General features: G+C 54.4%; 58 protein-coding genes (1 of these 58 only partly in view). 25 read left to right on the top strand and 33 right to left on the bottom strand.

Annotated features, from left to right (window positions below):
- Positions 1-10: 10 nt before the first annotated feature.
- From chbC to osmE, 3 genes are all read right to left on the bottom strand, one after another.
- Positions 11-1,369 (bottom strand): PTS N,N'-diacetylchitobiose transporter subunit IIC, encoded by a 1,359-nt coding sequence (chbC, locus tag ACERJC_RS05490; protein ID WP_152404920.1) that lies wholly within the window; start codon positions 1,367-1,369, stop codon positions 11-13.
- Between the two features lie 81 nt (positions 1,370-1,450).
- Positions 1,451-1,771 carry a PTS N,N'-diacetylchitobiose transporter subunit IIB gene (chbB, locus tag ACERJC_RS05485; RefSeq protein ID WP_152404921.1) on the bottom strand — a complete coding sequence of 107 codons (321 nt, stop codon included), beginning with the start codon at positions 1,769-1,771 and terminating at the stop codon, positions 1,451-1,453.
- Positions 1,772-2,073: 302 nt separating this feature from the next.
- Complete coding sequence (osmE, locus tag ACERJC_RS05480) at positions 2,074-2,412, bottom strand: osmotically-inducible lipoprotein OsmE (protein WP_178823806.1); 339 nt, start codon at positions 2,410-2,412, stop codon at positions 2,074-2,076.
- Between the two features lie 217 nt (positions 2,413-2,629).
- On the opposite strand from osmE, the gene nadE reads away from it, so the two are divergent.
- On the top strand, positions 2,630-3,454 hold the full coding sequence (gene nadE, locus ACERJC_RS05475; RefSeq protein WP_286633147.1) for an NAD(+) synthase: 825 nt from the start codon (positions 2,630-2,632) through the stop codon (positions 3,452-3,454).
- 69 nt (positions 3,455-3,523) lie between these two features.
- Here nadE and ves read toward each other — a convergent pair whose 3' ends face one another.
- The 7 genes from ves to astC form a co-directional block, all read right to left on the bottom strand.
- A complete protein-coding gene (gene ves, locus ACERJC_RS05470; protein WP_373671680.1) occupies positions 3,524-4,099 on the bottom strand; it encodes an environmental stress-induced protein Ves in 576 nt (191 codons plus the stop codon).
- A gap of 167 nt (positions 4,100-4,266) precedes the next feature.
- Positions 4,267-4,749, bottom strand: coding sequence for an ATP-independent periplasmic protein-refolding chaperone Spy (gene spy / locus ACERJC_RS05465; RefSeq protein ID WP_046479696.1), 483 nt, complete (start codon positions 4,747-4,749; stop codon positions 4,267-4,269).
- 344 nt (positions 4,750-5,093) lie between these two features.
- Complete coding sequence (gene astE / locus ACERJC_RS05460) at positions 5,094-6,062, bottom strand: succinylglutamate desuccinylase (protein ID WP_373671213.1); 969 nt, start codon at positions 6,060-6,062, stop codon at positions 5,094-5,096.
- A complete protein-coding gene (gene astB, locus ACERJC_RS05455) occupies positions 6,055-7,398 on the bottom strand; it encodes an N-succinylarginine dihydrolase (protein WP_373671212.1) in 1,344 nt (447 codons plus the stop codon). Before astB ends, astE begins: the two co-directional genes overlap by 8 nt.
- On the bottom strand, positions 7,395-8,873 hold the full coding sequence (gene astD, locus ACERJC_RS05450; RefSeq protein WP_373671211.1) for a succinylglutamate-semialdehyde dehydrogenase: 1,479 nt from the start codon (positions 8,871-8,873) through the stop codon (positions 7,395-7,397). The genes astB and astD overlap by 4 nt, the downstream gene beginning before the upstream one ends.
- Positions 8,870-9,904, bottom strand: coding sequence for an arginine N-succinyltransferase (gene astA / locus ACERJC_RS05445; RefSeq protein ID WP_286633142.1), 1,035 nt, complete (start codon positions 9,902-9,904; stop codon positions 8,870-8,872). Before astA ends, astD begins: the two co-directional genes overlap by 4 nt.
- Positions 9,901-11,121, bottom strand: coding sequence for a succinylornithine/acetylornithine transaminase (gene astC / locus ACERJC_RS05440; RefSeq protein WP_286633141.1), 1,221 nt, complete (start codon positions 11,119-11,121; stop codon positions 9,901-9,903). The genes astA and astC overlap by 4 nt, the downstream gene beginning before the upstream one ends.
- Positions 11,122-11,566: 445 nt before the next feature.
- Here astC and xthA point away from each other — a divergent pair, with 445 nt between their 5' ends.
- The 6 genes from xthA to ACERJC_RS05410 all read left to right on the top strand — a co-directional run bounded on the left by xthA (position 11,567) and on the right by ACERJC_RS05410 (position 17,758).
- Complete coding sequence (gene xthA / locus ACERJC_RS05435) at positions 11,567-12,373, top strand: exodeoxyribonuclease III (RefSeq protein WP_152406339.1); 807 nt, start codon at positions 11,567-11,569, stop codon at positions 12,371-12,373.
- A gap of 24 nt (positions 12,374-12,397) precedes the next feature.
- Complete coding sequence (locus ACERJC_RS05430) at positions 12,398-13,057, top strand: TVP38/TMEM64 family protein (protein WP_152404930.1); 660 nt, start codon at positions 12,398-12,400, stop codon at positions 13,055-13,057.
- 2 nt (positions 13,058-13,059) lie between these two features.
- Positions 13,060-14,223, top strand: coding sequence for an ABC transporter substrate-binding protein (locus ACERJC_RS05425; protein WP_373671210.1), 1,164 nt, complete (start codon positions 13,060-13,062; stop codon positions 14,221-14,223).
- Positions 14,196-15,731, top strand: a complete 1,536-nt coding sequence (locus ACERJC_RS05420) for an ABC transporter permease family protein (RefSeq protein ID WP_373671209.1) — start codon at positions 14,196-14,198, stop codon at positions 15,729-15,731. The genes ACERJC_RS05425 and ACERJC_RS05420 overlap by 28 nt, the downstream gene beginning before the upstream one ends.
- Positions 15,731-16,363, top strand: a complete 633-nt coding sequence (locus ACERJC_RS05415; RefSeq protein ID WP_373671208.1) for an ATP-binding cassette domain-containing protein — start codon at positions 15,731-15,733, stop codon at positions 16,361-16,363. Before ACERJC_RS05420 ends, ACERJC_RS05415 begins: the two co-directional genes overlap by 1 nt.
- Positions 16,364-16,450: 87 nt before the next feature.
- On the top strand, positions 16,451-17,758 hold the full coding sequence (locus ACERJC_RS05410; protein ID WP_371894693.1) for a rhodanese-like domain-containing protein: 1,308 nt from the start codon (positions 16,451-16,453) through the stop codon (positions 17,756-17,758).
- 2 nt (positions 17,759-17,760) lie between these two features.
- Here the strand turns inward: ACERJC_RS05410 and ACERJC_RS05405 are convergent, their stop codons facing one another.
- Both ACERJC_RS05405 and ACERJC_RS05400 read right to left on the bottom strand, forming a co-directional pair.
- Positions 17,761-18,387, bottom strand: a complete 627-nt coding sequence (locus ACERJC_RS05405) for a CDP-alcohol phosphatidyltransferase family protein (RefSeq protein ID WP_371894692.1) — start codon at positions 18,385-18,387, stop codon at positions 17,761-17,763.
- On the bottom strand, positions 18,380-18,949 hold the full coding sequence (locus ACERJC_RS05400) for a carboxymuconolactone decarboxylase family protein (protein ID WP_371894691.1): 570 nt from the start codon (positions 18,947-18,949) through the stop codon (positions 18,380-18,382). Before ACERJC_RS05400 ends, ACERJC_RS05405 begins: the two co-directional genes overlap by 8 nt.
- A gap of 75 nt (positions 18,950-19,024) precedes the next feature.
- Here ACERJC_RS05400 and ACERJC_RS05395 point away from each other — a divergent pair, with 75 nt between their 5' ends.
- Complete coding sequence (locus ACERJC_RS05395) at positions 19,025-19,489, top strand: pyrimidine (deoxy)nucleoside triphosphate diphosphatase (RefSeq protein ID WP_371894690.1); 465 nt, start codon at positions 19,025-19,027, stop codon at positions 19,487-19,489.
- Here ACERJC_RS05395 and ACERJC_RS05390 read toward each other — a convergent pair.
- Entirely contained in the window at positions 19,401-19,661 is a 261-nt protein-coding gene (locus tag ACERJC_RS05390; RefSeq protein WP_187696667.1) for a YnjH family protein, read from the bottom strand. The two genes, ACERJC_RS05395 and ACERJC_RS05390, sit on opposite strands and share 89 nt — an antisense overlap.
- Before the next feature lie 253 nt (positions 19,662-19,914).
- Between ACERJC_RS05390 and gdhA the strand changes: the two genes are divergently transcribed.
- Entirely contained in the window at positions 19,915-21,258 is a 1,344-nt protein-coding gene (gene gdhA / locus ACERJC_RS05385) for an NADP-specific glutamate dehydrogenase (protein ID WP_286633132.1), read from the top strand.
- Between the two features lie 20 nt (positions 21,259-21,278).
- On the opposite strand, the gene topB is transcribed toward gdhA, so the two are convergent.
- From topB to ACERJC_RS05370, 3 genes are all read right to left on the bottom strand, one after another.
- On the bottom strand, positions 21,279-23,225 hold the full coding sequence (gene topB / locus ACERJC_RS05380) for a DNA topoisomerase III (RefSeq protein ID WP_152404940.1): 1,947 nt from the start codon (positions 23,223-23,225) through the stop codon (positions 21,279-21,281).
- 4 nt (positions 23,226-23,229) lie between these two features.
- Positions 23,230-24,273: a selenide, water dikinase SelD gene (gene selD, locus ACERJC_RS05375; protein ID WP_371894688.1), complete on the bottom strand. Its 1,044-nt coding sequence runs from the start codon at positions 24,271-24,273 to the stop codon at positions 23,230-23,232.
- Between the two features lie 116 nt (positions 24,274-24,389).
- Complete coding sequence (locus tag ACERJC_RS05370; protein ID WP_371894687.1) at positions 24,390-24,941, bottom strand: NAD(P)H nitroreductase; 552 nt, start codon at positions 24,939-24,941, stop codon at positions 24,390-24,392.
- Positions 24,942-25,106: 165 nt separating this feature from the next.
- On the opposite strand from ACERJC_RS05370, the gene sppA reads away from it, so the two are divergent.
- From sppA to pncA, 3 genes are read left to right on the top strand one after another with little or no spacing between them, the layout of a single operon-like run.
- Positions 25,107-26,963 carry a signal peptide peptidase SppA gene (sppA, locus tag ACERJC_RS05365; protein WP_286633129.1) on the top strand — a complete coding sequence of 619 codons (1,857 nt, stop codon included), beginning with the start codon at positions 25,107-25,109 and terminating at the stop codon, positions 26,961-26,963.
- 57 nt (positions 26,964-27,020) lie between these two features.
- On the top strand, positions 27,021-28,037 hold the full coding sequence (ansA, locus tag ACERJC_RS05360) for an asparaginase (protein WP_373671679.1): 1,017 nt from the start codon (positions 27,021-27,023) through the stop codon (positions 28,035-28,037).
- 10 nt (positions 28,038-28,047) lie between these two features.
- Positions 28,048-28,689: a bifunctional nicotinamidase/pyrazinamidase gene (gene pncA, locus ACERJC_RS05355; RefSeq protein WP_373671207.1), complete on the top strand. Its 642-nt coding sequence runs from the start codon at positions 28,048-28,050 to the stop codon at positions 28,687-28,689.
- A gap of 39 nt (positions 28,690-28,728) precedes the next feature.
- Here pncA and ACERJC_RS05350 read toward each other — a convergent pair whose 3' ends face one another.
- The 8 genes from ACERJC_RS05350 to ACERJC_RS05315 all read right to left on the bottom strand — a co-directional run bounded on the left by ACERJC_RS05350 (position 28,729) and on the right by ACERJC_RS05315 (position 37,570).
- The gene (locus tag ACERJC_RS05350) at positions 28,729-30,087 is read right to left on the bottom strand and encodes an MFS transporter (protein WP_373671206.1); all 1,359 of its coding nucleotides are present in this window, start codon (positions 30,085-30,087) and stop codon (positions 28,729-28,731) included.
- Between the two features lie 190 nt (positions 30,088-30,277).
- Positions 30,278-31,036 carry a DeoR/GlpR family DNA-binding transcription regulator gene (locus tag ACERJC_RS05345; RefSeq protein WP_286633127.1) on the bottom strand — a complete coding sequence of 253 codons (759 nt, stop codon included), beginning with the start codon at positions 31,034-31,036 and terminating at the stop codon, positions 30,278-30,280.
- Positions 31,037-31,172: 136 nt separating this feature from the next.
- Complete coding sequence (gene ydjG / locus ACERJC_RS05340) at positions 31,173-32,156, bottom strand: NADH-dependent methylglyoxal reductase (RefSeq protein WP_373671205.1); 984 nt, start codon at positions 32,154-32,156, stop codon at positions 31,173-31,175.
- A gap of 9 nt (positions 32,157-32,165) precedes the next feature.
- Entirely contained in the window at positions 32,166-33,113 is a 948-nt protein-coding gene (locus tag ACERJC_RS05335; RefSeq protein WP_152404954.1) for a sugar kinase, read from the bottom strand.
- Between the two features lie 4 nt (positions 33,114-33,117).
- Positions 33,118-33,954 carry a ketose-bisphosphate aldolase gene (locus ACERJC_RS05330; RefSeq protein ID WP_373671204.1) on the bottom strand — a complete coding sequence of 279 codons (837 nt, stop codon included), beginning with the start codon at positions 33,952-33,954 and terminating at the stop codon, positions 33,118-33,120.
- Positions 33,955-34,033: 79 nt separating this feature from the next.
- Positions 34,034-35,077 carry an NAD(P)-dependent alcohol dehydrogenase gene (locus tag ACERJC_RS05325; protein WP_152404956.1) on the bottom strand — a complete coding sequence of 348 codons (1,044 nt, stop codon included), beginning with the start codon at positions 35,075-35,077 and terminating at the stop codon, positions 34,034-34,036.
- Positions 35,078-35,087: 10 nt separating this feature from the next.
- Positions 35,088-36,467, bottom strand: coding sequence for an MFS transporter (locus ACERJC_RS05320; protein ID WP_373671203.1), 1,380 nt, complete (start codon positions 36,465-36,467; stop codon positions 35,088-35,090).
- Positions 36,468-36,493: 26 nt separating this feature from the next.
- Positions 36,494-37,570 (bottom strand): zinc-binding dehydrogenase, encoded by a 1,077-nt coding sequence (locus ACERJC_RS05315; RefSeq protein WP_373671202.1) that lies wholly within the window; start codon positions 37,568-37,570, stop codon positions 36,494-36,496.
- Between the two features lie 295 nt (positions 37,571-37,865).
- Here ACERJC_RS05315 and chiD point away from each other — a divergent pair, with 295 nt between their 5' ends.
- Positions 37,866-39,119, top strand: a complete 1,254-nt coding sequence (chiD, locus tag ACERJC_RS05310) for a chitinase ChiD (RefSeq protein ID WP_373671201.1) — start codon at positions 37,866-37,868, stop codon at positions 39,117-39,119.
- 164 nt (positions 39,120-39,283) lie between these two features.
- A complete protein-coding gene (gene yajD / locus ACERJC_RS05305) occupies positions 39,284-39,628 on the top strand; it encodes an HNH nuclease YajD (protein ID WP_042319478.1) in 345 nt (114 codons plus the stop codon).
- 53 nt (positions 39,629-39,681) lie between these two features.
- On the opposite strand, the gene ACERJC_RS05300 is transcribed toward yajD, so the two are convergent.
- Both ACERJC_RS05300 and msrB read right to left on the bottom strand, forming a co-directional pair.
- Entirely contained in the window at positions 39,682-39,957 is a 276-nt protein-coding gene (locus ACERJC_RS05300; protein WP_046479650.1) for a YeaC family protein, read from the bottom strand.
- A gap of 41 nt (positions 39,958-39,998) precedes the next feature.
- Positions 39,999-40,412: a peptide-methionine (R)-S-oxide reductase MsrB gene (gene msrB / locus ACERJC_RS05295; protein ID WP_152404960.1), complete on the bottom strand. Its 414-nt coding sequence runs from the start codon at positions 40,410-40,412 to the stop codon at positions 39,999-40,001.
- Between the two features lie 342 nt (positions 40,413-40,754).
- Between msrB and gapA the strand changes: the two genes are divergently transcribed.
- Both gapA and ACERJC_RS05285 read left to right on the top strand, forming a co-directional pair.
- Complete coding sequence (gapA, locus tag ACERJC_RS05290) at positions 40,755-41,750, top strand: glyceraldehyde-3-phosphate dehydrogenase (RefSeq protein ID WP_042319484.1); 996 nt, start codon at positions 40,755-40,757, stop codon at positions 41,748-41,750.
- Between the two features lie 74 nt (positions 41,751-41,824).
- A complete protein-coding gene (locus ACERJC_RS05285) occupies positions 41,825-42,709 on the top strand; it encodes a D-hexose-6-phosphate mutarotase (protein WP_373671200.1) in 885 nt (294 codons plus the stop codon).
- Between the two features lie 121 nt (positions 42,710-42,830).
- On the opposite strand, the gene ACERJC_RS05280 is transcribed toward ACERJC_RS05285, so the two are convergent.
- Together ACERJC_RS05280 and ACERJC_RS05275 are read right to left on the bottom strand one after the other, a co-directional pair.
- Positions 42,831-43,685, bottom strand: coding sequence for an aldo/keto reductase (locus ACERJC_RS05280; protein WP_373671199.1), 855 nt, complete (start codon positions 43,683-43,685; stop codon positions 42,831-42,833).
- 90 nt (positions 43,686-43,775) lie between these two features.
- Positions 43,776-44,522 carry a MipA/OmpV family protein gene (locus tag ACERJC_RS05275; protein WP_046479642.1) on the bottom strand — a complete coding sequence of 249 codons (747 nt, stop codon included), beginning with the start codon at positions 44,520-44,522 and terminating at the stop codon, positions 43,776-43,778.
- 444 nt (positions 44,523-44,966) lie between these two features.
- Between ACERJC_RS05275 and yeaG the strand changes: the two genes are divergently transcribed.
- The 4 genes from yeaG (at position 44,967) to ACERJC_RS05255 (ending at position 50,487) form a co-directional block, all read left to right on the top strand.
- Positions 44,967-46,901: a protein kinase YeaG gene (gene yeaG, locus ACERJC_RS05270; protein WP_043000926.1), complete on the top strand. Its 1,935-nt coding sequence runs from the start codon at positions 44,967-44,969 to the stop codon at positions 46,899-46,901.
- A 129-nt stretch (positions 46,902-47,030) separates the two neighbouring features.
- Positions 47,031-48,314, top strand: a complete 1,284-nt coding sequence (locus ACERJC_RS05265) for a YeaH/YhbH family protein (RefSeq protein ID WP_152404963.1) — start codon at positions 47,031-47,033, stop codon at positions 48,312-48,314.
- 137 nt (positions 48,315-48,451) lie between these two features.
- Positions 48,452-49,942 (top strand): diguanylate cyclase DgcJ, encoded by a 1,491-nt coding sequence (dgcJ, locus tag ACERJC_RS05260; RefSeq protein ID WP_373671198.1) that lies wholly within the window; start codon positions 48,452-48,454, stop codon positions 49,940-49,942.
- 41 nt (positions 49,943-49,983) lie between these two features.
- A complete protein-coding gene (locus ACERJC_RS05255; RefSeq protein WP_373671197.1) occupies positions 49,984-50,487 on the top strand; it encodes a YbaK/prolyl-tRNA synthetase associated domain-containing protein in 504 nt (167 codons plus the stop codon).
- Positions 50,488-50,491: 4 nt separating this feature from the next.
- Here the strand turns inward: ACERJC_RS05255 and yoaI are convergent, their stop codons facing one another.
- Positions 50,492-50,596: a small membrane protein YoaI gene (gene yoaI / locus ACERJC_RS05250; protein WP_094465381.1), complete on the bottom strand. Its 105-nt coding sequence runs from the start codon at positions 50,594-50,596 to the stop codon at positions 50,492-50,494.
- 207 nt (positions 50,597-50,803) lie between these two features.
- On the opposite strand from yoaI, the gene ACERJC_RS05245 reads away from it, so the two are divergent.
- The gene (locus ACERJC_RS05245) at positions 50,804-51,250 is read left to right on the top strand and encodes a DUF441 domain-containing protein (protein ID WP_373671196.1); all 447 of its coding nucleotides are present in this window, start codon (positions 50,804-50,806) and stop codon (positions 51,248-51,250) included.
- On the opposite strand, the gene ACERJC_RS05240 is transcribed toward ACERJC_RS05245, so the two are convergent.
- Complete coding sequence (locus ACERJC_RS05240) at positions 51,207-52,025, bottom strand: AraC family transcriptional regulator (protein WP_373671195.1); 819 nt, start codon at positions 52,023-52,025, stop codon at positions 51,207-51,209. The two genes, ACERJC_RS05245 and ACERJC_RS05240, sit on opposite strands and share 44 nt — an antisense overlap.
- Positions 52,026-52,124: 99 nt before the next feature.
- Here ACERJC_RS05240 and ACERJC_RS05235 point away from each other — a divergent pair, with 99 nt between their 5' ends.
- Positions 52,125-53,306, top strand: a complete 1,182-nt coding sequence (locus tag ACERJC_RS05235) for a CynX/NimT family MFS transporter (RefSeq protein ID WP_373671194.1) — start codon at positions 52,125-52,127, stop codon at positions 53,304-53,306.
- 35 nt (positions 53,307-53,341) lie between these two features.
- Here the strand turns inward: ACERJC_RS05235 and ACERJC_RS05230 are convergent, their stop codons facing one another.
- Positions 53,342-54,049 (bottom strand): CTP synthase C-terminal region-related (seleno)protein, encoded by a 708-nt coding sequence (locus tag ACERJC_RS05230; RefSeq protein WP_373671193.1) that lies wholly within the window; start codon positions 54,047-54,049, stop codon positions 53,342-53,344.
- A gap of 154 nt (positions 54,050-54,203) precedes the next feature.
- Here ACERJC_RS05230 and ACERJC_RS05225 point away from each other — a divergent pair, with 154 nt between their 5' ends.
- Entirely contained in the window at positions 54,204-54,713 is a 510-nt protein-coding gene (locus ACERJC_RS05225) for a 2-thiouracil desulfurase family protein (RefSeq protein ID WP_373671192.1), read from the top strand.
- Entirely contained in the window at positions 54,697-55,044 is a 348-nt protein-coding gene (locus ACERJC_RS05220) for a DUF488 domain-containing protein (RefSeq protein WP_373671191.1), read from the top strand. Before ACERJC_RS05225 ends, ACERJC_RS05220 begins: the two co-directional genes overlap by 17 nt.
- Here the strand turns inward: ACERJC_RS05220 and ACERJC_RS05215 are convergent.
- A complete protein-coding gene (locus tag ACERJC_RS05215; protein WP_373671190.1) occupies positions 55,030-55,341 on the bottom strand; it encodes a hypothetical protein in 312 nt (103 codons plus the stop codon). The two genes, ACERJC_RS05220 and ACERJC_RS05215, sit on opposite strands and share 15 nt — an antisense overlap.
- A gap of 188 nt (positions 55,342-55,529) precedes the next feature.
- On the opposite strand from ACERJC_RS05215, the gene ACERJC_RS05210 reads away from it, so the two are divergent.
- Complete coding sequence (locus ACERJC_RS05210; RefSeq protein ID WP_152404972.1) at positions 55,530-55,628, top strand: YoaK family small membrane protein; 99 nt, start codon at positions 55,530-55,532, stop codon at positions 55,626-55,628.
- 140 nt (positions 55,629-55,768) lie between these two features.
- Here the strand turns inward: ACERJC_RS05210 and ACERJC_RS05205 are convergent, their stop codons facing one another.
- On the bottom strand, positions 55,769-55,851 hold the end of the coding sequence (locus tag ACERJC_RS05205; protein ID WP_046479627.1) for a GlsB/YeaQ/YmgE family stress response membrane protein. The gene runs 166 nt beyond the window's last position; 83 of the gene's 249 nt are visible here — the last part of the coding sequence; the start codon falls outside the window, past its right edge; the stop codon is at positions 55,769-55,771.

The raw sequence follows: 55,851 nt of genomic DNA, 5'->3' as shown, positions 1-55,851 counted from the left end.
CGGGTTAAACTTAAAATTTCAGTGCATTAGCGATATCTTCTTCGCTCTCTTCCTTGTCGATAGCGTTCTGCGCTTTGTTCGCAACCACGACGAACGGCAGGTAAATCAGCGTCGCTATCCCTAAGTTGAACAAGGCGACCAGCAGAGCAGCAACGCTGCCGTTGGTGTTAAAGAAGGCCCCCAGCCCGGTTGGCATGGTCCACGGCGCGATGTTAGTAATCGGCGGGATGATACCCAGGTAGTAAGCTATCAGCGTAATCGCGGCCAGAATCGGTTGGACCAGAATGAACGGGATGAACATCACCGGGTTCATGATGATCGGCAGACCAAACAGAATCGGTTCGTTAATCTGGAAGAGACCAGAAGGTAACGCCAGCTTCGCCACCTGGCGATAATCCGCACGGCGAGAGGCGATGAAAATCGCGATGATCAGACCCAGCGTTGCGCCGCTGCCGCCGAGGAAAATATAGGAGTCCAGCATCGGCTTGGCCCAGACGTGGAACGTCTTACCGGCAGCCAGCGCGGCATCCACTGAACCATACTGCTGATAAATAGAGATGTTTTCCAGCGCCCACGGCGTCATGATGCCGCTGTCGAGCGCCGTCAGCGCCAGGGAACCGTGGATACCGAAGAACCACAGCAGCGGAACAAAGAGCACGTACGCCCAGCCAACCACACTGCCCAGCGATGCCAGCGGTGTAGAGATGGTGTCCATAATGATCTGGTGGAAGTTGGTTCCCCAGGTCGTCAGCGCCCAGGCAATGATCCCCATCACCGAGAGGATAATAAAGCCCGGAATCAATGCAGAGAATGAACGGGAGACGGATGCCGGTACGCTATCAGGTAATTTGATGACCCAGTTGCGATGAACAATAAAGGTAAACATTTCCGCGACGACCAGACCGATAATAATACCGGAAATGATATTCGCGCCGCCCAGCCAGTTCGCCCCTACCGCATAGGCTTCGCCCACGCTATAAGGCGTTACGGTCATAAAGGCCGCAACCGATAACAGACCGGCCGCCAGGGCGTCGACTTTGCGTTCTTCCGCCAGCGCCATGCCGATAAAGAATGGCGCCATCAGTGACATAATGCCCAGCGTACCGTTATAAACGTTTCCGCCGATGCCTTTCAGACTATTGAGGTTTTCAATGGTTGAAGCATCCAGCCGAACGCCGAGGGAATAAAAAAACGACCCCTCCCCAAAGCTCAGGAAAACGTTATTAATTAATACAAACATGGCCCCCGCGAGGGTTAATGGCATTAAGCGAATAAAGCCGTTTTTGATTGCATTAACGTGAGGCTGCTTTCCTATTTTGACAGCAAAAGGAAGGAGTACCTTTTCAAGTGAAGCAATGACGTTACTCATAGAAAAATACCCTTAAAGACCGCAATTGATTATTGCGGTATATGTAAATGAAATAACTCTTTGACGGGAAAATTTAAAATATTAATTTGCAGCGGCTTTTTTAATTGCTGCAACAGCAGCCTTAAGCACGCCTAAACCATCGACTTTGCCATACAGCAGCGAGTCAATCACTTCTACAGGTTTGTTCGGTAACAAACGCTGAATTTCGGGCAACATATAAGCAATTTGCGGACCTAATAATACCACGTCGGCGTTGGGTCCTTTTTCACCGGCAAGCGTTTCCGGGAATGCATCAATAATAACCGGGACTTCATACTTTTCCGCCTGCGCGCGCATCTTTGACACTAACAAAGAGGTAGACATACCCGCAGAGCAAAACAGATAAATGTGTTTCTTTTCCATTTAGACCTTCCTCATGTGCGATTATCTGTCAACCAGACACGCCGCAAGTCTCAACCTGCATCCATGCTCTGGACAACCTGCGTAACCGAAAAACTTATTTCTGTGTCTGAAATGAGTATACGGCATCGCACCCGCTGATGGTATTTCCTTGACCAACTAAATTGTCTCTCATTGACCTGGCGTTATGACCCCCCTCACACTTCGGGTAAATAATTCGCATCAATAAATAAGATCATCTTCGTTACAAAAAAACCGGCGCAGTGGCCGGTTTGTTGAGTTGTTCAGGCAGTAGACAGTTATGACTACTTCGCTGCCTGCGGGTCGGTGTCGTACTCAGCGCAGCTCTGGTAGCCTGAGTTGACAACATGACCGGTATCATCCAGCGCCACGAAATAGGTTTCCGCTTTACCATCACGTTGACCCAGGATGTAGGTCTGACAAGTACCGCGAGCATGGATCATGCTCACTTCAGACGACGGTTTCCCGGCAATCTGTGCAACCTGCGCGCGACTCATGCCTTTTTTCACATCTTTGACCACAGGCTGGACAAATTGGTCTTTGGTACGATCGTACGCCGTACACCCTGCAAGCATGGTTAATACCGCTGCTGCACTGAAAACTCCTGCAATAGTCCTGTTCATTTTTCGTCCTCTTTTTAATCAGCATGTTATATAAGCCTGGAATAGAATCTGTTATTTTTCAAGCTAACGCTTAGCACGCGAATATTTCGCCAGATTCCGTTCAGGCGGCAGGATGTCGTTTTAAGCGCCACTCAGCCTGTGTTCTCTTGTCGTTTACACAGCAAAGGGTTAGCTTAAACACGGTCTGATTTTATTCTTTTATAGTGGGAGGGGGTAAATGACTCTGCAACAAGAGATCATCAAAGCGCTTGGCGCAAAACCGCACATTAATCCAGAAGAGGAAATTCGCCGCAGCGTGGATTTCCTGAAAGCGTATCTGCAACGCTATCCCTTCCTGAAAAGCCTGGTGCTGGGCATCAGCGGAGGGCAAGACTCGACGCTGGCAGGTAAACTGTGCCAGACCGCCATCAGCGAACTTCGTGCTGAGACCGGTAACGACGCGCTGCAATTTATCGCCGTTCGTCTGCCCTATGGCATTCAGGTTGATGAGCAGGATTGTCAGGACGCCATTGACTTTATCCAGCCGGACCGCGTGTTGACCGTGAATATCAAAGGTGCGGTGCTGGCGAGCGAACAGGCCCTGCGGGAAGCGGGTATTGAACTGAGCGATTTTGTCCGTGGCAATGAAAAAGCCCGTGAGCGCATGAAGGCGCAGTACAGTATCGCGGGCATGACCAGCGGCGTGGTGGTTGGCACCGATCATGCAGCAGAGGCCATCACCGGTTTCTTCACCAAGTACGGCGATGGTGGTACGGATATTAACCCGCTATTTCGCCTCAACAAGCGCCAGGGGAAACAGCTGCTGGCGGCATTAGGTTGTCCGGAGCATCTTTATAAGAAAGCGCCCACCGCCGATCTCGAAGACGATCGCCCTTCTCTGCCGGATGAAGCCGCGCTGGGCGTAACTTATGAAAACATCGATGACTATCTGGAAGGAAAAGCGGTGGATGCCGCCATCGCGAAAATCATTGAAGGCTGGTATTTGAAGACGGAGCATAAGCGTCGTCCGCCGATTACCGTGTTTGATGACTTCTGGAAGTAATAAGGCTGAACCAGCCAGAGGGCGCGTCCCTCTGGCCTGCACAAGGACGTCAGCCACGCGTCGTCATGATCATTGAACGGCGTCCGGGGAGTGCCCCTGCAGCCAGGTTATCTCGCTAAACAACAGTTTTCCCTCCGCTTTCAGCAGCCGGAGCGTATGTTTTCCGTCATGCCAGCAGGCGCCCTGATCGGCAGTCAATAACTTATCGCCCAGTTGCCAGGCACCGCTAATGACAAACACCACGCCGCCGCGCGAGCCAAACGTCGTGAAGGTGCGATCGGCCACCCGAACTTTCGCCTGGCAGGCGTCACGCCGGGTCATGATATTAAAATCCATCGACATCTGCCCTTCCGTGAGTTTCGCTTTCACCACGCGCTCGCCGGCAAAGGTAAACGGCTGATGTTGTTTGAGTGTGTGGCGGAACGCCCCTTGGCTTTCCAGCGTCACTTCACTGCCTTCCAGTAGAGTGATCACCCGCTCAATACCGGGAAAGAGCGAAAACTCACCATTACCGGCGATAGAAGCAATGCTGGCTCGCCAGTGAAAGTCGCGGGTCGCCGGAGGAAAACAGCAAATTTCACGCGTTTCACCGGCACCGTTGCGCCAGAGATTGACCGGCATCTTGCGGATATCAAAGTATTCCATCATCGCTCCTGATAAACATCATGCAGCATAATAAGGCACAACGTCGTTATCGGCAGCCACGATGATTTTCCTTAGGGTCTGAAAAAGAAAAAACCGCCGATCCTGCCCATCGCCTCAGTGGAGGGGATAGACAAGACCGGCGGTCTTCGAATAGGTCTGCTCAGTGATTACTCAGCAGGTACAGGCATTTTACCGTCACGCGCCGGACGTTCTGTCAGACGCTTCTCAAAATTGGCATTAAACTGCTTTTTCTGCTCCGGGGTCAGAATGTTGTAGATCTTATTCTGCGTTTCCATGTGCGCCAGCATGTTGGCTTTACGCTGTTCTTCCATTTTCGCAATCTGTGCTTCTGCCTTCGCTTTATCGAAGGTGTCGCTGGCGATGATGTCGTGCATTGCGCGGCGTTCTTCAACTGGTGGACGCTTCATCTGGTCACGCTTGTCCTTCATGATGTCGCGGATCTGCTGCTTCTGAGCATCGGTCAGATTCAGGTCTTTAAACATCATGTCATGATGTGGACCAAATTTGCCTTTATGCTGCATCATCGGTTTGGCGTCTGCCGGGGCGGCGGTAGTATCCGCTGCATGAGCCAGGTTCGCAGCGCCCAGCGCCAGCCCAGAGGCAACAAACAGTGCAGTTAATTTACGCATAATCTTTATCCTTCCTTTCAGTTATTTTACGGCTTTCTTGTCACCTCCGAAGAAGTACAGTGCCGTGTTGACGAGATTAACTTTAACGACTTAATCGTCAATTAGTCAGAGCATCGGTAAAACAATGAAAGTGTAAAAAACATTTTTTCGCCAATTGTGGAGAAAAAAAGAAATTAAGGTGAAAAGTTGAAAGGAAAAATGACAACAGCATGATTTTTCAGGGAATATGAAGAACCATACCTGATTGCTGATGATAAATAAAGCTGTTCACCAGGAATAATCCGGATTAATTCTCCGACGCACAAAAAAATAAAGCCCACAGGCCCTCGCCTGCGGGAAATACGTTAGTTCATTTTCTCCAGCATCAGACCTGCACGTAATCCCAGCGCCACGCCGGGATTGGGGAATAGAACGTACTCTACGTCATGTGCGACGACAAAACGCTCGGCGCCATCTTCCGCCAGTAGCGTCCCTGCGGTAAACGGCGTGAAGTTGAGCGTCTGGCTGTCCATGTGCAGCACAAACGCGTCACTGCGCCGGGTTATCTGTGACGCAACCTGATAGCGGACCGGCGGGGTGCCGTCGGCCTGGTCAATTTGTCCCGTCAGTAAACAGGTCAGCGCGGCAGACGTCGGGGCAAACTGGCGAAGATCGTTGTGACCGAACGGCAACGCTTTGCCCAACTCCAGCGTGCAGGCGAGCGCGCCGAAGTATTCAGCGCTGAAATGGGTAAAGGTGCCCCCCGGCGTTTGATGGAACACCAGCGCTTCAAGTCCTGCGGCACCCAGCCAGCCAAGAAACGCCTCATCCCAGGGGATGGGGCGTTGGGGCAACACGCCAAAGCGCAAATGGTGAGAGCCACGAATGGCGGTGTGCAGATCCAGATGCCAGCGAATCGACTCCGCGCCCGTCGTAAAGAAATCTTCCAGACACTGCTCAAGTTGACGTGCGCGCTGTGTCTCAACGCTTTCGGCAAACAGTTGCCAGCGCCCGCCAAACATCCGGTTCATATCGCTGTGGCAGTAGCGCTGGCCGTCTGCCAGCGCCTGCGGATTGCCGAGGATCACCAGCAGTCGCCAGTGTAGCGTAATTTCCCCCGCCGACAGCGCCAGCAGCAGGGCATTAAGTATCTCGACTGGCGCGGTTTCGTTGCCGTGAATACCGGCGGAGATCACCAGTGCGCGATCGGTCGCGGTGAACGGCGTAAGTTCGAGGATACCGGCGTCAACCCAGCGCCAGCGAAAGCCCGCCCTTTGCCCCTCCCGGACATCCGGCATCGTACCCGCCAGCGTGGCGGCGAGGAAATCATCCATGTCCGCCTCCCGATTGCTGGAACGGATAGACAGAACCCAACTGCAGCAGTTGTGTCAGCGTATCCAGCGCTTCGCGCCCTTCACGCAACAGTTGCGGATCGGCGAGATCCGCGGCGGTCAGGCGGTCGCGATAGTAGCGATCCACCCAGTCGTTGAGCGCATTAAACAGCACGTCATTCATCATCACGGCCGGATTGACCGCCTGGCGTTCTTCTGCGGTTAGCACCACCCGCAACCGCAGACAGGCTGGCCCACCGCCGTTTGACATACTTTCGCGCAGGTCAAATACCCGCATGTCGCGGATCGGATTATCCGCTTCCAGCAGGTTCGTCAGATAGCGCCATACGCCCGCGTGTTCGCGACACTCCTGTGGCAGAACCAGCATCATCGAACCGTCATCCCGGCTCAACAGCTGGCTGTTAAACAGATACGTCGCGACCGCATCCGGCACCGACACGTCAGCCGTTGGCACCACAATGGGGATAAAACCTGGCACCCGGGCGCGCAGTTGATTCATGACGTCGTGCTGTTTCGCGAAGGACTGCTCATGGCAGAACAACACCTCCCGATTCGAGACCGCAATTACATCGTTGTGAAACACGCCGAGGTCGATGACCTCCGGGTGCTGCTGGGCAAAAATACACTGCTGGGGATTCACCTGATTCAGGCGGGCCACCGCTTCGCTGGCCTCACGAGTCTGACGCGCCGGATAGCGAGAAGGCCGCGTATTGCCGCCCTCTTCGCGCCCGTAGACAAAAAGCTGCGTCCCCGGCTCGCCATATTCTCCGCCGAGGCGATTATGGTTAGCCGCCCCTTCATCGCCGAGCATCGCCACCTGCGGCAGCGCGGAATGCACCGCGAAATAGCGTTCATCACGGAAGATCGCCCGCAGCAGCGTTTCTGTGGTGGGCGCTTCGAGAGAACGGTGGAACTTGTTATTGAGGTTGGCGACCGTCAGATGCACTTTGCCATCCAGCGTATCCGCCGACGGAGCAACCGTCGCCGCGTTTGCCACCCACATCGGCGATGCGGAGCTGACGCTGGAGAGCCAGTGTGGCGCCTGACGCGCCACTTTCTCAATCACCTGCTCATCGCTGCCGCTAAACCCCAACTGGCGCAATGCAGGAATAAACGGCCGTTCATGCGGCGGGATCACCGCCTGCGGGTATCCTGCATCCGCCAGCGCCTTCATTTTAAGCAGCCCCTGCTTCGCCGCCAGACGCGGGTTCGAAACCTGAAAACGATGACGGGTGGACGCCTCGTTGCCGAATGACAGCCCGGCATAATGGTGCGTCAGCCCCACCAGTCCATCGAAGTTGACCTCGCGTGCTTTCATACGGACTCCTCACGCGAGAAGTCGAGGCCCGGACTCAACGTTGCAGGTAGCGTCAACGCCGGAGATTCCAGACTCGCCATCGGCCAGGCGCAATAATCGGCGGCATACCAGGCGCTGGCGCGATGGTTTCCGGAAGCCCCTACCCCACCGAACGGCGCGGTGCTGGCGGCACCGGTTAACGGTTTATTCCAGTTAACGATCCCCGCACGCGCTTCCAGCAGTAGCTGGTCGAACTGCGCGCGGTCAGGCGAGACCAGCCCACAGGACAGCCCAAAGCGAGTGTTGTTGGCCATCGCGATCGCCTCGTCGAAGCGTTCATAGCGCCAGACGCCGAGCAGCGGACCAAAGACCTCCTCATCGGGAAGATTCGCCACGCCCGTCAGTTCAATAATACCCGGCAATAACAGCGAGGTGCCTGCCTGCAGCAGGCGCGGCGCCAGCAGCGTCCGCCCGCCGAGCGACTCAAGTTGTTGCCAGGCCCCAAACACATGACGCGCCGCCTGTTCGGAGATAAGCCCGCCAATAAACGGTTGCGGCTCATCGTCCCAGCGGCCTGGCTGGATGCGCTGGCTGACGTCCACCAGTCGCGCGAGAAACGCATCGCCCTGCGCACCTTTCTTCACCAACAGCCGACGTGCGCAGGTACAGCGCTGACCTGCGGTGACAAACGCGGACTGAATAGTCAGGTGCACCGCCGCATCGATATCCTCCGGATCCTCGATAATCAACGGATTGTTACCGCCCATTTCGAGAGCAAGGATTTTTTCCGGCTGTCCTGCAAGCTGGCGATGTAGCTGATAACCCGTGTTCGCGCTGCCGGTAAACAGCAGCCCGTCGAGGGCGTCCAGCGCGCTCAGCGCCTGTCCCGTTTCCCGCCCACCCTGCAACAGATTCAGCACCCCATGCGGTAAACCGGCCTGTTCCCAGAGTCGGATCACCGCGTCTGCGGTCCACGGCGTCAGTTCGCTGGGCTTAAAGAGTAAGGTGTTGCCCGCCAGCAGCGCGGGCACAATGTGCCCGTTCGGCAGGTGTCCCGGAAAGTTATACGGACCAAACACCGCCAGCACGCCATGCGGACGGTGGCGAAGCGTTGCCGCGCCGTCGGGCAACGCACTCTGCTGCTCGCCAGTACGGGCGTGGTACGCATTAACGGAAATGGCGATTTTGTTAATCATCGCCGTCACTTCCGTCACCGCTTCCCAGCGCGGCTTGCCGGTTTCGCGGGCAATAATGGCGGTCAGTTCGGTTTTATTGCTCTCCAGCAATCCGGCAAATTTTTCGACAATCGCCTGGCGTTCGCTGAAGGGGCGTCGGGCCCAGGCCGGGAAAGCCGCGCGCGCGGCACGCGCCGCCAGCTTCACCTGCGCGGCATCGGCATCGTGACCTTCCCAGAGCACGTCACCCTGTACCGGATCTTTCTTCACCCGATGTTCACCCTGACCGGTCACCCAGTCGCCGTTAATCCATAAAGTCATAGCGTTTTCTCCTCAGCGCAGAGACGGACAAAACGAACCCGATCTCCTGCATGACATTTCAGGGCATCCAGTTGCGCGGCGGTCAGCACCAGACGTTGTGTATTCGGATCGGCGCGTACCAGCATGACGCGGAAGTGACGATAGTTCTCATTCGCCACCAGACAAGCCGGGAAATCACCGGTCGCGGGCTGTCCTTCGCCAACCTCTATCAGCCGACTTTTGCGGATCGCCCGCACCCGGTCAATGTCACACTCCAGCGTTGGACCGCCGTCGAAAATGTCGATGTAATGGCGATAGCGGAATCCTTCTTTCTCCAGTACGGCGCGCGCCGGGGCGGTTTGCGGATGAACTTCGCCAATCACCGCCTGCGCCTCGTCGGAGAGAAAGTGGGTATAAATCGGATGCTTCGGCATCAGTTCAGCAATAAACGCTTTCTGTCCGGTACCGCAGAGAAAATCGGCCCGGGAAAACTCCATCGAGAAAAAGCGTTTCCCCAGGCTTTGCCAGAACGGGGAATAGCCGTGCTCGTCGATCACGCCGCGCATTTCCGCGACCACCTTTTCATTAAAATGGTCGCGAAACGCCGCCATAAACATGAAGCGCGATTTAGACAACAGGTAGCCGTTGCCCTCTTTGCGCCAGTCGGGGTCGAGGAATAACGTGCACAGCTCGCTACTGCCCGTATGATCGTTACTGAGAAACAGCGTCGGCAGCGCGTTATAGACGTTCAGCTCTTTTGAGGCATGCACCTGTGTCCCTACGCGATAGTTGTACCAGGGATCGTTAAGCCCCACGGCGACTTCGATCGCGCAAATCCCCGCTACGGTGCCGCTGTCCAGATCCTCCAGCACAAAGACATAACCCTGTTCACTTTTCGGCAATTCACCCCGCCAGGTTTTCAGGGAACGGTCGATACGCGCCGCCAGCGTGGCTTCATTGGCTGGCAGCGAGGTCAGTCCACCGCCGGTTTTACTGGCCAGCTGCATCAGCGCGCTGATATCAGCGTGCTCGACAGGACGGATCACCATCATGATGAACCTCCGGCGGTAATCTGTTCGCAGGCAAGCGCAAAACGGTCAAGACCGGTAGCCACCTCTTCTTGCGTGACGTTCAGCGCCGGAGCGAAGCGCACCACATTGCCCCCGGCAATCAGCACCATCACGCCCGCTTTCGCGGCTTCCTGAGAAATCTGTTTGGCTTTGCCGGCAAACTTATCGTTCAGTACACAGCCAATCAGCAGGCCCAGCCCGCGAATTTCACTGAACAGCCCGGTGTGCAGATTGATGGCGTTCAGACGCTCCACGAACCAGTCATGGCGCTGTTTCACACCGTTCAGCATCGCGGGCGTATTGACGATATCGAGCAATTTTCCGGCGACGGCGGTTGCCAGTGGGTTACCGCCATAGGTGGTGCCGTGTGTTCCGACAGTCATCACGCTGGCGCATTTTTCACTGGCCAGCAGTGCCCCGATCGGGAAGCCGCCGCCCAGCGCCTTGGCGGTGGTCAGGAGATCTGGCGTAACGCCGTAGTGCATGTAGGCGTACAGCTCACCGGTACGGCCCACGCCGGTCTGCACTTCATCAAAAATCAGCAGCGCATTATGTCGATCGCACAGCTCGCGCAGCCCTTGCAGGAAGGCCTGAGTTGCAGGCAGCACGCCGCCTTCACCCTGCATGGGTTCGACGATGACCGCGCAGGTGGTATCGTCGATCAGCGTGCTGGCAGAGTTAATATCGTTGTAGACGGCGTGACGGATCTCCGGCGGCAGCGGCGCGAAATCCTGCGAATAGGCAGGTTGTCCCCCGGCGCTGACGGTGAACAGCGTACGACCGTGAAAGGCATTCTTAAATGCCACGATGCCGCTTTTATTGCTGCCGTAGTGGTCGTGCGCATATTTGCGCGCCAGCTTCAGCGCCGCCTCGTTGGCCTCAGCACCGGAGTTGCAGAAGAAGATACGATCGGCAAAGGTGGCGTCGATTAACTTTTTCGCCAGTCGCAGCGCCGGCTCGTTGGTATAGCCATTGCCGGTGTGCCAGAATTTACTCGCCTGGTTATTCAGTGCGTCACGCAATTCTGGATGCGCGTGCCCCAGCGCATTCACCGCAATGCCCCCCGCGAAGTCGATATACTCTTTACCCTGCTGATCCCACAAGCGTGAACCTTCGCCACGAACCGGAATAAAAGGCGCCGGTGCATAAACGGGCATCATCCATTCATCAAAATTTTCACGCGTAATTGACTGAGACATAGCGACCTCATCGGTAAATAAAAAGTTATTCATATGTTAATAAATAGTAGTGTTTGCGCTGTAAATGTAGATTGCAGTCTTCATGCCAGCCAGCGAAAAAAATGCATAAATGGCTGCCCTGGACGGAAAATCAATGCGTTACAACCCAGCGTTATTCACTATGCGTGCATAAAAAGTGAATATGTTTGCGTGAAAGAGGAGTAAATAGAGGAAAAACCGCAATATTATGCACAGACCAAATATAATTCTGGAAATGTGATCCTATGCGAAATTTACAGGAAATTGCTGCGCCATTCTGACGCAATCTGCCCTAAAACAGGGCAAAGGTTGCCCCATTGTTAACACCATTCGCACTCATTGCCGGAATCTCACCATTATGAGCAGTCAGTTTGCGGAAATTCTGCTACCATCCATGCACTATTCATCCAGCAAAGTGGCAGCGACTATGAAATTTGTCTCTTTTAATATCAACGGCCTGCGCGCCAGACCTCATCAACTGGAAGCCATCGTCGAAAAACACCAACCCGATGTTATTGGCCTGCAGGAGACAAAAGTTCACGACGACATGTTCCCGCTCGAGGATGTCGCAAAACTCGGCTACAACGTTTTCTATCACGGTCAGAAAGGTCACTATGGCGTGGCGCTGCTGACCAAAGAGACGCCCATCGCCGTGCGACGGGGTTTTCCCGATGATGGCGAAGAGGCTCAGCGCCGCATCATCATGGCGGAGATCCCCTCTCCACTGGGCAACCTGACGGTGATCAACGGCTACTTCCCGCAGGGCGAAAGCCGTGACCATCCGATTAAGTTTCCGGCCAAAGCGCAGTTTTATCAGAACTTACAAAACTATCTCGACAACGAACTCAAGCGTGACAACCCGGTACTGATCATGGGGGATATGAATATCAGCCCGTCCGATCGGGACATCGGCATTGGCGAAGAGAACCGCAAGCGCTGGCTGCGCACCGGCAAGTGTTCGTTCCTGCCGGAAGAGCGCGAATGGATGGACCGCTTGCTGGGCTGGGGTCTGGTTGACACCTTCCGCCATGCGCACCCGGAATCTGCCGACAAATTCTCGTGGTTTGATTACCGTTCGAAGGGATTCGATGATAACCGCGGTCTGCGTATCGATCTGTTGCTGGCAAGCAATCCGCTGGCGGAGCGCTGTGTGGAAACCGGTATTGACTATGACATTCGCAGTATGGAAAAACCGTCTGACCATGCGCCGGTGTGGGCAACGTTTAAAGTTTGATGTTCAGTCGTGAAAGCCAGAAAGATGGGGTTAACAGGCGCACTGATCCTCTGTCTCGCCGGGGTGCTCTGGGCGTTGCCCCCCGGCCTGCTCACGCTGGAGACGCTTAAGCACCATCATTCACTGCTGGCGGACTGGCAGCGCCAGTCCCCTTTTCTTTGCGCCAGTCTCTATTTTCTGCTCTATACCGCTATCGCGGCGCTGTCGATTCCCGGCGCGGCGCTGCTGACGCTGCTCGGCGGCGCGCTGTTTGGCCTCTGGCAAGGTACGTTGCTGGTCTCTTTTGCTTCGACGCTTGGCGCGACGCTCGCCATGCTCACCAGTCGTTATCTGCTGCGTGACTGGGTGTCGCGGCGTTTTGCCCGGCACATGGCAACGGTGAATAATGGGATGGCGCGAGACGGCGCCTTTTATCTCTTTGCGCTCCGCCTGATGCCGTTGTTTCCGTTTGTTGTCGTCAACCTGCTGGCAGGCCTCACCGCCGTCAGTGTGCGCCGTTACTGGTGGGTCAGCCAGTTGGGGATGCTACCTGCCACCGTGGTTTATCTGAACGCCGGACGCCAGTTAAGCCAGTTAACATCGATACGCGACATTATCTCTCCCGCGATGCTGGCCGCGTTTGCCCTGTTGGGGTTATTACCGCTGGCCTCCCGTTGGCTGGCAACACGTTTTTTTCAGGAGTAACGATGCGTTGGGGATTACTACTTGCGGGCCTGTTGCTGACCGCTCAGAGCCACGCCGAGCAGAACTGGCAGCAGATCAAAGATGAAGCCAAAGGCCAGACCGTCTGGTTCAACGCCTGGGGCGGTGACACCGCCATTAACCAGTACCTTGACTGGGTCAGCGGCGAGATGAAAACGCACTATGCGGTCAATCTTAAAATCGTGCGCCTCGCCGATGCGGCTGATGCCGTGAAGCGTATCCAGACGGAAGCCGCCGCCGGGCGGAAAACCGGCGGTTCTGTCGACCTGCTGTGGGTCAACGGTGAAAACTTCCGCACGTTGAAAGAGGCGGGATTGTTGCAGACCCAGTGGGCGGAAACGTTGCCCAACTGGCGTTATGTCGATACGCAAAAACCGGTACGTGAAGATTTCTCTATTCCCACTGACGGGGCTGAATCTCCGTGGGGTGGCGCGCAGTTGACGTTTATCGCGGACAGCAACGTGACGCCGCAACCGCCGCAGAGTCCGCAGGCGCTGTTGGCATTTGCCCAGGCGCATCCCGGCACCGTCAGTTACCCTCGACCACCGGACTTTACCGGCACGGCGTTCCTGGAGCAGTTACTGATCTCGCTGACAGACTCTCCGCATGCGCTCACCGTCGCACCGGATGCCGCCACCTTCGCCCGGGTGACCGCGCCGCTGTGGCGCTACCTTGACGCGCTGCATCCCGCGCTGTGGCGCGAAGGCAAGGATTTCCCGCCATCTCAGGCGCGGATGGACGCGTTACTCAACAGCGGGACGCTGCGCCTGTCGTTAACCTTTAACCCCGCGCACGCTCAGCAAAAAGTCGCCAGCGGTGAATTGCCGAAAAGCAGCTACAGCTTTGGCTTTAGCGAAGGAATGATTGGCAACGTTCACTTTGTCACCATTCCGGCTAATGCCCGTGCCAGCGCCGGAGCGAAGCTGGTCGCCAACTTCCTGCTCTCGCCTGACGCCCAGTTGCGGAAGGCCGACCCGACTGTCTGGGGCGATCCGTCGGTCCTGGATGCGAAGAAACTGCCCGCCGCGCAGCAGGCGGCGCTGGAAGCACGCATTCCGGATGGCCTGCCCGCCGTCCTGCCCGAGCCTCATGCGGCCTGGGTTAACGCGTTGGAGCAAGAATGGCTGCGCCGCTACGGCTCGCGCTAATGCTTCTTGCCTGGCTGGGCATGGCGACAATATACGCGCCAGTACTGCCGGCCAGCGTGCTGCTGATCGCCCCCGCGCTGTCGTTGGCGAACTGGCAGGCGCTTTTTGCCGATCCCCAACTGCCGCAGGCGTTGCTGGCAACCGTGGTTTCAGTGTTCATCGCCGCCGCTGGCGCGCTGTTTATTGCGCTAACGGTTGTGGTGGCGCTCTGGCCAGGCATACGCTGGCGGCGGTTGAGTACCCGCCTGCCGTGGCTGCTCGCCATTCCCCATGTCGCGTTTGCCAGCGCCGCGCTGCTGCTCTTTGCCGAAGGCGGACTGCTCTGGCGCGCGCTGCCGTTTTTCTCTCCCGCGCTCGATCGCTACGGCATTGGGCTTGGCGTGACGCTGGCGGTGAAAGAGAGCGCTTTCGTGCTGTGGATTTTATCGATTTTACTGAGTGAGAAACGACTGGCTCAGCAAGTCATCGTCCTGGATTCACTGGGCTACAGCCGCCGACAGGCGCTCTGCTGGTTGTTATTGCCCACCATTGCCCCCGGGCTGGGTATCGTGATGCTGGCCGTGGTGGCGTGGACAATTTCGGCGGTAGATGTTGCCATTATCCTGGGTCCCGGCAACCCGCCAACGCTGGCGGTCCTCTGCTGGCAGTGGCTTAGTCAGGGAGACAGTGAACAGCAGATCAAAGGCGCGCTGGCGAGCCTGCTTTTACTGGCGCTACTCGCCCTCTTTATCCTCGCAGGCTACCTGCTCTGGCGCGGTTGGCGACGCACGCTTCCCGACATCCGCGGCGTGCGTCAACACCGTGTTCCACCTCTGACAGGGAAAACACTGTCGCTGTCGCTACCCGCAACGGGCGTGCTGTGCACGGTATTGTTGACCCTTCTCGCACAGCAATCCGCGCTCAATCCCGAGGCGTTAACCCACAGCGTAATGACAGGACTGGCCGCCAGCGCGCTGGGGTTGGTCATTTTGCTGCTATGGCTGGAATGGGGACCGCAGCGCGGACATCGTTGGGTCTGGCTGCCGATCCTCCTTCCGGCGCTGCCGTTGGTGATGGGGCAATATGCGCTGGCGCTACACCTTGAACAGGACGGCCAGTTTGCAACGATTGTCTGGGGGCATCTGCTGTGGGTAGCACCGTGGATGTTGTTCGTCCTGAAACCGGCCTGGCAACGCATCGATCCCCGTCTGCTGCTGATTGCCCGGACGCTGGGCTGGTCGCCGATGAAAATCTTTTGCACCGTAAAATGCCCGCTGATTTTACGTCCTGCACTGGTGGCGCTGGCGGTGGGTTTCTCCGTCAGTATCGCGCAGTACATGCCGACGCTGTGGCTGGGCGCGGGCCGTTTCCCGACGCTGACGACGGAAGCGGTCGCCCTCAGCAGCGGTGGCAGCACCGGTATCCTGGCCGCGCAGGCGCTCTGGCAATTGCTGTTACCGCTGACAGTGTTCGCACTGATGGCCGGGCTTTCATCATGGGTCGGCCACCGCCGGCAAGGATTGCGTTAATGCTCATCGTTCGCCATCTTACTCTGTTTCTTAACCAGGCCCCGCTGTTTGGCCCGTTAACCTTTGATGTAGCAAAAGGTGACATTGTCACATTAATGGGTTCCTCCGGCTGCGGCAAGTCTTCACTACTGGCCTGGATGGTGGGTGCGCTGACACCGCCACTGCACGCCAGCGGTGAACTGTGGCGGGATGAACAACGTCTGGATGTGCTCCCGACGGCCCAACGCCAGACCGGCATTTTGTTTCAGGATGCTCTGCTGTTTGATCATTTTACGGTGGGGCAAAACCTGCTGCTGGCGCTCCCCGCCGGTCTGAAAGGCCCGTCGCGCCACGATGCGGTTGATCACGCGCTTGAACGCGCGGGCATGGCGGGTTTCTCTTCTCGCGATCCCGCCACGCTATCTGGCGGCCAGCGCGCGCGGGTCGCGCTGCTTCGCGCCCTGCTGGCACAGCCCAGAACATTGCTGCTGGACGAACCCTTCAGCCGTCTTGATACTGACAGACGGGCAGACTTTCGTCAGTGGGTCTTTGACGAAGTGCGTCGACTGGACATCCCGGTCGTTCAGGTGACCCATGACGCGCAGGATGTTCCGCCGGGAGGCCACGTTTTGCAGTTATCTCCCGCGTCGTGAAACTGCGGACATACTGCGTTAACGCAAAGTTTTTCAGCTACAGCGAGCACAGAATGGCGCCTCCTTATCTCAACGTCGGGCAATTCGATGAAACGTGTTTCTCAAATGACCGCGCTGGCACTGGCTTTAGGGCTCGCTTGCGCTTCCACCTGGGCTGCTGATATGGCGCAGGCGCTCAACTTCAAACAACTGACGCAAAAACAGGGTACAGCCATCGATACCCGTCCAGGCGCGTTCTACAATGGCTGGCCGCCGTCGTTAAACGGCCCTTCCGGCCATGAACCTTCCGCCCTGAATCTCTCTGCAGGCTGGCTCGACAACATGAGCGACGAACAGCTCAACGCCTGGATCCAGCAGCATCAACTGAAATCCGCCGCCCCTGTCGCGCTGTACGGCAACGACAGCGATGTGCAGGCGGTGAAAAGTCGACTGCAAAAAGCGGGACTGCAACAGGTTGCCACGCTGAGCGACGCGCTGCAGGAGCCCGCCCGTCTGCAACGACTGCCGCATTTCGAACAGCTGGTTTATCCGCAGTGGCTGCATGACCTGCAACAGGGTAAAGAGGTGACCGCGAAACCCGCCGGTGACTGGAAAGTGATCGAAGCCGCCTGGGGCGCGCCGAAGTTTTATCTGCTCAGCCATATTCCGGGTGCGGATTACATCGACACCAACGAAGTGGAAAGCGAGCCGCTGTGGAACAAAGTCTCCGACGCCAGCCTGCAGGCGATGCTGGCGAAACACGGTATCCGTCACGACACCACGGTTATCCTGTACGGTCGCGATGTTTACGCCGCGGCACGGGTGGCGCAGATCATGCTGTATGCCGGGGTGAAAGACGTTCGCCTGCTCGACGGTGGCTGGCAGACCTGGTCTGATGCCGGGCTGCCGGTCGAGCGCGGTACGCCCGCGAAGGTGAAACCGGAGCCCGATTTTGGCGTGACCATTCCGGCGCAGCCGCAGTTAATGCTTGATATGGAGCAGGCGCGCGGGCTGTTGCACCGTCAGGATGCGTCGCTGGTCAGTATTCGCTCCTGGCCGGAATTTATCGGCACCACCAGCGGCTACAGCTACATCAAGCCAAAAGGTGAAATTGCCGGCGCGCGCTGGGGACATGCCGGCAGCGACTCGACCCATATGGAAGACTTCCATAACCCGGACGGCACCATGCGCAGCGCGGAAGATATCGCCGCAATGTGGAAGCAGTGGCACATACTGCCGGATCAGCAGGTCGCCTTCTACTGTGGCACCGGCTGGCGCGCGTCAGAGACGTTTATGTACGCCCGGGCGATGGGCTGGAAAAACGTCTCCGTCTATGACGGCGGCTGGTATGAGTGGAGCAGCAATCCGAAAAACCCGGTCTCCACAGGCGAACGCGGCCCGGACAGCAGCAAATAATCTCACCCATTCTGACGCTGAAGCCCTTTCAGCGTCAGATAACCACTCCAGACGCGCGTCAGCGTCGTCATCCAGCACAGCGTGCCGAAGATCCACGCCAGTGCGGCGAAGTACGCAGGGAAAAGGCAGCCGAGCACAAAGAGTGCGATCGTTTCCGTTCCCTCCGTCAATCCGCCCAGATAGTAAAACGACTTGTGTGCGTAGCCGGGGTTATCGATATTGTGCTTTGCGGCCAGCGCAGCAAAGGCGAGAAAGCTGCTGCCGGTGCCGATAAACGCAAACAACAGCCAGCTTCCCGCCAGCGCGTTATGCTGCGGATCGGCCAGAATGAAGCCAAACGGCACCAGCGCGTAAAACAAGAAGTCGAGCGCAATATCGAGAAAGCCACCCGCATCGGTGAGTCCGCGGCGCCGCGCCAGCGCGCCGTCAAGACCATCCAACAGCCGGTTCAGCGCAATCGCCACCAGCGCCGCCAGATACCACCCCAGGGCCAGAAACGGCAACGCCAGCACGCCGAGAGCAAATCCAACGAGCGTCAGCCCGTCCGGAGAAATCCCCGGCCTGTCAAGCACGCCCGCGCAGTGGTGGAGCAGCGGTTTGAGCCGGGGATGAAGATGCCTGTCAAGCACGCGGCGCTCCTTTGAGACTGTCGCACAGCCCCTGCGATGGGATGTCCAGCGCGGCATTGAAACGCGCCGAGAGGTTCTGGAAAGCCAGCAGCGCGGTCATCTCACAAATGACCTCATCGCTGAAATGCTGCTTCATTTGCGCTTTCAGGGCATCGTCTACCTGCGGCGGCGTGGCGGTCACGGCGTCAGCATAGGCCAGCGCAATGCGCTCTTCTGGCGTAAAAAGCGACGATGCCTGCCAGTTCGCCACCGCCAGTACTTTTTCCATCGCGCCACAGCGCTCTGCCAGACGCAGGCTGTTGGCGTCCACGCAGAATGCGCAATGGCAGACCTGCGACACGCGCGTCATCAGCAGCGCCCGCATCACCGGCCTCAGACGGGCACGTTTACGTTCGAGAAATCCCACAAACAGCGCCACCAGCCAGAACAAAAACGGCATCCGTCCCCACCAGCGCGTCGGATGTAGCACCTCGCCGTAGTGTTTTTTTTGCGTCATCACGAGAGGGCTAAGAGAGGCAGGGAGGCGGGTCAGCGGCGTTACCCACGATTGCGGATCGTTCAAGGGGGACTCCTGGGACTTCAGGTCAATCAAAGATGACGATAGTATGTCACTTTCTGCTGTTGAACATTGACGAATATGATGAAAACCCTCGACGTTGTTGCCGCGATCGTTGAACGTGATGGCAAAATTTTGCTCGCCCAGCGCCCGCCACAGGCGGACCAGGCTGGACTATGGGAATTTGCCGGTGGCAAGGTGGAAGCGGGCGAAACGCAACCACAGGCGCTGGTCCGCGAACTGCGTGAAGAGCTAGGGATTGAGGCCACGGTGGGATGCTATATTGCCAGCCATCAGCGTGAAGTCTCCGGGCGGATGATTCATCTGCATGCCTGGCATGTCCCCGCGTTCAGCGGAGAGGTGATAGCGCATGAGCACCAGCAGCTGGTGTGGTGCGAACCGCAGGCCGCGCTGGACTATCCGCTCGCCCCCGCCGATATTCCTCTGCTTAACGCCTTTATGATTTTACGCGCCGCCAGACCAGCGGATTCGTGCCGATCGTTTTCTCATCACGCTGACACTGCAACAGCACGCCATCGGCTTTAATCACCGCCCCTTCTGAATAATTCTGATCCTGATAAATGCAGCACTGATTACAGGGCTGCGCGCGCTGCCCACCGGAGCTGAAGACCTCCGGCGGTACGTTCACCTGAACATCCGGGCGAATATTTTGATTCGCCAGGGTGGATAAAGAGAGTGTCATCAGCGCTGCCGCCATCGCGATAAAACGCATAGGATTTCCTTACTATTCCGGGACTGTTCTCAGTATAACGGTAACCCGCGCGGGAAACTTTAATCGCTTGCGTCATCGCTTTTCGTTATGACAGCCGTTTCGTTATTAATTTGTCTGGCTCCGGCATTTTTTCCTTGCTATCCGTCACATTCCTGGTGGTATAGTCAAAATCTGCAAATGCACTTAATACAAACAACATAAATACAACCACATTAAAATATAAGAGGTTTTTATATCTATGGATCAGACACGCTCTCTGGAATCATTCCTCAACCATGTCCAAAAGCGCGACCCGAATCAAACCGAGTTCGCGCAAGCCGTCCGTGAAGTCATGACCACCCTGTGGCCGTTCATTGAGCAAAACCCGCGTTATCGTGAAATGTCGTTGCTGGAACGTCTGGTTGAGCCAGAGCGTGTGATTCAGTTCCGCGTCGTGTGGCTGGACGATCGTAATCAGGTCCAGGTTAACCGTGCATGGCGTGTACAGTTCAACTCGGCGATTGGCCCGTACAAAGGCGGGATGCGCTTCCACCCTTCCGTGAACCTGTCGATCCTGAAGTTCCTCGGTTTTGAGCAAACCTTCAAAAATGCGCTGACCACCCTGCCGATGGGCGGCGGTAAAGGCGGAAGTGATTTCGACCCGAAAGGGAAAAGTGAAGGCGAAGTGATGCGTTTCTGTCAGGCGCTGATGACTGAACTGTATCGTCATCTGGGGCCGGATACTGACGTTCCTGCCGGAGATATCGGCGTGGGCGGTCGTGAAGTGGGCTTTATGGCCGGGATGATGCGTAAGCTTTCCAACAACAGCGGCTGTGTGTTTACCGGCAAAGGACTCTCCTTCGGCGGCAGCCTTATCCGTCCAGAAGCAACCGGCTACGGTCTGGTCTACTTCACCGAAGCGATGCTCAAGCGTCATGGTCTGGGCTTTGAAGGGATGCGCGTGGCGGTTTCCGGTTCCGGCAACGTGGCGCAGTTTGCCATTGAAAAAGCGATGGAATTTGGCGCTCGCGTGGTGACGGCCTCCGACTCCAGCGGCACCGTCGTGGATGAGAGCGGCTTTACGAAAGAGAAACTGGCGCGTCTGTGCGAAATCAAAGCCAGCCGCGACGGTCGCGTGGCGGACTACGCCCGTGAGTTTGGCCTGACCTATCTGGAAGGTAAACAGCCGTGGTCAGTGCCGGTCGATATCGCCCTGCCGTGTGCAACGCAGAACGAACTCGATGTCGACGCCGCGCGTCAGCTTATCGCCAACGGCGTGAAGGCGGTGGCGGAAGGGGCAAACATGCCGACGACCATCGAAGCGACCGACCTGTTCCTCGAAGCCGGCGTGCTGTTTGCACCGGGCAAAGCAGCGAACGCCGGTGGCGTTGCCACCTCCGGTCTGGAAATGGCGCAGAACGCTGCGCGTCTGAGCTGGAAGGCGGAAAAAGTGGATGCCCGTCTGCACCACATTATGCTTGATATTCACCATGCCTGCGTCGAGTACGGTGGCGAAAGCAAGCAGACCAACTATGTCCGTGGGGCGAACATCTCAGCCTTCGTGAAGATTGCCGACGCCATGTTTGGCCAGGGTGTGATTTAATTCACCGCGGCACGAGCGTATTACACGCCCGCCTCTGCTTCTGCTGATGGCGGGCTTTTTTTCGCCGCGCGTTTGCGGGGCGCGCTCTTTTTCTTATCTGCGTCGCCGGGTGCCACAATGCCACGGAAGCGGCGTACCGGCGTACTCCGCGCCTGATCGATCAGTTGATACAGCGTCCCCACCAGCGGCTGCATAAAATCCTGATAGCGGCACTGCTTTTCGCTGATTTGCGTCAGTATCGACTCCCAGTGGGCGGTCATGTCAGGACGGGTCGCCATCTCCGGCAGCGAGTGGAACAGCGCTTTCCCGGCATCGGTGGAGTGAATATAACGCCCTTTTTTGACCAGAAAGCCGCGCTTAAACAGCAGTTCAATGATCCCGGCGCGGGTGGCTTCGGTGCCCAGCCCATCCGTTGCGCGGAGGATCTTTTTCAGATCTTTATCCTGCACGAAGCGCGCGATCCCGGTCATCGCCGACAGCAGCGTGGCATCGGTAAAGTGGCGCGGCGGCTGGGTCTGGCGTTCAACAACCTCCCCCTTTTCGCACAGTAATTCATCGTCTTTCGCCACCACCGGCAGCGGCGTGCCGTCGTTCTCTTCATCACGCTCTTTACTGCCGAGCAGCGTCCGCCAGCCCGCTTCTGCGAGGAACCGGGCTTTGGCAACGAATTTACCCTTCGCGATGTCCAGTTCAATCACGCATTTACGGAATACCGCATCCGGGCAGAACTGCATCAGGTACTGACGGGCGACCAGGTTGTACACCTTCGCTTCGTTCTCCGTCAGATTGATGTTGTTACTGCGTGCCGTAGGGATAATGGCGTGGTGCGCATCGACCTTTTTGTCATCCCAGCAGCGATTGCGGGTATCGGGATTCACCGCCGGTTGCGGCAGCAGATCCGGCGCATGCACGCTGATGGCATTCATCACCGCATGACGTCCGGCAAAGTGCTCTTCCGGCAGATAGCGGCAATCGGAACGCGGGTAGGTAATGAGTTTATGGGTTTCATACAGTTTCTGGCAGATGTCGAGCACGTTCTGCGCGCTCAGACCAAAGCGCTTTGCCGCTTCAATCTGCAATGTGGAGAGCGAAAACGGCAGCGGTGCGGATTCTGATTCCCGTTTATCGTTATAGCTGGTGACAATCGCCGGCTGTCCGTTGATGCGGTTGACCACATGCTCCGCCAGCGGACGATGTAGCAAACGCCCCTCTTCGTCCTGATACGGTTCACACGCTTCGCTTGGCTGCCAGATGGCGGTGAAACGTTCATCCGCAGGGGTCACGATATGCGCTTTCACTTCAAAGAAATCTTTGGCAACGAAGTTTTCGATCTCTTCGTCACGGCGTACCACCAGTCCAAGCACCGGCGTCTGTACGCGTCCGACGGAGAGTACCCCCTGATAACCGGCATTACGTCCGAGGATAGTGTACGCCCGGGTCATGTTGATGCCGTACAGCCAGTCCGCGCGGGCGCGAGCCAGCGCTGACACGCACAATGGCACAAATTCACTGTTTGAACGCAAACGTTCAATGGCGCGCTCAACGGCCTGCGGGTTGAGATCGTTGATCAAACAGCGCTGCACCTGATGGCGCTTTTCCGGTGCCAGTTGCAGGTAATCCAGCACCTCATCGACCAGCAGTTGCCCTTCGCGATCCGGGTCGCCCGCATGAATAACCTCACTGGCCTCATGCAGAAAGCGTTTGATCACGTTGAGCTGTTTGGTTACGGAAGGACGCGGCTGCAATTGCCACTTTTCCGGCACGATCGGCAGGTCGGCCAGATTCCAGCGTGCATAACGGCTGTCATAGACATCGGGCTGCGCCTGTTCAAGCAGGTGACCAATACACCAGGTCACCACCTGACCATTACCGCATTCAATAAAACCATCGCCTTTGCGGTGCGGTTTAGGCAGCACATCGGCAATGGCACGTGCCAGACTCGGCTTTTCGGCAATAAACAACCGCATCGAATTAACGGATCTCAACCATGGCGCGTCCGCCACGGGCTTCAACCAGTTCGCCAATCGCCGTCAGTTCGATACCAAACTCGGCGGCTGTCGCTTTAACGTCCTCTTCGGCGTCTGGCATCACCGCCAGCAGCAGGCCACCGGAGGTTTGCGGATCGCACAGCAGGGAGCGCACCGCCTGCGGCATTTCTCCCATCAGGTGTCCATAGCTGGCAAAGTTACGCTCAGTGCCGCCCGGCACGGCGCCCAGGCGGATGTACTCTTCCACTCCCGGCAGTTTAGGGATGTCCTGATAACAAATCTGCGCCTGCACGCCTGCGCCCTGGCACATCTCGCTGAGGTGGCCCAACAGACCAAAGCCAGTCACATCGGTCATGGCTTTGACGCCATCAATGTTGGCAAATGACGCCCCGGCAATATTCATCCGACACATCACTTCCGTCGCCAGCCCCTGGTGTTCAGGTTTCAACAGCGATTTTTTCTCAGCGGTGGTCAGCACGCCGATGCCCAACGGCTTGGTCAGGAAAAGCTTACAGCCGGCCTGGGCAGTGCTGTTTTTCTTCACCCGTTCAGTGGGGACGATGCCGGTCACCGCCAGACCAAAGATTGGTTCCGGCGCATCAATCGAGTGACCGCCCGCCAGCGCAATGCCCGCCTGACGACAGGCAAAACGTCCGCCTTCGGTCACTTCGCGGGCGATTTCTGGTGACAGCTTACTGATTGGCCAGCCCAGGATCGCGATCGCCATAATCGGTTTGCCGCCCATCGCGAAAATATCGCTAATGGCGTTGGTCGCCGCAATGCGGCCAAAATCAAACGGATCATCGACAATCGGCATAAAGAAGTCAGTGGTACTAATGACGCTGGTGCCATTGCCCAGATCGTATACCGCCGCGTCGTCACGGGTTTCATTTCCCACAAGCAGGTTCGGGTCGACAAACTTCGCCTGCTCGCTGTGCAGGATGGTTTCCAACACTTTCGGGGAAATTTTACAACCGCAACCCGCTCCGTGGCTGTACTGCGTTAAACGAATAGCTTGCTCGCTCATGGACATCTCCTGTCATTGCAATCGGGCTATGGTAGCGCTCATTCCATGAAGTGATAAGAGAGAGTGTCCGAATTCCGGCGTCTTTGCTCAGAATCCAGACAGTTTTGCAGAATTAACTAAAATTTCGTCACAAACGGCGCGGTATCCGGCACGTTAATGGTGGTGGAAGCTTTCAGTTGCGGCGTACCAAGATAGAGGAAGCCGACGATCTTATCCTGCGTACGGCAATCAAACGCGTCGCGCACCACCGGGCTGTCGGTTAACGCCCCGGTACGCCAGATACCGCCGAAGCCTTGCGCGATAGCCGCCATTTGCATCGCCATCACCGCGCAGCCGGCGGACATTTCCTGTTCCCAGACCGGGACCTTATGATTTTCGTCACATTTCGCGACCACGGTGATGATAAGCGGCGCGCGAAACGGCGCGGTGCGCGCTTTTTCGATCCCTTTATCATCGCTCCCGGCGGCAATTGCCCCCTTCTCCAGCACCGCGCTGAAGCGTTCGCGCCCTTCGCCTTCAATGACGAAGAAATGCCACGGTTGCAAGGTCTTATGATCCGGCGCGCGCATCCCCGCGCGGAGAATATTTTGCAATTGCTCACCGGCAGGTGCAGGCTCGGCAAGGCGAGAAGCGCTGCGGCGGTTAACAAGTAATTCAAGTGCATCCATTTGGTTAACTCCTGTCAGGGTGAATATTCACAAAATTAACACGAGAGCAGATTTTGTTACAGCGTCGACGGTGATTCCTGCTGACAAGAGACGGCAGGGTCATTAGGATAGCCACATCTCTTACACCTGACCCAGGTGTAGTATTTGTAACGGTAGGGAGAATACATGCGAACCCTGTGGCGATTCATTGCCGGTTTTTTTAAATGGACGTGGCGACTGCTTAATTTTGTCCGCGAGATGGTGCTTAACCTGTTCTTTATCTTCCTGATCCTGGTCGGTGTGGGAGTCTGGATGCAGGTCAGCAACAATAATACCAGTGATAAAGTCGGTCGCGGTGCCCTGCTATTAGATATTTCCGGGGTGATCGTCGATAAACCGTCCAGCACCAGCCGTCTTGGCGCGCTCAGCCGTCAACTACTGGGCGCCAGCTCCGATCGTCTGCAGGAAAACTCCCTGTTCGATATCGTCAATACCATTCGTCAGGCCAAAGACGATCGCAATATCACCGGTATTGTGATGGATTTAAAAAACTTCGCCGGTGCCGACCAGCCGTCAATGCAGTATATCGGCAAAGCGCTGCGTGAATTCCGCGACAGCGGAAAACCGGTCTATGCCGTCGGCGATAACTTTAGTCAGGGCCAGTATTACCTCGCGAGCTTCGCCAATAAAATCTGGCTGTCGCCGCAGGGCTCGGTCGACATCCACGGTTTTGCCACCAACGGACTCTATTACAAATCCCTGCTGGATAAGCTGAAAGTTTCCACCCACGTGTTCCGCGTTGGAACCTATAAGTCTGCCGTCGAGCCGTTTATTCGTGACGATATGTCGCCTGCGGCGCGGGAAGCAGACAGCCGCTGGATTGGTGAACTGTGGCAGAACTACCTGAATACCGTTGCCGCCAATCGTCAAATCCCGGCAGGGCAAGTCTTCCCTGGCGCACAGGGCGTTCTGGATGCGCTGACGAAAGCCGATGGTGATACAGCGAAGTACGCGCTCGACAGCAAACTGGTCGACGCCCTGCTTTCCAGCGCCGAAGTGGAAAAAGCGCTGACCAAACAGTTTGGCTGGAGCAAAGCCGAAAATAACTATCGCGCGATCAGCTATTACGACTATACGCTCAATCCGCCTGCGGATACGGGCAGCTCCATCGGCGTCGTCTTCGCCAACGGGGCCATCATGGATGGTGAAGAAACGCCGGGGAACGTCGGCGGGGATACCACCGCCTCGCAAATTCGCGATGCGCGTCTGGATCCGAAAGTGAAAGCCATTGTCCTGCGCGTAAACAGCCCTGGCGGCAGCGTGACGGCCTCGGAAGTGATTCGTTCAGAACTGGCCGCCGCGCGCGCTGCCGGCAAACCGGTGGTGGTGTCGATGGGCGGAATGGCAGCGTCCGGTGGTTACTGGATCTCCACGCCGGCCAGCTACATTGTGGCCAACCCGAGCACGCTGACCGGTTCGATTGGTATCTTCGGGGTGATTAACACCGTCGAAAATAGCCTTGATTCAATTGGTGTGCACACCGACGGCGTGGCCACCTCACCGCTGGCCGATATTTCGCTGACCAAGGCCCTGCCGCCGGAAGCGCAGCAAATGATGCAACTGAGCATTGAGAACGGCTATAAGCGTTTTATCACCCTGGTCGCTCAGGCGCGTAAATCTACGCCTGAGCAGATTGATAAAATTGCGCAGGGCCACGTCTGGACCGGCCAGGACGCCAAAGCGAACGGTCTGGTCGACAGCCTTGGCGACTTCGACGATGCGGTCGCTAAAGCGGCTGAACTGGCGAAACTCAAGGCGTGGCATATCGACTATTATCAGGATGAGCCGACCTTCTTCGATATGGTCATGGACGGCATGTCAGGCTCCGTTCGCGCCATGCTGCCGCAGGCGATTCAGGCAATGCTCCCTGCACCGCTGGCCTCAGCGGCCAGTACGGTCAAAGCGGAAGGCGATAAGCTCGCCGCATTCAACGATCCGCAAAACCGTTATGCGTTCTGTCTGACCTGCGCTAACGTGCGTTAATCCCCAATCCCTCTTCCTGCGAAGGGGGATTTTTCCTTGAGCGACAAGATAATAGCCATGCAGAAGAAATCGATTTACGTTGCCTATACCGGTGGGACCATTGGTATGCAGCGCTCCGAACAGGGTTACATCCCGGTCTCCGGACACCTTCAGCGGCAGTTGGCGCTGATGCCCGAATTTCACCGCCCGGAAATGCCCGACTTCACCATTCATGAATATGCCCCGTTGATGGATTCGTCAGATATGACGCCGGAAGACTGGCAGCATATCGCCGACGATATCAAAACCCATTACGACCAGTACGACGGTTTTGTTATCCTTCACGGCACCGACACGATGGCGTTTACCGCCTCCGCACTCTCATTTATGCTGGAGAATCTGGGCAAGCCGGTCATTGTGACAGGGTCACAAATACCGTTGGCGGAGCTGCGTTCTGACGGACAAATCAATCTTCTCAACGCGCTGTACATCGCAGCAAACTATCCGATCAACGAAGTCACCCTGTTCTTCAACAACCGCCTGTTTCGCGGCAACCGCACGACAAAGGCGCATGCCGATGGCTTTGACGCTTTCGCCTCCCCTAACCTCCCGCCGCTACTGGAAGCGGGTATCCACATCCGTCGCCTGGGTACGCCACCGGCCCCGCGAAGTGAAGGCGAACTGATTGTTCACCCAATCACACCGCAGCCGATTGGCGTCGTCACTATTTACCCGGGGATCTCAGCCGATGTGGTGCGCAACTTCCTGCGCCAGCCGGTAAAAGCGCTGATTCTGCGCTCCTATGGCGTGGGTAACGCGCCGCAGAATAAAGCGTTTCTGAAAGAGCTTCGCGAAGCCAGCGAGCGTGGCATTGTGGTGGTGAACCTCACGCAGTGCATGTCGGGGAAAGTGAACATGGGCGGCTATGCCACCGGCAATGCGCTGGCACATGCGGGCGTGATTGGCGGCGCGGATATGACCGTTGAAGCGACCCTGACCAAACTGCATTATCTGCTGAGCAAAGGGCTGGATACGGATGCGATTCGCAAGGCGATGACGCAAAATCTGCGCGGCGAACTCACGCCGGATGACTAAGGAGATACTGATGACGCATCGTGCGCTGTTACTGGTCGATTTACAAAATGATTTCTGCGCTGGCGGCGCGCTGGCGGTCCCGGAGGGCGACAGCACGGTTGATATTGCTAACCGCCTGATCGCATGGTGTCAGACGTGCGGCGATGCGGTGATCGCAAGCCAGGACTGGCATCCTGCGAACCACGGCAGTTTCGCCAGTCAACATCAGGCCCAGCCTTACAGCCAGGGGCAACTGGATGGTCTGGCGCAAACTTTCTGGCCCGATCACTGCGTGCAGGATACCGACGGCGCGGCGTTTCATCCGCTGCTGAACCGCAAGGCGATAGAGGCCGTTTTCCATAAGGGCGAGAACCCACTTGTCGACAGCTACAGCGCCTTTTTTGATAATGGTCGCCGACAGAAAACCGGGTTGGACGCGTGGCTTCGCCAGCACAACGTGAGTGAACTGATAGTCATGGGCCTGGCGACCGACTATTGCGTCAGGTTTACGGTTATGGATGCGCTGCAACTGGGCTATACGGTGAACGTGATTACCGACGGCTGTCGCGGCGTGAACATTCAGCCACAGGACAGTGCCCATGCCTTCATGGAGATGGCCGCCGCAGGTGCTACGCTCTATACCCTCGCCGACTGGGAAGAAACCCAGAATTAGCCCGCAGGAGGATGGCGATCCCCTCACCATCCTCCCACGTTAGTTCAGACTGGAAATTTCCTCGAGCGATACCATTCGCGTTTCAATACCAAAGAAAAACAGAATTAGCGCACAAACCACCAACATAGCGCCCAGCACAATAAATACGGTGACTGAGCCGTATTGCGTCAGTAATACCGCCACGCCATACGGGGTAAAAACCGCCACGATCCGGCCTACCGCATTTACAAATCCTGAACCGCGCAGGCGTAAATGCGTCGGCCACAACTCCGGAACATAGACCGCAGAAGCAAAGCAGACGTACATATACAGGAAAAAAATCATCACCAGACCATAGCTCAGAATGGCCCATTCCGCAGTCTGAATCGAATAGAAATAGCCCAGCAGCGCAACGATGACCAGCAGCAACGAACCGAATAACCGCCGTGGATAACGGTCAATAATCAAAGCGGCGATAAAGATACCGACGGGTGCGCCAATCATAATGATGGCGGTCATAAAAATAGACCTGGTGACATCAATCCCTGAGTTAACAAAAATCGTTGGGATCCATACGGTAATGGTATAAAGCGAAATATTCATCGCGATAAGTACGGTAATGGCCACCAGCGTGCGGCGCAGCATCTGTCCTTTAAACAGCAGCCAGAATGACCCATGCTCCTCACTGACTGAATGCGATTCCGGTTTGCCCGGAGGTGGAGACAAGGTGATGTTCTTCTCTTTTTCAATCTGTATTTCAACGTCGCGCAGATGTTTTTCCGCAATACATTGTCGACCTTTGCCCGCCAGCCAGCGCGGCGATTCAATAAAGTATTTTCCGGAAAGGTACCATGCCAGCAGCATGCCAGCCCCACCAAGGAGAAACATCACTCGCCAGCTCAACAGGGCAATAACGACAACGCCAATGGCCGCAGACAGCATCGGTGCCCAGTTACCGACAAAAGAGAGCCTTGCAGACCATTTTCCTCTGACTGTCGCCGGAATGAACTCCGTAAATGACGCATAGCCCACCATGATAAGCGCCCCCATACCTGTCCCCATGAGACAGCGAAAGAAGATAAGCCAGTACATATTGGGAACAAAGGAAGCCGCGGTTGCGGAAATGCCCACAATCAGCAGATTCATTCGAAACGCTTTCCGGCGTCCAAGATAATCGCCAATAAACCCGCCGGTCAAAGAGCCGATGAAATAACCGAACATCAATGCCGAGGTAAATGCCGCATTGAGGAAATTATTTGACCATCCATTACTTACTAGTTTTGCCAGTACCACATTGCCGGAATAGCTGAGAAAGCCGGTCAATAATAAGCTAATACTGATAATGCCAAAAATGCGAAAATGAAACCGGGCTAAAGGCAAGCGGTCCAGTCTTGCACCGATATGATCATATTGTTCCATCTGGATACCTCAAACACTCATCATTCCCCGACAACCCGAAACTCGCAGAATATAATCTGTATTTTGAACCCGGAAGAGATGAGCATATTAAGTTGTGATTCAGCGGCAAGTTCGACGTTGCCGCATCATTCATCATCACTTTGTATTTAGCATTCACCAGGTGTGAACTAAAAATATTAGCCGCATAAAACTAAAAAATGAGCTGAATATTATTTTTTTTGCAAAATGCAATCCATTCCGCACCGGGTGCTTTATTCGTTATGATATAATTGATATGGCTTAAATCTACTAACTGGACAAAGGCTTTGCGATCAAATTTCGAATGATCCACCAGCAGCGCCACTTCCGTAGCTTGCCGAATCATGGTTTTCTTGATCTCGGCTTCTGCCTCGTTAGAATCAAGCGCCCCACTTTCCCTGTCCAGACCTTTACAGCTCATCACCATAATGTCCACATGGTAACGACTGATAATTTCTTTGGTGATCCGCCCCTGTAATGAAAGCGTATTCTTATTTAACTCACCGCCGGTCGAAACCACATTAATATCCGATTGTGCCAACTCATGAAACGCTTCTGCTGAATTGGTTAATAACGTGAGATCGTTTCGTTCCTTTAATAGCTTCAACAATTCCATGGCAGTACTGCTGGAGTCCGCTGCCATCGTGGTCTTATTTTTAATAAATGGTAGTGCGTTACGCGCAATAATCTGCTTCTCCTCATAGAACGATTTTGCCCGCTTATAAAAATGGATGTTGTCAGATAACGTCGTTGTATTTAATACCGCGCCGCCATAAGTGCGTGTTAAAAAGCCTTCATCCTCGAGTTTTTCCAGATCGCGGCGAATGGTCTCTTCGGTCACCTGGAATATCGTACTTAAATTAGAAACCACCACTTTCTTGTCATTGGCAACCATTTGCTTAATTGCCTGAATTCTGTCTTTTGCCGCCACAGTTACACCTCTGTTTCCTTCAAAGTCATGATAAGTGCTTAGTATCTCATAGGCCATGTTTATTTTCAAAAGAACATGTCTGAATCACAGATTTTCGTGTTCTTTTACACAGAAACAGAGGTGGTGCTTATCGCTCTTATTTATTATTTAACGCTTCCGCCATTTCCCTCATCAATAATGCGTCGTCATCTGTTAAGGCGATAGTTAGCGCTTCAACATTCTCACGGACCTGCTCCGGTGCGGTTGCTCCACTGAGTATTGAAATTAAATCACTCTGTTTCAATATCCATGCCAGCGCCAGCGTGGGTACAGAACAGTGATATTTGTCGCACAGCGGCCGCCACTGTTCCAGCATATCGATAACACGTAGCATATTCTCACGCTGGAACCAGACTTTATTCGCCCTTGCGCCGCCAGGGATGTAGTCGCGCGTTATCGTGCCGGTGAGTAATCCCTGCTCCAGCGGGGAGTAGACCTGTACCACGATGCCATGCTCACGACATAGCGGCAGCAACTCGATTTCCAGCGCCCGATCCAGAATGCTGTACTTCGCTTGCACAATATCCAGCTCACCGTGTTTAAGGTATTCGCGGATATGAGAGGCATCCACATTCGCCGCTCCAATTGAACGAATCTTCCCTTCGGCCTTTAGTTCGTTAAGTACAGCGACTGTTTCCGCAATCGGAGTAAAAAATGGCGGTACCGACTGCCAGTGGGTCATATAAATATCGATGTAATCAATCCCCAGACGTTGCAGGCTGGACTCAACCTCTTCACGGATAGAATCCGGGGAGAGATTTTTATATAACTGACGATCGCCGACCTTGTTGAATAAGCTTCCTTCGCGCTCCCACACAATACCGCACTTGGTCTCAACAACGATTTCTCTGCGCGGTAACTGCTTCAGCGCCTGACCGACAATCACTTCGCTATTGCCAAAATTGTATCCTGGCGCAGTATCAATCAGGTTGATACCACAGCGATGCGCTTCAATGATGGTATCGATACATATCTGTAGATCGAGATCGCCATTCCACGCCGGGCCGCCGCCGATGGCCCATGTGCCCAGCCCCATTCGCGAGAGCGTAATATCAGTACTGCCTAAAGGTATCATTTTCATCTGCCGCTATTATCCTTCGTATTCATCCAGGAGTTGTTCCACCAGCTTTCTGTTTTGCACACCCGTTGTCGCCCCTACGCTTAAGACCGATATCGCTGCCGTCGCGTTAGCAAACAGTGCGCATTCACGCAGCGTTTTTCCCTCAAGTAGTGCAGAGATAAATCCCGAGGCAAAATTATCGCCGGCCCCGATCGTGTCGATGGCGGTAATCCCGGAAACGGCAGGTACCTCCATTCTCATATCAGCACCTTTGATAAAGCAGCCTTTCTTGCCGGTTTTTATCACCACCGTTTTTACGCCGCACTGGAGAAAGCGATCGGCGATTTCATCCAGCGTCTCTTTCCCGGTGAGTTTTTTAGCCTCATCAAAATTAGGGAACAGATAATCGACAAAACTCAACGCTTCCTGAATATCCTCCAGCGTTTCATTAAGCCGGGGTTTGATCATGTCAGCACAAATAATCAACTGCTGCGCCTTCGCCCGGGTAAAAATTTCCGTTAATGCTTTGCCATCCAGCAAAGGGCTATTGAAAATGCTTGCCAGCGATAACAGCTTGACCTGAGAAAAACGGTCAAAATCGATATCGTTGATATTCAACTTCCACAGGCTGCCATTGCGGTTGGTGACAAATGTCCGTTCACCATCCGCAGTAACCAGACCAACGTTAATCGAGGTATCAATTTCAGCGTCCAGTTTCAGGCTTTGAATATCAATATTCTCTTTGCGACAGTGCTCGAGAATAAAATGGCCTGCCGCATCATCGCCAATGCGACTCATCAATGCCGTACGATGTCCAAGGCGGGAAATAATGGTGGCCTCATTGATGGCATCCCCTCCTGTGGTCATGGCGATTCGTTCTAAAGGATAAGAATCTACATCAAAGATATTTTTACTGACCGGTTGCAAAGGAATATCGACAATTGCCGCACCGATGCAAAGCACTTCGATCTCGTCCATATCATCATTCCGCTTTGCCGTCTGAACCAAACAGTTTGATTTTTTCCAGCGCGCGCGCTTTGACGGCTCTGCGCACTTCGCGCTCCAGGTGCAGGAACGGTTGACTCTGATTCTCTTTCACCGCCACCATCGCCGCCTGGCACAGCTCAGTATGAATATTGATCTTGGCAATACCGAGTGAAATGGCCTTTTTAATATCAGCATCGCTGATACCCGAAGCCCCGTGCAGTACCAACGGCACAGAAACGGCCTGACGTACGCGTTCAACCACTTCGAAGTTCAGCTTTGGTTCGGAGGTATAGACACCATGCTGATTACCGATGGCGACAGCCAGTGAATCACAGCCGGTCCGTTCAACAAACTCTGCCGCCTGGCTGGGATCGGTATAATGGTATCCTGCCAGCGCTTCCTCATAGACCGTTTCATTCCCCACGTGTCCCAGCTCGGCTTCAACCGGAATACCCAACGGATGAAAGAAATCAACGGCCTCTTTGGTCAGGCGGATATTTTCTTCAAAGTCAAAAGCGGAGGCATCACGCATTAGCGAATTCATCCCGTGAGTCCAGGCATTATGGATAATCTCCATGCTGCGCCCGTGATCCCAGTGGGTAATCACCGGTACCGATGCCTTTTTCGCCATCGAGACCATCATATGCGAAAAGTCTTCAAATGATGTATTCCCCACAAACCCGGTGCCAAAAGAAATAATCACCGGTGATTTAGCCTCTTCCGCCGCATCGATTACGCCCATCAACATTTCTGCGTTCCACACGTTAAAGTGGGCAATCGCATAATGTTTATTTTGTGCGTCGTTTTCCCAATATTTAATATCTGCCAGCATTGTTATTTCTCCCGTTTAAATTAATCACTATCCCCGCCATAATTCAGGTTGCAGATGTGTTGGCTGCGACTCGAATTATTTAGGGCATAACCTTAATCACACCCTTAATAATGTCGCGTTTGTTATTTACCGACTCATCAAATGCTCGCTGAACCTCTTCATAGTCATAAATATGCGTCACCATCGATTTCACATCGAAACGACCTGAGGAAATCGCTTCAATAGTGACCGGATAGCGGTTGGCGTAGCGGAAAACGGTCTGAATTGAGACTTCACGGTTAATTTTGAGGAAATTAATCGCAGAGTCTCCCGGCACCGTGCCAACAATCATGATTTTCCCGCCGCGCATCACCAGATACGGTGCCTGCTTAACCGTGACGGCGGAACCTGCAGTTTCAAAAACGATGTCAGCCCCCATCTCCCCGGAAAATTGCTGACAGCGGGCAACGGTGTCTTCTTTGGCGCCATTGACGACGAGTGTTGCGCCAAGCTGTTCAGCCATTGCCAACCGTTTTTCCAGGACATCGACCACGGCGATGTCAGTAGCGCCAAGGCATTTACAGGCCTGCAATGTCATCAGACCAATGCAACCCGCACCGAGAATGACGATTTTCTTCCCAGGCTTCACGTCCGCCAGCATTGCCGCATGCATCCCAACGGCAGCAGGCTCCACCAGAGCCCCCTCCATGGTGTCCATGTTGTCCGGGAGCTTATAGGTGAAGCTTTCCGGATGGCACAGGTAGTGCGTTAAGGCACCGCGATAGTTGGGCTGAGTCGCCATAAAGTCGACATCCGGGCAGATGTTGTATTTGCCTTCCAGGCAGTAGCGACAGTGACCGCAGGGTACGCCCGGCTCAATATTCACCCGATCGCCCGGTTTAAACTTGCTGACACGGTTACCCACGGCCACCACCGTCCCGGCGCACTCATGGCCCAGACCGATTTCCTGATTCGGGTCTTTTGGTGGAATAAATGGCCCCGATTCAAAACCGTGAACATCCGAACCGCAAATTCCGACATACTCGACTTTGATCAGGACTTCATGCTCTTTTGGCACCGGCATATCGGCGGCAATAATGTTCATCGTCCCCGGTGTTTTTAATATCGCTTTAGAGTTTTGCATTTTCATTCCTTTATTTATTCGTTACCGCATCAATACCCAGACTCTCGACCGAGACACCTTTTGTTTCTATTCCAATAGTGGCAATAGCAACAGCGACAATAATTGAGACGGCGCCCAGCAGGATGAAGACGCCCGTCACACCATAACCGTTAAGCAACACCGCGACGGCGTAAGGTGCGGCAATCCCGCTGATTCGACCAACGGCATTCGCCAGGCCTGATCCTCTAAGCTTTGCTTCCGTAGGCCAGATTTCCGGTACATAAACGGCCGAAGCGTAGCAGACATACATATAGACAAAGGTAATCAGGAAAAAGCCAATTAAGGTAATCAGCAACATGCTGGTTTGCAGTGAATAGATATACCCGAGGACGGCTATCAATATTAATAAACCTACGCCCATTGTTTTACGGGGAATTTTATCCATCACCAGCATGGCGATGAAAATACCAAACGGCGCGCCGAACATACTCATCGTATTTAATACAATGGAGTCTTTCAGATTGATTCCCTGGGTCATAAATATTGTCGGCAACCAGTTAATTAACGTGTATTGCACGACGTTCATGGCAATCAGCACACAGGAACCCAAAATAACGCGTTTCAGTAATACACCGGTCAGCAATGCGGAATACGGTACTGAACGCGGCGGCTTACCGTTGTCTTCGATAATGACCGGTGGCAACGGCTTACCCGTTTGACGCATCACCCCCTCTTCAATCGCCTGCATGACTTTTTCGGCGTCCTGATAGCGTCCGCGTGACTCCAGCCAGCGGGGTGATTCAGGGAACCAGCGCCAGGCAAGTGCAGTGGCAATAAGTGATAATACGGCCGGGATTAACAGCTGCACGCGCCAGTTCCACTCTGCGCTAATCAGCGGCGTGAGTCCCATCGCGATGAGCGAACACAGCGGATACGACCAGTTACCGATAAACGAAACCCGACTTGACCAGGTGCCCCGGTTTCTTCCCGGCATATACTCCGTGAATCCGGCAAAGAGAGTAACCAGCAACGCCCCTAATCCGACGCCCATAACAAAACGGCAGGCGATCAGGAAATCCATATTTGGCGAAAATGCGCCAACCACCATGGCGGCAATATGAATCGCTTCGTAGAGGATAAACGCATTTCTGCGTCCGGTTTTATCACCGATGATCCCACCAACCAGGGCACCGAGGAACATCCCCGCCGTGGTAATCGCGGAAAAAGTGGCGGTTGTGGAATTATCAGTCCAGCCTAACTCTTTTAGCTGCGCGAGGATCAACCCACCAACGGCATTACTCCAGCAGACAAGTAACCCAAAGGCGACCATCGCAAACATTGATGTATGCCAGCGACAATCCGGCAGGCGATCCAGTCGGGCGCCGCAATGTGGCTTTGTTATCTGTTCCATTCGATAACGTTCCTTTAGCAGAAGGGTTATTCATCAAAGTCGTAGGTCATAATCACTTTGATCGCCGTTTTATCGACCATCGCGTCGAAACCGTCACGCCACTGTGACAGGCCAATACGATGCGTAATCATCGGTTTGACCTGGATTGCGCCACTGGCGAGTAAGCGAATGGCATTACGCCAGGAGGTGGAATCGTAGGCCATATGCCCGATAATGCTTTTGTTCCACGCAGTGATGTCGTTAATGGAGAAATCGAGCGGTTTGAACCCCATACCAACGCGCACCACTTCACCGTTAGGACGCAGCATTTCGATGGACTGCTTCAGGGCAATGTTGGCGCCAGAACACTCGATCACCAGGCCAAGATTGTCTTTGCCGCAGATTTCCTGGCAGCGTGCGACCACATCTTCCGTGGAGCCGTTAACGACCGCCGTCGCACCCAATTCTTTTGCCACCGGGAAACGAACAGGAACATCCTCTTCCAGGCCGACCATCACAATATTGACCGCGCCCATGATGCGAGCCATCTGCACAGAGAACAGCCCTAACGGACCCGTGCCGATCACCACCACGTCCTGACCCGGTAAAAATTTGGATTGCTGAGCAATAGATTTATAGGCGTTGCAGATGGGATCCAGCACTGCGGCCTCTTCGTAATCAACGTTTTCCGGGATCTCCCACAGGGCATGGCGATGAATTTTCAGGATTTCACCCGGCACCAGGCAGTATTTCGAAAATCCACCACCCCAGGTGTTATTATCCAATCCCAGATTCACTTTTTCTGTGCAACACAGAAAATCCCCCTGATCACAGGCCGGGCAGACGCCGCAGACATGCCCACTGTTGTCTGAAACCACGCGCTGACCCACCTTCCAGTCTTTAACCTTTTCCCCAACCTGCGTAATACGTCCTGCAAACTCATGGCCACGAATGGAGTTAAACCGATCGGAACCGCTATCAACGTTGTAATGTTTCATGTCTGCGCCACAGATTGCTGCCGCTTTGATTTCAATCACCACATCGTCAGGTCCGCATACAGGTTGCGGTACGTCAATCATCTTGTAGCCACCAAAGGCCTTACCAAATCTTGCCAGTGCTTTCATTGCTTTTTCCTTTGTGTTTAGTTTTGCATCAATGCCCATCATACTTACCCACAAAATCTTTGAGGTCAACATTGAATCTTTAAAACACAGACAAACATCTGCATTTCGCAACTCAGATCACAAATACGAAGAAACTGATCCGTGAAAACAAAGGAATGTGGAAGAGGCTTTGCAAAAATGCCGTGAACACCTTCGTAGTTTTTCCTGCACGAAGGTGCTAGTTTGTTCAGGTTGTTTTTTCGCCACGCCATTTCAGTGGCGTGTTTGTTTTTTTTTAATGTCAAAGAGGATCGCTATGAAACGTTTGCCCTTGTTGGCAGCATTACCCTTGCTATGCGCGTCTGTCGCGTCCGCCAGTTCTATGATGTCCGTCGGCTACTTCAACGGCGGCGGAGATGTCACCGCCGGACCGGGCGGCGATATCAACAAACTGGATGTCCGCCAGATTACCCACCTCAACTACTCGTTCGGCTTGATTTACAACGCTGAAAAAGACGAAACCAACGCCGCGCTAAAAGATCCGACGAAGCTTCATCAGATCTGGCTGTCGCCGAAAGTGGAGTCTGACCTCGCCCTGCTCCCGGTACTGCGTAAACAGAACCCGCGTCTGAAAGTCCTGCTTTCTGTCGGCGGCTGGGGGGCGCGCGGATTCTCGGGTGCCGCCGCGACGCCGGAAACACGTGCCGTGTTTATTCAGTCCGCCATGGAGATAGTGCAGAAATACGGACTCGACGGTATCGATCTGGACTGGGAATACCCGGTCAACGGTGCCTGGGGACTGGTTGCCAGTCAGCCCGCCGATCGTGAGAATTTCACGCTGCTGCTGAAAGAACTGCGTCAGGCGGTCGGCAACCAGAAACTGGTGACAATTGCCGTCGGGGCGAATGCGGAAAGTCCGAAAAGTTGGGTGGATGTGAAGGCGATTGCTCCACTACTCGACTACATCAACCTGATGACTTACGACATGGCCTACGGAACGCAATATTTCAACGCCAACCTGTATGATTCGAAAGACTGGCCAACCGTGGCAACTGCCGATAAGTACAGCGTCGACTTTGTGGTCAACAACTACCTTGCCGCTGGCCTAAAACCCCAACAGATGAATCTGGGGATCGGTTTTTATGGTCGCGTCCCCAAACGTACGGTGGAGCCGGGAATTGACTGGACGAAGCCGGACGCACAAAAAAATCCGGTCACTCTGCCCTACTTTGGCGAACCGGAAATCACACTGTTTAAATCGCTGGGGGTCGATCTGACCAAAGACACCTACGTGAAGTACAACGACATTGTCAAAACGTTTCTCAACGATCCGCAGAAGCGTTTTACCGAACACTGGGACGCTCAGGCGATGGTGCCGTGGCTGTCCGTTCAGTCGGCTGACGGTAAGCCCCTGTTTGCCCTCTCTTACGAAAACCCCCGCTCGGTGGCAATCAAAGCGGAGTACATCAAGAAGCGCGGACTGGCCGGCGCAATGTTCTGGGAGTACGGTGCGGACGACAATAACCAGCTTGCGAAACAGCTGGCGGAATCCTTAGGCATTCAACACTAAGCGCCACCCATTGCTGATAATGCCCTGTGCGCCCGCACAGGGCATTTTTTTCACAAGCTGCGGGATCGGTGTGTTACGCGAAACGGAATCGGTTATGATGGCCCCAGGCCGTTGCGTCAGTGTTTGACGTCACGTTTCATTTTCAACTGGAGGCATGGGATTGTATGGCTTTTATCCCTAAAAATTACGCCCGTCTGGAAGTTGGCTACCGGGAAAAGGCGCTGAAACTCTTCCCGTGGGTCTGCGGCCGCTGTTCCCGCGAATTTGTCTATTCAAATCTTCGCGAACTGACGGTGCATCATATCGATCACGATCATTCCAATAATCCGGAAGACGGCAGCAACTGGGAGATGTTGTGCCTGTACTGCCACGATCATGAGCATTCCAAATATACGGAAGCCGATCAATATGGTTCCACAGTGGTGGCTGGAGAGGATGCGCAAAAGAGCGTCGGTGAAGCCACGTACAACCCTTTTGCCGACCTGAAGGCAATGCTGAATAAAAAATAATCCGCCGCGTTAGCCCGGCAAAACTGTAGAATGCCGGGCCTCACTGCGCGCTATCAGGATTTAAACGTCGCAATCGGTTCTGGCGTAATGCCAAAATCTACCTTCAGTTGCTGCTTGCTCTTCATCACCATCTGCCCGTTGGTATCAATCGTCATATGCTGAGCGTCAGTATTGTGGCGCGCCTGCCAGAGCATCACCAGTTGCAGACTGTTATCTTTTTGCTCCGGGGTCAGCGCCACGCCATCCGGCCATTTTCCCAGCTCAACGGCGGTTGATAAGCGCTGATACACTTCCGGCGTCATGCTGTTAACTATCTCATCAAGATTCATGATAAGTCCGCTCCTATGGAATAAATTGCTGAATCGTTTTTTCAACCTTTGGTCTGGTCACCGTTTTCATCATCGGTAAAGCTCAGAGAAGCTGAATTGACACAGTAGCGTTCGCCGGTAGGTTGCGGACCATCGGGGAAAACGTGTCCCAGATGCGCGTCGCAGTTTCCACAGCGAATTTCAATACGTTGCATGCCGTGCGAGAAGTCCTTGATGTAGCGGATCGACTCTTCACTCACCGGTTCGTAAAAGCTGGGCCAGCCGCAGCCGGAATCGTATTTGGACTGGGAGGTAAACAGTGGCGCATCGCAGATCAAACAGTGATAAACGCCGTCTCGCTTGTTATGCAGCAACTGCCCGGTAAATGGCGGTTCTGTGCCGTGATTCTGCGTCACGTAGAACTGCATTTCAGACAGGTTTTTTTTCAGATCTTCCGTAGAAGGTTTGTTCGCCATTTGCTCACATCTCACTTTTCATGACGCTGACATTGCACGACAGATTCTAACAAAACATTAACACCTCAGTGCAGACTTTTGTTCTAAACTTGATCCTTGCGAAATGGCAGCTTGTGAATCGTGATGCAAATCACGTTTTTATCTCAGTTGCCCTTTAAAATTCGGGGCGCCGCCCCCATGTGGTTTCAAGCCCAATGGAAGAGTGAGGCGAATCAGCTGCGCAAAGCTTGTGCAGAGGATTGATTTGTCGCAATGATTGACACGATTCCGCTTGACGCTGCGTAAGGTTTTTGTAATTTTACAGGCAACCTTTTATTCACTAACAAATAGCTGGTGGAATATATGACTATCAAAGTAGGTATCAACGGTTTTGGCCGTATCGGTCGCATTGTTTTCCGTGCTGCTCAGAAACGTTCTGACATCGAGATCGTTGCAATCAACGACCTGTTAGACGCTGAATACATGGCTTACATGCTGAAATATGACTCCACTCACGGCCGTTTCGACGGTACCGTTGAAGTGAAAGACGGTCATCTGATCGTTAACGGTAAAAAAATCCGTGTTACCGCTGAACGTGATCCGGCTAACCTGAAATGGGATGAAGTTGGTGTTGACGTAGTGGCTGAAGCGACCGGTATCTTCCTGACCGACGAGACTGCTCGTAAGCACATCACTGCTGGCGCGAAGAAAGTCGTACTGACTGGTCCGTCCAAAGATGACACCCCGATGTTTGTTAAAGGCGCTAACTTTGACAAATATGCTGGCCAGGACATCGTTTCCAACGCATCCTGCACCACCAACTGCCTGGCTCCGCTGGCTAAAGTTATCAACGACAACTTCGGTATCATCGAAGGTCTGATGACCACTGTTCACGCAACCACCGCAACTCAGAAAACCGTTGATGGCCCGTCTCACAAAGACTGGCGTGGCGGCCGTGGCGCGGCTCAGAACATCATCCCATCCTCTACCGGTGCGGCTAAAGCCGTTGGTAAAGTACTGCCAGAACTGAATGGCAAACTGACGGGTATGGCGTTCCGCGTTCCGACTCCGAACGTATCCGTTGTTGACCTGACCGTTCGTCTGGAAAAAGCTGCTTCTTACGAAGACATTAAGAAAGCGATCAAAGCTGCTTCCGAAGGCCCGATGAAAGGCGTTCTGGGTTACACCGAAGACGACGTTGTTTCTACCGATTTCAACGGCGAAGTTTGCACTTCCGTGTTCGATGCCAAAGCCGGTATCGCACTGAACGACAACTTCGTGAAACTGGTTTCCTGGTACGACAACGAAACCGGTTATTCCAACAAGGTTCTGGATCTGATTGCTCACATCTCCAAATAAGTTGAGATGAAACAGTAATCTGTAAGAGCGACTTCGGTCGCTCTTTTTTTTGCCTGAAGAGAAAGGATTACATCATGATCAATAAAATTTTTGCACTTCCGGTAATCGAACACATTACCCCTGTCCTCTCCCGTCGTCAGCTCGACGAACTCGATGTGGTTGTCGTCGACCACCCCCAGGTGAAAGCGTCTTTAGCGTTACAGGGTGCGCACCTGCTCTCCTGGAAACCGGCGGGAGAACAAGAGGTTCTGTGGCTGAGCAACAACACACCGTTTAAAAATGGCGTCGCACTGCGCGGTGGCGTGCCAATCTGCTGGCCGTGGTTTGGTCCGGCGGCCCAGCAGGGTCTACCGGCGCATGGATTTGCCCGTAACCTGCCGTGGACGCTGAAGGCGCATAATGAAGACGACAACGGTGCGGTGCTGACCTTTGAACTGCAAAGCAGTGAAGCGACTCGCCAGTACTGGCCGCATGACTTCACCCTGCTGGCGCGCTTTAAAGTGGGTAAAACCTGTGAGATCGAACTGGAAGCGCACGGCGAATTTGAAACAACCTCCGCGCTGCATACCTATTTCAACGTTGGCGATATCGCGGCGGTGAAAGTCAGCGGTCTGGGCGATCGTTTTATCGACAAAGTGAACAATGCAAAAGAAGATGCGCTGACCGATGGCGTGCAGACTTTCCCGGATCGTACCGACCGCGTCTATCTGAACCCGGAAGCCTGCAGCGTGATTCACGATGCTGCACTGAACCGCAACATCGACGTCGTGCATCATCACCACCTTAACGTCGTCGGCTGGAACCCGGGCCCGGCGCTGTCCGTAAGCATGGGCGATATGCCGGACGATGGCTACAAAACCTTTGTGTGTGTGGAAACGGCATACGCCACCGCGGCACAGAAGACCACCGAAGAGAAACCGTCCCGCCTGGCGCAGACTATTCGCGTTACCAGACGTTAAGTAATAAGTGATGCCGGAGTTTCTGTAGGCCGGATAAGATGCGTGAGCATCACCATCCGGCAATCAATGCCAGATGGCGGCTAACGCCTTATCTGGCCTACAAAAATAACATCCGGCATCGTCACACCATATCCAGCGCCGTTTTCCCCTTCGACGCGGGATACGCCTTATCCAGCGCGGCGAGTTCCTGGGCTGAAAGCGTAATGCTCAGCGCCGCCGCATTTTGCTGCACATGCTCGACACTTGCCGCTTTCGGAATTGCCATCACCCCCTGATGACTGATGACCCACGCCAACAGGATCTGCGCCGCTGACGCACTGTGCGCATGCGCAATCTCATTGACCACGGGATGGTTCAGCAAGCCGCTGCGAAGTCGTCCGGCCTGCGCCAGCGGGCTGTAGGCCATCATGGGGAGTTGATGCTGCTGACACCACGGTAGCAGATCGTACTCAATGCCGCGTGAAGCCAAATGATACAGCACCTGATTGGTCGCGCACTGCCTGCCGCCCGGGACCTGCCACAGCGCCTGCATATCGTCAACGTCGAGATTGGACACTCCCCAGCGACGAATTTTGCCCTGGGCAATCAGTGTTTCCATCGCCTCAACCGTCTCGGCAAAGGTGAAGTTACCCGACCAGTGCAATAAGTAGAGATCCAGATAGTCGGTTTTCAGGCGGCGCAGGCTGGCCTCGCAGGCGGCAATCGCTTTTTGTCCCCCCGCGTTCCACGGATAGACCTTCGACACCAGAAAAACGCGTTCACGTAAGCCGTTCAACGCCTCACCGACCACTTCTTCCGCTCCGCCATCGGCATACATTTCGGCGGTGTCGATGAGCGTCAGCCCCAGATCGACGCCCGCACGGAGTGCAGACACTTCCGCCCGGCGATGGCCGGGATTCTCACCCATATACCACGTCCCCTGCCCGATCGCGGGCAGAACAACCCCACCGTCAAAGACAACCTGTTTATCTGTCATCACATCCTCCTTTGTTGTGCACCACCGTAATGCAAAACAGGGCGCAAGCGCCCTGTTTTGATGCACAAATTGCACCGTAATAATGCACAATCAGAACTTATAGGTGATCCCGGTCGAAATCAGGCCAGTCCAGGATTTGTCGATCATCGGGCTGTCGGTAATTTCATCCGACAGACGGGTGTAACGTGCAGTACCGTAAACGCTCCAGTCACCGAGGAAGTTGTAGTTCGCGCTCAGCTCCAGGTACGGGTTCCAGCTGTCGTTCGGGTTATAGCCACGCATACCGCTTCTTGCGGACTCTTTACGAGACACACCGTAGTAGTAGTCGTTCTGATTCTCACTGTTCCACTCAACACCAATACCTGGCGTCAACGTCAGGCCGCCATTGGTGTAGCGATACAGCCAGGCCAGATCCCAGACGATACCGTTGCTGTTGTCCAGCGTATCCCCGGCGAGCGTGGTACGCAGGAAACCGTATTCGGTATTATGGACGTAAGATAAGCCCGCCATCATGGTGCTCTTACGCTTATCCAGACGACGCATCTGACGATCGTCGCTGTCGCCCGGTTTGAAATACATCGGGGACCAGTAGGCCGTGATCGACAACTTGTCTGCAGTGTCGTTCCATAGATAGTATCCACCGCCCAGACCACGGAACCAGAAGTTGTCGCCTTCGTAGTTGATCACCGGAACCGGGTAAACATCTGCGTCGTAATCTTTATAAGGGTGTTCAACCACACCAACGCCAGCGCCAAGCGTCAGGTTGCTTTCAGCGTGCACCACGGTAGCAGACGATGCGATAAACACGCCAAGTGCCAGAAGTTTGAGTTTGGTCACAATCCATCTTTCCTTATTCAATTGTTCAGCGGCAAAAGTGTAACCGCCAATACGTTACAACCCAACCATTTTACAAATTAATGAAAGAATGTAACCGTCTAATTTTGCAGGCTGAGATGACACGCGGCTTACAGTGGGATGAAAACGGTGTGATCTCCTGCCACATTATTTACATTAACTATGCATTTTTTGCGGATGAGTTATTGATATGCCATTGAAAATCATTTGCGAGCGCATGCAAGTTTTGCAAATGCCATCTACGCTTTAATTTAGAAGTTGTATCGCCGGGCACGTTGGTCTCACGCTGTACAAGCTGGCATGAGAGTTGCTGTTTTTTTGATACGAGACAGTAAATGACGTCGTTCAGTCTACCTCTTCCGGGAGCCTCTACTATTCATATGAACGGCTCTTAACCTGTGCTAAAAAACGAAAGGACGGCATATCATGAATATATTCGATCACTATCGCCAGCGTTATGAAGCTGCCAAGGACGAAGAGTTCACACTGCAGGAGTTTCTTACCACTTGTCGGCAAGATCGCAGTGCTTATGCCAACGCGGCAGAACGGCTATTGATGGCTATTGGTGAACCCGTCATGGTTGATACTGCCCAGGAACCCCGACTTTCTCGCCTCTTCTCCAACCGGGTTATCGCTCGTTACCCGGCGTTTGAAGAGTTTTACGGCATGGAAGACGCGATCGAACAGATTGTCTCTTATCTGAAACACGCGGCTCAGGGGCTGGAAGAGAAGAAACAGATCCTGTATCTGTTGGGGCCTGTAGGGGGCGGGAAATCGTCGCTTGCCGAACGACTGAAGTCGTTGATGCAGCGCGTCCCGATTTATGTCCTGAGCGCCAACGGTGAGCGCAGTCCGGTGAACGATCATCCACTGTGTCTGTTTAATCCGCAGGAAGATACCCAGATTCTGGAAAAAGAGTACGGCATTCCGCGCCGTTATCTCGGCACCATTATGTCGCCGTGGGCTGCCAAACGCCTGCATGAGTTCGGTGGGGATATCACCAAGTTCCGCGTGGTAAAAGTCTGGCCGTCAATCCTTGCGCAAATCGCGATTGCCAAAACGGAACCCGGCGATGAGAACAACCAGGATATCTCCGCGCTGGTCGGGAAAGTGGATATTCGTAAACTCGAACACCACGCCCAGAACGATCCGGACGCGTATGGCTATTCCGGCGCGCTGTGCCGGGCGAACCAGGGGATTATGGAATTTGTCGAGATGTTTAAAGCACCGATTAAAGTGCTGCATCCGCTGCTGACCGCCACTCAGGAAGGGAACTACAACGGCACCGAGGGGATCTCCGCCCTGCCGTTCAACGGTATTATTCTCGCCCACTCGAACGAGTCGGAATGGGTGACTTTCCGTAACAATAAAAACAACGAAGCCTTCCTCGACCGCGTTTATATCGTGAAGGTACCGTACTGCTTACGCATTTCCGAAGAGATTAAAATCTACGAGAAATTGCTTAACCACAGCGAGCTGACCCACGCGCCCTGCGCGCCGGGAACCCTGGAAACGCTGGCGCGCTTCTCGATTCTTTCCCGTCTGAAAGATCCGGAAAACTCGAGTATCTACTCGAAAATGCGCGTCTATGACGGTGAAAGTCTGAAAGATACCGATCCGAAAGCGAAGTCATATCAGGAGTACCGCGACTACTCCGGCGTTGACGAAGGGATGAATGGTCTGTCAACCCGCTTCGCGTTTAAGATCCTCTCGCGCGTCTTTAACTTTGACCATGTCGAAGTTGCCGCTAACCCGGTTCATCTGTTCTATGTACTGGAACAGCAGATCGAGCGTGAACAGTTCCCACAGGAGCAGGCAGAACGCTATCTCGAGTTCCTGAAAGGGTATCTGATTCCGAAATACGCCGAGTTCATTGGCAAAGAGATCCAGACCGCCTATCTGGAATCCTACTCGGAATACGGACAGAACATTTTCGACCGTTATGTCACGTATGCCGATTTCTGGATTCAGGATCAGGAGTACCGCGATCCGGATACCGGTCAGTTGTTTGACCGTGAATCGCTGAACGCTGAGCTGGAGAAAATTGAGAAACCCGCGGGGATCAGTAATCCGAAAGATTTCCGTAATGAAATCGTCAACTTTGTGCTGCGCGCGCGCGCCAACAACAGCGGACGGAATCCGAACTGGACCAGCTATGAAAAACTGCGCACGGTCATTGAGAAGAAAATGTTCTCCAATACCGAAGAGCTGCTGCCGGTCATTTCGTTCAATGCCAAAACCTCGACCGATGAGCAGAAGAAACACGACGACTTTGTCGACCGGATGATGGAAAAAGGCTATACCCGTAAACAAGTGCGTTTACTGTGCGAATGGTATCTGCGCGTACGTAAATCGTCTTAACAGCAAACGGCCCGGCGACGCATTGTGCCAGCCGGGCCCACAACGACAGCGAACCGTAGGCCGGATAAGCGAGGCTTATCTGGCATTACAGGTGCCGCATAAAGTTGGCAAATGCAGTACGGGGGACATATGACCTGGTTCATTGACCGACGACTTAACGGTAAAAATAAGAGCACGGTTAACCGCCAGCGCTTCTTACGCCGTTATAAAGCACAAATTAAACAGTCGATCTCCGAGGCCATTAACAAGCGTTCGGTGACCGATGTAGACAGCGGTGAATCTGTCTCCATTCCGACGGAAGATATTAGCGAACCGATGTTTCATCAGGGACGCGGCGGCCTGCGCCATCGCGTTCATCCGGGAAACGACCATTTCGTGCAGAATGACCGTATTGAGCGCCCACAGGGTGGCGGCGGTGGATCCGGAAGTGGACAGGGTCAGGCCAGTCAGGACGGTGAAGGCCAAGATGAATTCGTCTTTCAGATCTCCAAAGATGAATACCTGGATCTGCTTTTCGAAGACTTAGCGCTGCCTAACCTGAAGCAAAATCAGCAGCGTCAGCTTACGGAGTATAAAACGCATCGTGCAGGCTATACCGCCAACGGCGTTCCGGCCAATATCAGCGTCGTGCGGTCGTTACAAAACTCCCTCGCCCGGCGTACGGCCATGACGGCAGGCAAACGACGCGAACTGCACGCGCTGGAGCAGGATCTCGACACCATCAGCAAGAGCGAACCGGCGCAACTTCTGGAGGAGGAACGGCTACGCAAAGAGATTGCCGAACTGCGGGCCAAAATCGAGCGCGTGCCGTTCATCGACACCTTCGACTTACGTTATAAAAATTATGAGAAGCGTCCCGATCCTTCCAGCCAGGCGGTCATGTTCTGCCTGATGGATGTCTCCGGCTCCATGGATCAGTCGACGAAGGACATGGCCAAACGCTTTTATATTCTGCTCTATCTGTTCTTGAGCCGAACGTATAAAAACGTGGAAGTGGTCTACATCCGTCATCACACTCAGGCGAAAGAGGTCGACGAGCATGAGTTCTTCTACTCTCAGGAAACCGGGGGAACCATTGTCTCCAGCGCCCTGAAGCTGATGGATGACGTCGTGAAAGAGCGTTACGATCCTGCGCAGTGGAACATTTACGCCGCACAGGCATCCGATGGTGATAACTGGGCGGATGACTCCCCGCTGTGCCATGAAATTCTGGCGAAAAAACTGTTGCCAGTGGTTCGCTATTACAGTTACATCGAAATTACCCGCCGCGCGCATCAGACATTATGGCGCGAATATGAGCATCTGCAGTCCACCTTTGATAATTTTGCGATGCAGCATATTCGCGATCAGGATGATATTTATCCGGTGTTCCGCGAGCTTTTTCAAAAACAAGGTACCACCAGCGTCAATTAAACCGCAACCAGCCAGGTAAATAATCTCCTGGCTGGTTCATTTCATGCCTTTTGTACTCACTATTCCCGTTGGTCGGTAGGTTGCACCTGTGACGTGTGATAAAATAGATTATCTGACCAGGAGGGTTGCTGTTTATCATGAAATTGCCTCATAAAGCGCTCAGGCTCTTTATTTCCGCAAGCGTTGTCGTTCTGACATCCTCCTTTTTGATCTACGAACTTATTGCCAGTCATAAGGCAATGAATGGCTATATGCGCTATATCATCGAAAAAGCAGACTCCTCGTTTCTGTATGATAAATACCAAAACCAGAGTATTGCCGCTCATCTGATGCACACACTAGCCTCGCCAGAGAAAACGGTCTCTGTCGAAGCGCGCAATACCCTTTGTCAGGCGTTTGAAAGTGCCAACTCGGTGTATGGTCTGAATCTGACAAGGCATAATTATCCCGCGCTCAACGGTACGTTACAGACTTCTGTTGCGGACTGCGCGCGCATCACGGACGATGTACTCCTGCTCCCTGCCTTTGACCAGGCCGTGAAGGTTAACCGGGAACAGGTCGATTATGGAAAAGGACTCGCCACCTCAGAAGAGAAATTTCATTATTATCTGGATTTACAGAATCAATATATTTACTTCTATGATTTGATCAATACGCATCAGTTTGCCATGCATCATTGGGCTTTTTTACAGAAAGGCTCATTAGGTATTCATCAGGCTGATATTGATGAATTGTTTTCTGGTCGGACCGTGCTGTCGAGTATCTATCAGGACGATCGTACTGAACTTAATGTGATGAGTTTTTTAACACCGGTCTATCTGAACGGTAAGCTAAAAGGCATCGTGATGGTGGATATTAACAAACACAATTTGCAAAATATTGTGTTTACCCACGATCGTCCCCTGGTCTGGCGTTATCTCAATGCCAGCGTCACCGATACCGACTCAGATAAAACAATTATTATTCATCAAAGCGAAAATAACCTTTTCCCGTACGTCAATTACATCAGCAATCTTCCCGGTGGCCTGCACGTCGAGCTGTCACTCGATATTTTGTATTTCATTGTCTCTTCCTGGAAATTGTTTCTGTTTTACCTGCTGGCGACCGCCCTGCTCCTCAATATGGTCAGACTGCATTTCCGCCTTTACCACAATGTCACCCGCGAAAATATCAGTGATGCGATGACGGGGCTGTATAACCGTAAAATTTTAACCCCGACGCTTGAGCAACGATTGCAACGGTTGGTCAGCGCCGGTGCGCCGGTGACCTTTATCGCCATCGACCTCGATAAGCTGAAGATGATTAACGATACGCTGGGGCATCACGCGGGCGATCGGGCGATCACGCTGCTGGCGAAAGCCATCGAGGCGTCGGTACGTAAAAGCGATTACGCCATCCGCCTGGGCGGTGATGAGTTTTGCATCATTCTGATAGACGCCGAGCCAGACATGGCTGCTCGTCTGCCGGAACGGATTGCCAGCCATCTGCGAACCGTCGCGCCGGAGAGGGATATTCGTTTTTCATCAGGAAGTTACAGCATGCAGCCGAACGATACGCTGCATGATGCCTACACCGCGTCTGACGAGCAGCTTTACCTCAACAAGCACCAAAATCACCAGCGTTCGTGATAATCTGTCCCGTGTTTTTTTCGCGCGAACAGGAGTGAAAGATGAGCGAAATGGAAAAAGGCAGCGACACCCATCAGCGTTTACTCGATTTATTATCTCTGGAGGGCGCCCGTTATCGCGTCGTCAGCCATGAGGCCGTGGGCAAATGCGAGGCAGTGTCAGAAATTCGGGGCACCGCACTGGGTCAGGGAGCAAAGGCGCTGGTCTGCAAAGTCAAAGGCAATGGAGTGAATCAGCATGTACTGGCGATTTTGCCCGCCGATCAACAAGCCGACCTCGGTCAACTGGCTACCTGTCTTGGCGGCCTGCGGGCCTCTCTCGCCAGCCCGGCAGAGGTAGACGAGCTCACCGGTTGCGTGTTTGGTGCGATTCCGCCCTTCAGTTTTCATCCGCAGCTAAAACTGGTTGCCGATCCGCTGCTCTTCGAGCGCTATAGCGAAATTGCCTTTAACGCTGGTGTGCTCACGAAGTCGATCATTCTCAATACTGACGATTATCTGCGCATTGCTCAGCCTGAACGGGTGGTCTTTCACCGCGTATCGTAGGCATTTAGCTACCGCGTTCGAGAATTAACACAGAGATCACGATAACGGCGGCAATGGCGAAAAAGGATGAGCTAATAATTAGCGTCTCAATAAACATGTGATCGTTCATGGCTACACCTCATAATGAGAGATACCTGCTCACCTGTTATTGATAGCCCGCGATAATGGCAATTTGATGACAAAACATCAAAATCGCCTGTTTTTTCGCCATCATGCATTTGCCTGAAAATAGCGGCCTGATTCTAAAAAAGTCTGTTCTGCATTGCGTTTGAGCGTAGAGTAAACAGGCTTAACTTTTTTTGGCAAGGAAACAACGATGTTTGATGTCACTCTGCTGGTTCTGCTTGGACTGGCAGCTCTGGGCTTTGTCAGCCATAACACCACTGTCGCCGTTTCAATTCTGGTGCTGATTATTGTCCGCGTTACTCCGCTCAATACCTTTTTCCCGTGGATTGAAAAACAAGGGCTAACCATCGGGATTATTATCCTGACGATTGGCGTCATGGCGCCGATCGCCAGCGGGACGCTGCCGCCTTCTACATTGATCCACTCTTTCCTTAACTGGAAATCACTGGTGGCGATTGTGGTTGGCGTGGTGGTGTCGTGGCTCGGCGGTCGCGGTGTGACGCTGATGGGTAGCCAACCCCAACTGGTCGCCGGGTTGCTGGTCGGTACGGTGCTTGGCGTGGCCTTGTTTCGCGGTGTGCCTGTCGGACCGCTTATCGCCGCCGGTCTTGTCTCGCTTGTTGTGGGAAGGCAGTAGTCAACCCCGCCAGATAACGGCCTGGCGTCTGGCCCAGGCCTTTTTTGAACATGGTGATGAACGCGGTGTTCGAGTCGTATCCCAACAGTTGCGCTGCCTGCTGCACGTTGTGCCCCCCGACAAGGGCCTGTAAAGCCAGAATAAGCTGGAGTTGATGACGCCAGCGACGAAAGCTGAGCCCTGTCTCCCTGACGACCAGCCGGGCGAGATTGCGCTCGCTCATCGCAAATACACTGGCCCACTGCCCAAGCGTCTGCCACTGCGCCGGTTCGCGCGCCATCGTTTCAACCATCCGGCGGATCTTCGGGTGCGCAGAAACCGGCAGTTGCATCTGCTCCTGTGGCTGCTGCGGGAGTTCATCGAACAACACCTGCGTCAGGCGCTGCGTCTGTGGTTCTGCCCGCTGACCGTCGCTACGCGTCGCCAGAGAAAGGATCAGTTCCCGACAAAGCGGAGATATTTTTAACGTACAACATCTTCCCGGCAAAGTGACCGCATCCGGTTCGATAAACAGAAAGCAGAGCTCCGCGCCTGCCGTCACGTGGTTGCTGTGAGGAACGCCGCCGGGGATCCAGACTGCGTACTGCGGCGGCACCATCCACATAGCGCACTCAACATCACAGGTGACGGCCCCGTGCAGTGCCATAATCAGTTGCCCTTTACGATGCTGATGCTGTGCACTGAACAGCTCGTCCGGGCGGGCGCGGATACGAAACGCCACGGCGGCATCGTGGTGAAGATCGGGGTCGTATCCGTCGAGTCGCAGGCTGTACATTATTTTGTCCGAAATTAGCGATAAACTGTCATTTTAGCTTGATTCGTTACGCAGATAAACGCGATAAGGTACGGCCTCACCTGTTGATATGAGAGAACAATGACTTCTTCACCACCACGCGGCAACCACGGAGCCCTGCTGATTGCGGGTATCCTGATGATTGCCACCACGCTACGCGTGACGTTTACCGGTGCCGCCCCTTTGCTGGATGCGATTCGCACGGATTATGGTCTCACGACGGCCCAGACAGGGCTATTAACCACCCTGCCGCTGCTGGCGTTCGCGTTGGTTTCTCCCCTTGCCGCAGGCATTGCCCGTCGTATTGGTATGGAACGCAGCCTCTTTGTCGCGATGTTACTGATTTGCGCCGGGATTGCCGTGCGTTCTCTGTCATCCGCCTCATTGCTGTTTCTCGGCACCGCCATCATCGGTTGTGGTATCGCCCTCGGCAACGTGTTGCTGCCGGGTCTGATCAAGCGCGATTTTTCGCAGCACGTCGCCAGACTGACCGGCGCTTATTCCCTGACGATGGGGGCCGCCGCCGCGCTGGGCTCTGCGCTGGTGGTTCCACTGGCGCTGAGCGGATTCGGCTGGCGCGGTGCGCTGCTGCTGCTGATGGTGTTCCCACTGCTGGCATTTCTGGTCTGGCTGCCGCAATGGCGCAATACCGCCCACGCGAACGTGACCACCTCGCGCACTTTGCATGCGCGCGGCATCTGGCGTTCGCCGCTGGCCTGGCAGGTGACGTTATTTCTTGGGATTAACTCGCTGATTTATTATGTGATCATCGGCTGGCTGCCGGCTATCTTAATCAGCCACGGTTACAGTGAGGCACAGGCCGGCTCGCTGCACGGTTTGCTCCAGTTGGCGACCGCCTCTCCCGGTTTACTCATTCCGCTGGTGCTGCACCGTTTTCACGATCAGCGCAGCATCGCCGCGCTGGTGTCGTTCATGTGTGCAGTGGGTGCGGCTGGGTTCTGGTTTATGCCGGGTCAGGCGGTGCTGTGGACGCTGCTGTTTGGATTTGGCTCCGGCGCGACGATGATTCTGGGGCTGACCTTCATCGGCCTGCGCGCCAGTTCAGCACATCAGGCGGCAGCACTTTCCGGCATGGCGCAATCCGTCGGCTATTTATTAGCCGCTTGCGGGCCGCCCCTGATGGGCAGGATCCATGACGCCCAGGGAAGCTGGCAGATCCCGCTGCTGGCCGTTGCAGCGTTGGCGGTCGTGATGGCGGTCTTCGGCCTCTATGCCGGGCGTAATAAAGAGATAACAGACTGAACGATTCAGGGCAGACCACCGCTCTGCCCTGATGATTAGCCTTGCGCAGCGCGCAGCATCGCCTGTACGAGAGGAACCGGTTTACCCGCCAGCGCGCCCCGTTCATGCTGAAACAGGGTCGCCACATAGAAGGGATGCGTGACCAACTCCACCGCCCGAATTTCGCCGTTATCATCCCAGCCTGTCACGCGCAGATCGCCGCTTTCCAGTTCAGTTGCGAACGCCTCGGCAATACCGTAGTTGCAGTGATAGGCTTCCGAAATCACCGGCTGGCCATACGCTTTGGCAATCAGAGTGTTGGGTCGCAGTTCGATAGCGTCAGTTTTTTCCACCAGCGAACAGGTGAGTGGCGCAATGACCATCCGGCCTGTCGTGTCAGTTTCCGCATGGGCGGCATCCGACCATCCCAGCACGTTACGAGCATATTCGAGGATGGCATGTTGAAAACCGCCGCAGGTCCCCAGGAAGGGAATGCCGTTTTCGCGGGCATAACGGATGGCAGTCAGCGCACCTTGCGTATTTTTGTATGGACTACCGGGTACTACCCAGATGGCGTCATAGCCGACCAGATCTTCTGCGCTGGTGATTTCGGTGCTGGCCAGCCAGTCGTAATCCGCCACCAGTTCCAGAACCGCAGCGGCGTCATCGATGGCCAGAGGAATCGCCTGATGGGCCGTGATGCCAGCGTTGTAATCACCCACCACCGCAATCCGCAGCGTATCTTTTACAGAGGATATTTCCATGGAGAATTCCTTACGTCAGAACAATTGGGGACAACATAAGGAACCTCAGCCTACCGATCTTTTACTGCCATCACAATACCTTAATTTAAGGATGGGCATGCGCAAAGTGATATAGTGATCGGGTGCTGTTTTTCTGCTTTTTGAGGCAAATGCGATGAAAAGTAAGGTTCTGGTGAGCGCTTGCCTGATGGGGCTGAAGGTGCGTTATAACGGCAGCGAGAAAGCCCGGCCAACGGCGATGTTAGCTCACCTACAGGCAGAACAGCGCCTGGTGATCCACTGCCCGGAACTGGCCGCAGGATTGCCGACGCCTCGCCCACCGGCGGAGATTGTTCAGGCCGATGGCAACGACGTCATGCAGGGGCGTGCAGCCATTGTCGAACAGAGTGGTCATGATGTCACGGCGTACTATCAACTTGCCGCCTGGTTGGCCCTTCGTACTGCGCAAGAGACCGGCTGTGACGTTGCGCTTCTCACCGACGGCAGCCCAACCTGCGGCAGTCAGTTTATTTACGACGGCAGCTTCAGCGGTCAACGTCATCTCGGAACGGGTGTTGCCGCAGCGCTGTTACGCCAGCACGGGATAACGGTTTTTTCCGACCATCAGCTCGATGAGTTTTGCGCCTGGATTGAGGAGAGAGACAATCATGAATATTCAGTGTAAACGCGTCTACGACCCGGCAGAAAACAGCGACGGCTACCGGGTGCTGGTTGACCGGCTGTGGCCGCGCGGGATCAAAAAAACGGATCTCGCGCTGGATGAGTGGGTCAAAGACCTCACCCCTTCAACAGAACTGCGCAAAGCCTTTCACGCAGGAACGATCGATTTTCATCATTTTACTGAGTTGTATCGCGCAGAACTCGCCACGCAGAAGCAGGAAGGTGAGCGACTGGCGCAGATTGCCCGCCAGCAGACGCTGACGCTGCTGTATGCCGCCAAAAACAGCGAACAGAATCACGCCCTTGTGCTGGCGGACTGGCTACGTGAGTTGTAATTCGCGGATATTCGTCGCTTCAGGCTGAATATCCGGCAGCAGCGGTATCAGGTGTTCCGCTCTCACCCAGGCAAAACCCTGCTGCCCGCTTGCCGACACCACCTCCCCCGTCACCAGCCAGAGCGCACGCGGCGTCTCTTTCGGTAGCATCGTGGTAAATCCATTCACTGGGTTAATAAATACCTCACCCGGTTGGCAGAGATGAAATAATTCAACCGACTTGCCAATGTTGCCGCGCCCGGCAGGCGTTTTCGCACCAATGATTAGCGCCAGGGTGCCCGGTTTTAGCTGGAACATACTTCTCTCATTGCGCTCTCGCGACTCTGGTTAAGACAATTCCGAGAAATAATAGCCTGCCGGGTGCCTGCGTGTCACGCCCTGGCCGCTCGCAGAGTACGCGAAAAGCGCGAGGATAAAACCCCTTTTGTCACCCATTAACCCCTGTTATCCTTGCAGCTCTTTGCATAATTCAGACAGGTGATCGCATGAGACTGGGTGTACTGTTTCCCGTCGTCATTTTCATTACGGCCGTGGTTTTTTTGGCCTGGTTTTTTATCGGTGGCTATGCCGCACCGGGGGCGTAAATCATGAAAAAAACGACGCTGATTATGATTGTCGTTGCAGTAGTTGTGGTGCTGGGTACCGAACTGGGCTGGTGGTAACACCTGGCCCAAAATGACAAAGGCCACCCTCAGGTCGCCTTTTGTCAGTCAATTTTTGCGTCTTAGCTTTTGATTTTTCTGTAGATAAACAGCACTACGATAGCACCAATAATCGCCACCGCGAAGCTGCCGAAATTAAAGCCGT

Origin of the sequence: Citrobacter telavivensis, assembly GCF_041807075.1 — a bacterium.
GTDB lineage: Bacteria > Pseudomonadota > Gammaproteobacteria > Enterobacterales > Enterobacteriaceae > Citrobacter_A > Citrobacter_A telavivensis.
This window is presented reverse-complemented; position numbering and strand designations above follow the sequence as displayed.

Excerpts from the sequence above, each read along its gene's own strand:
- ACERJC_RS05320 (WP_373671203.1), bottom strand. The coding sequence starts at position 36,467 with ATGGAACAGATAACAAAGCCACATTGCGGCGCCCGACTGGATCGCCTG.
- sppA (WP_286633129.1), top strand. The coding sequence starts at position 25,107 with ATGCGAACCCTGTGGCGATTCATTGCCGGTTTTTTTAAATGGACGTGG.
- ydjG (WP_373671205.1), bottom strand. The coding sequence starts at position 32,156 with ATGAAAATGATACCTTTAGGCAGTACTGATATTACGCTCTCGCGAATG.
- ACERJC_RS05265 (WP_152404963.1), top strand. The coding sequence starts at position 47,031 with ATGACCTGGTTCATTGACCGACGACTTAACGGTAAAAATAAGAGCACG.
- ACERJC_RS05230 (WP_373671193.1), bottom strand. The coding sequence starts at position 54,049 with ATGGAAATATCCTCTGTAAAAGATACGCTGCGGATTGCGGTGGTGGGT.
- yajD (WP_042319478.1), top strand. The coding sequence starts at position 39,284 with ATGGCTTTTATCCCTAAAAATTACGCCCGTCTGGAAGTTGGCTACCGG.
- chbC (WP_152404920.1), bottom strand. The coding sequence starts at position 1,369 with ATGAGTAACGTCATTGCTTCACTTGAAAAGGTACTCCTTCCTTTTGCT.
- ACERJC_RS05285 (WP_373671200.1), top strand. The coding sequence starts at position 41,825 with ATGATCAATAAAATTTTTGCACTTCCGGTAATCGAACACATTACCCCT.
- ACERJC_RS05240 (WP_373671195.1), bottom strand. The coding sequence starts at position 52,025 with ATGTACAGCCTGCGACTCGACGGATACGACCCCGATCTTCACCACGAT.
- ACERJC_RS05425 (WP_373671210.1), top strand. The coding sequence starts at position 13,060 with ATGCGTTGGGGATTACTACTTGCGGGCCTGTTGCTGACCGCTCAGAGC.
- gdhA (WP_286633132.1), top strand. The coding sequence starts at position 19,915 with ATGGATCAGACACGCTCTCTGGAATCATTCCTCAACCATGTCCAAAAG.
- ACERJC_RS05220 (WP_373671191.1), top strand. The coding sequence starts at position 54,697 with ATGAATATTCAGTGTAAACGCGTCTACGACCCGGCAGAAAACAGCGAC.
- ACERJC_RS05280 (WP_373671199.1), bottom strand. The coding sequence starts at position 43,685 with ATGACAGATAAACAGGTTGTCTTTGACGGTGGGGTTGTTCTGCCCGCG.
- ACERJC_RS05420 (WP_373671209.1), top strand. The coding sequence starts at position 14,196 with ATGGCTGCGCCGCTACGGCTCGCGCTAATGCTTCTTGCCTGGCTGGGC.
- ACERJC_RS05225 (WP_373671192.1), top strand. The coding sequence starts at position 54,204 with ATGAAAAGTAAGGTTCTGGTGAGCGCTTGCCTGATGGGGCTGAAGGTG.
- astD (WP_373671211.1), bottom strand. The coding sequence starts at position 8,873 with ATGACTTTATGGATTAACGGCGACTGGGTGACCGGTCAGGGTGAACAT.
- spy (WP_046479696.1), bottom strand. The coding sequence starts at position 4,749 with ATGCGTAAATTAACTGCACTGTTTGTTGCCTCTGGGCTGGCGCTGGGC.
- pncA (WP_373671207.1), top strand. The coding sequence starts at position 28,048 with ATGACGCATCGTGCGCTGTTACTGGTCGATTTACAAAATGATTTCTGC.
- ACERJC_RS05300 (WP_046479650.1), bottom strand. The coding sequence starts at position 39,957 with ATGAATCTTGATGAGATAGTTAACAGCATGACGCCGGAAGTGTATCAG.
- ACERJC_RS05335 (WP_152404954.1), bottom strand. The coding sequence starts at position 33,113 with ATGGACGAGATCGAAGTGCTTTGCATCGGTGCGGCAATTGTCGATATT.
- ACERJC_RS05390 (WP_187696667.1), bottom strand. The coding sequence starts at position 19,661 with ATGGCGGCAGCGCTGATGACACTCTCTTTATCCACCCTGGCGAATCAA.
- topB (WP_152404940.1), bottom strand. The coding sequence starts at position 23,225 with ATGCGGTTGTTTATTGCCGAAAAGCCGAGTCTGGCACGTGCCATTGCC.
- ACERJC_RS05235 (WP_373671194.1), top strand. The coding sequence starts at position 52,125 with ATGACTTCTTCACCACCACGCGGCAACCACGGAGCCCTGCTGATTGCG.
- ACERJC_RS05350 (WP_373671206.1), bottom strand. The coding sequence starts at position 30,087 with ATGGAACAATATGATCATATCGGTGCAAGACTGGACCGCTTGCCTTTA.
- dgcJ (WP_373671198.1), top strand. The coding sequence starts at position 48,452 with ATGAAATTGCCTCATAAAGCGCTCAGGCTCTTTATTTCCGCAAGCGTT.
- ACERJC_RS05315 (WP_373671202.1), bottom strand. The coding sequence starts at position 37,570 with ATGAAAGCACTGGCAAGATTTGGTAAGGCCTTTGGTGGCTACAAGATG.
- ACERJC_RS05410 (WP_371894693.1), top strand. The coding sequence starts at position 16,451 with ATGAAACGTGTTTCTCAAATGACCGCGCTGGCACTGGCTTTAGGGCTC.
- ACERJC_RS05415 (WP_373671208.1), top strand. The coding sequence starts at position 15,731 with ATGCTCATCGTTCGCCATCTTACTCTGTTTCTTAACCAGGCCCCGCTG.
- nadE (WP_286633147.1), top strand. The coding sequence starts at position 2,630 with ATGACTCTGCAACAAGAGATCATCAAAGCGCTTGGCGCAAAACCGCAC.
- ACERJC_RS05325 (WP_152404956.1), bottom strand. The coding sequence starts at position 35,077 with ATGCAAAACTCTAAAGCGATATTAAAAACACCGGGGACGATGAACATT.
- ACERJC_RS05255 (WP_373671197.1), top strand. The coding sequence starts at position 49,984 with ATGAGCGAAATGGAAAAAGGCAGCGACACCCATCAGCGTTTACTCGAT.
- ACERJC_RS05430 (WP_152404930.1), top strand. The coding sequence starts at position 12,398 with ATGGGGTTAACAGGCGCACTGATCCTCTGTCTCGCCGGGGTGCTCTGG.
- yeaG (WP_043000926.1), top strand. The coding sequence starts at position 44,967 with ATGAATATATTCGATCACTATCGCCAGCGTTATGAAGCTGCCAAGGAC.
- xthA (WP_152406339.1), top strand. The coding sequence starts at position 11,567 with ATGAAATTTGTCTCTTTTAATATCAACGGCCTGCGCGCCAGACCTCAT.
- astA (WP_286633142.1), bottom strand. The coding sequence starts at position 9,904 with ATGATGGTGATCCGTCCTGTCGAGCACGCTGATATCAGCGCGCTGATG.
- osmE (WP_178823806.1), bottom strand. The coding sequence starts at position 2,412 with ATGAACAGGACTATTGCAGGAGTTTTCAGTGCAGCAGCGGTATTAACC.
- selD (WP_371894688.1), bottom strand. The coding sequence starts at position 24,273 with ATGAGCGAGCAAGCTATTCGTTTAACGCAGTACAGCCACGGAGCGGGT.
- msrB (WP_152404960.1), bottom strand. The coding sequence starts at position 40,412 with ATGGCGAACAAACCTTCTACGGAAGATCTGAAAAAAAACCTGTCTGAA.
- ansA (WP_373671679.1), top strand. The coding sequence starts at position 27,021 with ATGCAGAAGAAATCGATTTACGTTGCCTATACCGGTGGGACCATTGGT.
- chiD (WP_373671201.1), top strand. The coding sequence starts at position 37,866 with ATGAAACGTTTGCCCTTGTTGGCAGCATTACCCTTGCTATGCGCGTCT.
- ACERJC_RS05330 (WP_373671204.1), bottom strand. The coding sequence starts at position 33,954 with ATGCTGGCAGATATTAAATATTGGGAAAACGACGCACAAAATAAACAT.
- gapA (WP_042319484.1), top strand. The coding sequence starts at position 40,755 with ATGACTATCAAAGTAGGTATCAACGGTTTTGGCCGTATCGGTCGCATT.
- ACERJC_RS05370 (WP_371894687.1), bottom strand. The coding sequence starts at position 24,941 with ATGGATGCACTTGAATTACTTGTTAACCGCCGCAGCGCTTCTCGCCTT.
- ACERJC_RS05245 (WP_373671196.1), top strand. The coding sequence starts at position 50,804 with ATGTTTGATGTCACTCTGCTGGTTCTGCTTGGACTGGCAGCTCTGGGC.
- ACERJC_RS05215 (WP_373671190.1), bottom strand. The coding sequence starts at position 55,341 with ATGTTCCAGCTAAAACCGGGCACCCTGGCGCTAATCATTGGTGCGAAA.
- yoaI (WP_094465381.1), bottom strand. The coding sequence starts at position 50,596 with ATGAACGATCACATGTTTATTGAGACGCTAATTATTAGCTCATCCTTT.
- astE (WP_373671213.1), bottom strand. The coding sequence starts at position 6,062 with ATGGATGATTTCCTCGCCGCCACGCTGGCGGGTACGATGCCGGATGTC.
- ACERJC_RS05395 (WP_371894690.1), top strand. The coding sequence starts at position 19,025 with ATGATGAAAACCCTCGACGTTGTTGCCGCGATCGTTGAACGTGATGGC.
- astC (WP_286633141.1), bottom strand. The coding sequence starts at position 11,121 with ATGTCTCAGTCAATTACGCGTGAAAATTTTGATGAATGGATGATGCCC.
- ves (WP_373671680.1), bottom strand. The coding sequence starts at position 4,099 with ATGGAATACTTTGATATCCGCAAGATGCCGGTCAATCTCTGGCGCAAC.
- chbB (WP_152404921.1), bottom strand. The coding sequence starts at position 1,771 with ATGGAAAAGAAACACATTTATCTGTTTTGCTCTGCGGGTATGTCTACC.
- ACERJC_RS05210 (WP_152404972.1), top strand. The coding sequence starts at position 55,530 with ATGAGACTGGGTGTACTGTTTCCCGTCGTCATTTTCATTACGGCCGTG.
- astB (WP_373671212.1), bottom strand. The coding sequence starts at position 7,398 with ATGAAAGCACGCGAGGTCAACTTCGATGGACTGGTGGGGCTGACGCAC.